The 57,671-nt window shown below is 41.2% G+C and carries 47 protein-coding genes (1 of these 47 running past the window's edge); 23 read left to right on the top strand and 24 right to left on the bottom strand.

The window, feature by feature from the left end:
• The 3 genes from H9Y05_RS12485 to rpmH form a co-directional block, all read right to left on the bottom strand.
• Nucleotides 1-953, bottom strand: the 5' portion of a protein-coding gene (locus H9Y05_RS12485) for an Mrp/NBP35 family ATP-binding protein (protein ID WP_235992199.1). Its footprint begins 136 nt before the window's first position; the window shows 953 of its 1,089 coding nt (coding positions 1-953); it begins with the start codon at nucleotides 951-953; its stop codon lies beyond the left edge, outside the window.
• A gap of 163 nt (nucleotides 954-1,116) precedes the next feature.
• The gene (locus H9Y05_RS12480) at nucleotides 1,117-1,599 is read right to left on the bottom strand and encodes a YdeI/OmpD-associated family protein (protein WP_216714480.1); all 483 of its coding nucleotides are present in this window, start codon (nucleotides 1,597-1,599) and stop codon (nucleotides 1,117-1,119) included.
• A gap of 93 nt (nucleotides 1,600-1,692) precedes the next feature.
• Nucleotides 1,693-1,851 (bottom strand): 50S ribosomal protein L34, encoded by a 159-nt coding sequence (gene rpmH / locus H9Y05_RS12475; protein WP_163492629.1) that lies wholly within the window; start codon nucleotides 1,849-1,851, stop codon nucleotides 1,693-1,695.
• A gap of 235 nt (nucleotides 1,852-2,086) precedes the next feature.
• Between rpmH and H9Y05_RS12470 the strand changes: the two genes are divergently transcribed.
• Nucleotides 2,087-3,871 carry a LamG-like jellyroll fold domain-containing protein gene (locus H9Y05_RS12470; protein ID WP_216714479.1) on the top strand — a complete coding sequence of 595 codons (1,785 nt, stop codon included), beginning with the start codon at nucleotides 2,087-2,089 and terminating at the stop codon, nucleotides 3,869-3,871.
• 54 nt (nucleotides 3,872-3,925) lie between these two features.
• Here H9Y05_RS12470 and H9Y05_RS12465 read toward each other — a convergent pair whose 3' ends face one another.
• A complete protein-coding gene (locus H9Y05_RS12465; RefSeq protein ID WP_163492691.1) occupies nucleotides 3,926-4,639 on the bottom strand; it encodes a pyridoxine 5'-phosphate synthase in 714 nt (237 codons plus the stop codon).
• A gap of 131 nt (nucleotides 4,640-4,770) precedes the next feature.
• Between H9Y05_RS12465 and tatC the strand changes: the two genes are divergently transcribed.
• From tatC to H9Y05_RS12425, 8 genes are all read left to right on the top strand, one after another.
• Complete coding sequence (gene tatC / locus H9Y05_RS12460) at nucleotides 4,771-5,547, top strand: twin-arginine translocase subunit TatC (protein WP_235992198.1); 777 nt, start codon at nucleotides 4,771-4,773, stop codon at nucleotides 5,545-5,547.
• A gap of 75 nt (nucleotides 5,548-5,622) precedes the next feature.
• The gene (locus tag H9Y05_RS12455) at nucleotides 5,623-8,082 is read left to right on the top strand and encodes a DUF5686 and carboxypeptidase-like regulatory domain-containing protein (RefSeq protein WP_163492626.1); all 2,460 of its coding nucleotides are present in this window, start codon (nucleotides 5,623-5,625) and stop codon (nucleotides 8,080-8,082) included.
• Complete coding sequence (gene lptB, locus H9Y05_RS12450; protein ID WP_163492625.1) at nucleotides 8,082-8,810, top strand: LPS export ABC transporter ATP-binding protein; 729 nt, start codon at nucleotides 8,082-8,084, stop codon at nucleotides 8,808-8,810. Before H9Y05_RS12455 ends, lptB begins: the two co-directional genes overlap by 1 nt.
• A 75-nt stretch (nucleotides 8,811-8,885) precedes the next feature.
• Nucleotides 8,886-9,371 (top strand): hypothetical protein, encoded by a 486-nt coding sequence (locus H9Y05_RS12445; protein ID WP_163492624.1) that lies wholly within the window; start codon nucleotides 8,886-8,888, stop codon nucleotides 9,369-9,371.
• A 124-nt stretch (nucleotides 9,372-9,495) separates the two neighbouring features.
• Nucleotides 9,496-11,877: a TonB-dependent receptor gene (locus H9Y05_RS12440; RefSeq protein WP_216714478.1), complete on the top strand. Its 2,382-nt coding sequence runs from the start codon at nucleotides 9,496-9,498 to the stop codon at nucleotides 11,875-11,877.
• A gap of 104 nt (nucleotides 11,878-11,981) precedes the next feature.
• Complete coding sequence (pdhA, locus tag H9Y05_RS12435) at nucleotides 11,982-13,034, top strand: pyruvate dehydrogenase (acetyl-transferring) E1 component subunit alpha (RefSeq protein WP_163492622.1); 1,053 nt, start codon at nucleotides 11,982-11,984, stop codon at nucleotides 13,032-13,034.
• 33 nt (nucleotides 13,035-13,067) lie between these two features.
• Complete coding sequence (locus H9Y05_RS12430; RefSeq protein ID WP_216714477.1) at nucleotides 13,068-14,327, top strand: pyruvate dehydrogenase complex dihydrolipoamide acetyltransferase; 1,260 nt, start codon at nucleotides 13,068-13,070, stop codon at nucleotides 14,325-14,327.
• 50 nt (nucleotides 14,328-14,377) lie between these two features.
• Entirely contained in the window at nucleotides 14,378-15,169 is a 792-nt protein-coding gene (locus H9Y05_RS12425) for a class I SAM-dependent methyltransferase (protein ID WP_163492620.1), read from the top strand.
• Nucleotides 15,170-15,302: 133 nt separating this feature from the next.
• On the opposite strand, the gene H9Y05_RS12420 is transcribed toward H9Y05_RS12425, so the two are convergent.
• The 3 genes from H9Y05_RS12420 to H9Y05_RS12410 are packed head-to-tail and all read right to left on the bottom strand — an operon-like array spanning nucleotide 15,303 to nucleotide 20,944.
• A complete protein-coding gene (locus H9Y05_RS12420) occupies nucleotides 15,303-18,461 on the bottom strand; it encodes an efflux RND transporter permease subunit (protein WP_216714476.1) in 3,159 nt (1,052 codons plus the stop codon).
• A 34-nt stretch (nucleotides 18,462-18,495) separates the two neighbouring features.
• Complete coding sequence (locus tag H9Y05_RS12415; RefSeq protein WP_163492618.1) at nucleotides 18,496-19,560, bottom strand: efflux RND transporter periplasmic adaptor subunit; 1,065 nt, start codon at nucleotides 19,558-19,560, stop codon at nucleotides 18,496-18,498.
• Between the two features lie 22 nt (nucleotides 19,561-19,582).
• Nucleotides 19,583-20,944 (bottom strand): TolC family protein, encoded by a 1,362-nt coding sequence (locus H9Y05_RS12410; protein WP_163492617.1) that lies wholly within the window; start codon nucleotides 20,942-20,944, stop codon nucleotides 19,583-19,585.
• 308 nt (nucleotides 20,945-21,252) lie between these two features.
• Here H9Y05_RS12410 and H9Y05_RS12405 point away from each other — a divergent pair, with 308 nt between their 5' ends.
• The 3 genes from H9Y05_RS12405 to H9Y05_RS12395 all read left to right on the top strand — a co-directional run bounded on the left by H9Y05_RS12405 (nucleotide 21,253) and on the right by H9Y05_RS12395 (nucleotide 25,991).
• Nucleotides 21,253-24,132, top strand: a complete 2,880-nt coding sequence (locus H9Y05_RS12405) for a T9SS type B sorting domain-containing protein (RefSeq protein ID WP_216714475.1) — start codon at nucleotides 21,253-21,255, stop codon at nucleotides 24,130-24,132.
• Nucleotides 24,133-24,231: 99 nt separating this feature from the next.
• Nucleotides 24,232-25,062: a prolipoprotein diacylglyceryl transferase gene (gene lgt, locus H9Y05_RS12400; RefSeq protein ID WP_163492615.1), complete on the top strand. Its 831-nt coding sequence runs from the start codon at nucleotides 24,232-24,234 to the stop codon at nucleotides 25,060-25,062.
• Nucleotides 25,063-25,067: 5 nt separating this feature from the next.
• Nucleotides 25,068-25,991 (top strand): DUF58 domain-containing protein, encoded by a 924-nt coding sequence (locus H9Y05_RS12395; RefSeq protein WP_216714474.1) that lies wholly within the window; start codon nucleotides 25,068-25,070, stop codon nucleotides 25,989-25,991.
• 7 nt (nucleotides 25,992-25,998) lie between these two features.
• On the opposite strand, the gene H9Y05_RS12390 is transcribed toward H9Y05_RS12395, so the two are convergent.
• From H9Y05_RS12390 to H9Y05_RS12350, 9 genes are all read right to left on the bottom strand, one after another.
• Nucleotides 25,999-26,421 carry a hypothetical protein gene (locus tag H9Y05_RS12390; protein WP_216714473.1) on the bottom strand — a complete coding sequence of 141 codons (423 nt, stop codon included), beginning with the start codon at nucleotides 26,419-26,421 and terminating at the stop codon, nucleotides 25,999-26,001.
• Entirely contained in the window at nucleotides 26,421-27,086 is a 666-nt protein-coding gene (locus H9Y05_RS12385) for a hypothetical protein (RefSeq protein WP_216714472.1), read from the bottom strand. The genes H9Y05_RS12390 and H9Y05_RS12385 overlap by 1 nt, the downstream gene beginning before the upstream one ends.
• Nucleotides 27,076-27,933 carry a hydroxymethylglutaryl-CoA lyase gene (locus H9Y05_RS12380; RefSeq protein WP_163492611.1) on the bottom strand — a complete coding sequence of 286 codons (858 nt, stop codon included), beginning with the start codon at nucleotides 27,931-27,933 and terminating at the stop codon, nucleotides 27,076-27,078. The genes H9Y05_RS12385 and H9Y05_RS12380 overlap by 11 nt, the downstream gene beginning before the upstream one ends.
• A gap of 17 nt (nucleotides 27,934-27,950) precedes the next feature.
• Entirely contained in the window at nucleotides 27,951-28,985 is a 1,035-nt protein-coding gene (locus tag H9Y05_RS12375) for a quinone-dependent dihydroorotate dehydrogenase (RefSeq protein WP_216714471.1), read from the bottom strand.
• Between the two features lie 82 nt (nucleotides 28,986-29,067).
• Nucleotides 29,068-30,024, bottom strand: a complete 957-nt coding sequence (locus H9Y05_RS12370) for a hypothetical protein (RefSeq protein WP_163492609.1) — start codon at nucleotides 30,022-30,024, stop codon at nucleotides 29,068-29,070.
• 122 nt (nucleotides 30,025-30,146) lie between these two features.
• The gene (locus H9Y05_RS12365; protein WP_216714470.1) at nucleotides 30,147-30,932 is read right to left on the bottom strand and encodes a hypothetical protein; all 786 of its coding nucleotides are present in this window, start codon (nucleotides 30,930-30,932) and stop codon (nucleotides 30,147-30,149) included.
• Nucleotides 30,932-31,507 carry an RNA polymerase sigma factor gene (locus tag H9Y05_RS12360; RefSeq protein ID WP_205729604.1) on the bottom strand — a complete coding sequence of 192 codons (576 nt, stop codon included), beginning with the start codon at nucleotides 31,505-31,507 and terminating at the stop codon, nucleotides 30,932-30,934. The genes H9Y05_RS12365 and H9Y05_RS12360 overlap by 1 nt, the downstream gene beginning before the upstream one ends.
• Before the next feature lie 462 nt (nucleotides 31,508-31,969).
• Nucleotides 31,970-32,506 (bottom strand): YceI family protein, encoded by a 537-nt coding sequence (locus H9Y05_RS12355; RefSeq protein ID WP_163492607.1) that lies wholly within the window; start codon nucleotides 32,504-32,506, stop codon nucleotides 31,970-31,972.
• A gap of 36 nt (nucleotides 32,507-32,542) precedes the next feature.
• Nucleotides 32,543-33,259 (bottom strand): pirin family protein, encoded by a 717-nt coding sequence (locus H9Y05_RS12350; protein ID WP_205729608.1) that lies wholly within the window; start codon nucleotides 33,257-33,259, stop codon nucleotides 32,543-32,545.
• A gap of 358 nt (nucleotides 33,260-33,617) precedes the next feature.
• Between H9Y05_RS12350 and recF the strand changes: the two genes are divergently transcribed.
• Together recF and H9Y05_RS12340 are read left to right on the top strand one after the other, a co-directional pair.
• Entirely contained in the window at nucleotides 33,618-34,757 is a 1,140-nt protein-coding gene (gene recF, locus H9Y05_RS12345) for a DNA replication/repair protein RecF (protein WP_163492605.1), read from the top strand.
• Complete coding sequence (locus H9Y05_RS12340; protein WP_163492604.1) at nucleotides 34,754-35,056, top strand: DUF721 domain-containing protein; 303 nt, start codon at nucleotides 34,754-34,756, stop codon at nucleotides 35,054-35,056. The genes recF and H9Y05_RS12340 overlap by 4 nt, the downstream gene beginning before the upstream one ends.
• A 390-nt stretch (nucleotides 35,057-35,446) precedes the next feature.
• On the opposite strand, the gene H9Y05_RS12335 is transcribed toward H9Y05_RS12340, so the two are convergent.
• Nucleotides 35,447-36,001, bottom strand: coding sequence for a DUF4199 domain-containing protein (locus tag H9Y05_RS12335; RefSeq protein WP_216714469.1), 555 nt, complete (start codon nucleotides 35,999-36,001; stop codon nucleotides 35,447-35,449).
• A gap of 13 nt (nucleotides 36,002-36,014) precedes the next feature.
• Complete coding sequence (gene rho / locus H9Y05_RS12330; protein ID WP_216714468.1) at nucleotides 36,015-37,754, bottom strand: transcription termination factor Rho; 1,740 nt, start codon at nucleotides 37,752-37,754, stop codon at nucleotides 36,015-36,017.
• A gap of 253 nt (nucleotides 37,755-38,007) precedes the next feature.
• Here rho and ligA point away from each other — a divergent pair, with 253 nt between their 5' ends.
• Complete coding sequence (gene ligA / locus H9Y05_RS12325) at nucleotides 38,008-40,020, top strand: NAD-dependent DNA ligase LigA (RefSeq protein ID WP_216714467.1); 2,013 nt, start codon at nucleotides 38,008-38,010, stop codon at nucleotides 40,018-40,020.
• Nucleotides 40,021-40,022: 2 nt separating this feature from the next.
• Here ligA and H9Y05_RS12320 read toward each other — a convergent pair whose 3' ends face one another.
• On the bottom strand, nucleotides 40,023-41,189 hold the full coding sequence (locus tag H9Y05_RS12320) for an AIR synthase related protein (RefSeq protein ID WP_163492600.1): 1,167 nt from the start codon (nucleotides 41,187-41,189) through the stop codon (nucleotides 40,023-40,025).
• 85 nt (nucleotides 41,190-41,274) lie between these two features.
• A complete protein-coding gene (locus tag H9Y05_RS12315; RefSeq protein WP_216714466.1) occupies nucleotides 41,275-42,456 on the bottom strand; it encodes an OmpA family protein in 1,182 nt (393 codons plus the stop codon).
• 47 nt (nucleotides 42,457-42,503) lie between these two features.
• Between H9Y05_RS12315 and H9Y05_RS12310 the strand changes: the two genes are divergently transcribed.
• Entirely contained in the window at nucleotides 42,504-42,872 is a 369-nt protein-coding gene (locus H9Y05_RS12310) for a globin domain-containing protein (protein ID WP_163492598.1), read from the top strand.
• 5 nt (nucleotides 42,873-42,877) lie between these two features.
• On the opposite strand, the gene H9Y05_RS12305 is transcribed toward H9Y05_RS12310, so the two are convergent.
• Nucleotides 42,878-47,446: a translocation/assembly module TamB domain-containing protein gene (locus tag H9Y05_RS12305; RefSeq protein WP_216714465.1), complete on the bottom strand. Its 4,569-nt coding sequence runs from the start codon at nucleotides 47,444-47,446 to the stop codon at nucleotides 42,878-42,880.
• A 23-nt stretch (nucleotides 47,447-47,469) separates the two neighbouring features.
• Here H9Y05_RS12305 and tsaD point away from each other — a divergent pair, with 23 nt between their 5' ends.
• The 5 genes from tsaD (at nucleotide 47,470) to H9Y05_RS12280 (ending at nucleotide 51,198) form a co-directional block, all read left to right on the top strand.
• Nucleotides 47,470-48,492, top strand: a complete 1,023-nt coding sequence (gene tsaD / locus H9Y05_RS12300; protein WP_216714464.1) for a tRNA (adenosine(37)-N6)-threonylcarbamoyltransferase complex transferase subunit TsaD — start codon at nucleotides 47,470-47,472, stop codon at nucleotides 48,490-48,492.
• A gap of 70 nt (nucleotides 48,493-48,562) precedes the next feature.
• A complete protein-coding gene (rsgA, locus tag H9Y05_RS12295; protein WP_163492595.1) occupies nucleotides 48,563-49,507 on the top strand; it encodes a ribosome small subunit-dependent GTPase A in 945 nt (314 codons plus the stop codon).
• Nucleotides 49,504-49,956, top strand: coding sequence for a D-aminoacyl-tRNA deacylase (gene dtd, locus H9Y05_RS12290; protein WP_216714463.1), 453 nt, complete (start codon nucleotides 49,504-49,506; stop codon nucleotides 49,954-49,956). The genes rsgA and dtd overlap by 4 nt, the downstream gene beginning before the upstream one ends.
• Before the next feature lie 150 nt (nucleotides 49,957-50,106).
• Entirely contained in the window at nucleotides 50,107-50,433 is a 327-nt protein-coding gene (locus H9Y05_RS12285; RefSeq protein ID WP_163492593.1) for a nucleotide pyrophosphohydrolase, read from the top strand.
• A gap of 162 nt (nucleotides 50,434-50,595) precedes the next feature.
• Nucleotides 50,596-51,198, top strand: coding sequence for a hypothetical protein (locus H9Y05_RS12280; protein WP_216714462.1), 603 nt, complete (start codon nucleotides 50,596-50,598; stop codon nucleotides 51,196-51,198).
• A 99-nt stretch (nucleotides 51,199-51,297) separates the two neighbouring features.
• On the opposite strand, the gene H9Y05_RS12275 is transcribed toward H9Y05_RS12280, so the two are convergent.
• Complete coding sequence (locus tag H9Y05_RS12275; RefSeq protein WP_163492591.1) at nucleotides 51,298-52,584, bottom strand: citrate synthase; 1,287 nt, start codon at nucleotides 52,582-52,584, stop codon at nucleotides 51,298-51,300.
• 276 nt (nucleotides 52,585-52,860) lie between these two features.
• A complete protein-coding gene (locus H9Y05_RS12270) occupies nucleotides 52,861-53,865 on the bottom strand; it encodes a glucosaminidase domain-containing protein (protein WP_163492590.1) in 1,005 nt (334 codons plus the stop codon).
• A 146-nt stretch (nucleotides 53,866-54,011) separates the two neighbouring features.
• Between H9Y05_RS12270 and H9Y05_RS12265 the strand changes: the two genes are divergently transcribed.
• Complete coding sequence (locus H9Y05_RS12265) at nucleotides 54,012-55,064, top strand: M42 family metallopeptidase (protein WP_235992197.1); 1,053 nt, start codon at nucleotides 54,012-54,014, stop codon at nucleotides 55,062-55,064.
• Between the two features lie 410 nt (nucleotides 55,065-55,474).
• On the opposite strand, the gene H9Y05_RS12260 is transcribed toward H9Y05_RS12265, so the two are convergent.
• Complete coding sequence (locus H9Y05_RS12260) at nucleotides 55,475-57,238, bottom strand: AMP-dependent synthetase/ligase (protein ID WP_216714461.1); 1,764 nt, start codon at nucleotides 57,236-57,238, stop codon at nucleotides 55,475-55,477.
• Between the two features lie 298 nt (nucleotides 57,239-57,536).
• On the opposite strand from H9Y05_RS12260, the gene H9Y05_RS16605 reads away from it, so the two are divergent.
• The coding region (locus tag H9Y05_RS16605) for a type IX secretion system membrane protein PorP/SprF (protein ID WP_216714534.1) at nucleotides 57,537-57,671 on the top strand (135 nt) is incomplete at its 3' end.

The raw sequence follows: 57,671 nt of genomic DNA, 5'->3' as shown, positions 1-57,671 counted from the left end.
GCTTCCCGCACACTTTGTACCAATGGAATTTGTCCCAACAACGGTACTCCCATTCCCTGTGCCAGGTTCTTTGCACCGTCGCGACCAAAGATAAAATATTTATTATCAGGCAATTCAGCAGGTGTAAACCACGCCATGTTTTCCACAACTCCGATGACCGGAACATTGATTGTATCCAGCTTAAACATATTAATTCCCTTACGCGCATCAGCTAGTGCAACTTCCTGGGGAGTGGAAACAATAACTGCTCCATCCAACGGAACCGTTTGTACAAGTGACAAGTGAATATCTCCTGTTCCCGGAGGTAAATCAATCAATAAATAATCCAGCTTTCCCCATTCAGCATCAGTAAACATTTGAGTCAATGCTTTTGCTGCCATCGGTCCTCTCCAAACAACCGCATTGTCCTGATCGGTAAAAAATCCAATGGATAAAATTTTAATTCCGTATGCCACAACGGGGCTGATTTTCGGTTTCCCTTCCACATCAATCATCGTCGGACGATCATTGACTACGTCAAACATTGTCGGCATGGACGGACCGTAAATATCTGCATCGACAATTCCTACCCTGTACCCGGCTTTTGCAAGTCCTCCTGCTAAATTGGCTGTCACTGTAGACTTTCCTACTCCACCTTTTCCAGACGCAATTGCCACGATATTTTTAACTTCCGGAAGAAATTTCCGGTGTGCTTCCTTTGCTTCTGCGGGTAATGCCTGAACAGTACAATTAATTACGATGCCTTCAAATTCTCTTTTCAGGTTAAATTCAACTGCCTCCTGTAAGCGTTTACGCGCATGTAAAGCTGGATTGGAACTGTAAACAGTTACAGTAATTGATTGTTCATCAATTTTTAACTCTTCAACAAAATTAAGTGAAACGATATCTTTTTTCAGGTCAGGGTCCATTATTTTACCCAATACCTCCAGTACATACTCTCTCGACAAATCCATAACTAAAAAAACTTGTGTAAAGTTAGTAAAAAGTAACCAGATTAAATCCGAAAAAACTCCATTTGTGTGCTTATACCAAAAAGAAGTTCCTTGTTGAATGCTGATTCTGCCATATCGCCATATCACGATATAGCGATATGGCATTTTTTAATTCGTTTTGAAATCAGACACCATCTCTTCCGGCAAACCGACCTTTCCCTTCTAAATGAAGAATTGCTTTTTGTACATTTCGGTCCACACTTCCCTCCGTTTTTAACTGCGCTATGTAACGTATTATTTCGAATCTACGGGAAGGAATTAACGCTTCAAATGCTTGTTTTGCAGCCGGATTTTCAGCCAATGCCCGTAAAAATTTCGGATGCATGTTAACTATTCGTTCTTCCAGATCAAAAGCAATCGTTAATGTTAGTTTTTCACCAATGCGCCTGGGAGAATTTGCAAGCATCTGCAGATTGATATAAAGCCGCCACTCTCCTTTGTATCTGACTAACGTTTGTCTGTATTCCTTTCCATTAACCGTTCCTTTTACACGTATTGGTCCCTTTGTTTTAGCTGATTGCTGAAAAAGTTGCAGCAAAGTTTCCTCCGGAATAAAAACAAAAGGATTGATACCGATAATCTCAAGTTGCGCTTCAAAAGAATTCATTATTGAACGGTTATTTTATTAAAAAATGATTCAAACAAAAAAGACCGACTAAAAAAGCCGGTCTTAGATATCTTAACTGATAAGAAGTTTCAATTAACGTTTGTGCATCGGTTCATCAGAAACTGTTAATTTCTTTCTTCCTTTGCGACGACGCGCAGCCAACACACGGCGACCGTTTTTAGTAGCCATGCGGCTTCTGAATCCGTGCTTATTTCTTCTTTTTCTTACTGACGGTTGAAACGTTCTTTTCATGATCTATACTCTTAATTGCGTTTTTTCTCAAAAATTCATTCCGATAAATTCGGGTTGCAAAGATATATCTTTTTTTGATTCGACAATACCTTTTACAAATAAAATTAAAAAAGTGTTTCAAATATAGCTGAATTTATCACTCAAACGCCTCATTTATCAAAAATGTTTTTTAAATAAATGTAATGCTTCGTTATAATTGTTTATTTTCAATGAAATTTATAATATAAATAACGCTATGAAAACAATTTTCTTACTACTCTGTGCAAGTATACTGCACACTTCAAATTCACATGCATCGGACAATTTTTTAAATTTTGACGGGGTGAATGACTATGTCGACATTAATTCCATCGCACCGTCAATGACGGGATTAACACGCTTTTCCGTTGAATTTTTGTTTAATGTAAAAGAACCTCAGGTCAGACAATATGGAATGTTCTTCAGCATTAATGGCGCATTGGGAAGCTCCGATGATAACAAATTATTGATCCGGCTGGCCGGACCAGGAGAAGGCACAGGGAATTCGGTTGTTGTGAATGCTCCGTTCGGAGGGTCTCTATTATTAATAGGAGGAGTGAATGTATTGGATAGCAATTGTCATCATGTAGCATACACCTATAACTCGGGGACGCATTCACTCTATATAGATGGTGCGTTACAAGGCACAATCACAAAAACACTTACACTGGTAAACACAGACCGATACAGTCTCGGTCAGGAATACGACAATAATGTTACCTCAGATTTTCTAACGGGAAGTATGGATGAAATCAGGATTTGGAACACCGTAAGAACTGCTACGGAAATCAATGATAACAGATTTAGTCAACTGGTAGGAAACGAGACAGGATTAATTAACTATTTTAACTGCAATCAGGGAATCTCGGCAGGAAATAATACACTCATTACTTCTTTGACAAATACAATCTCTCCTTCCCGAAATGGCACATTAGTCAATTTTCAACTCCTCTCGAATACTTCTAATTTCAGAAGAATAGAAGGATGCAGAAAAATAATCTCTCAATCAAACTGGTTGAATTTTGACGGAATAAACGACTATGTAAATATCAATGCGATCGCTTCTTCCATGTCAGGATTAAATCAATATTCTGTCGATTTTTTGATCGATTTAAAAAATCTTCAAAAAAGTCCGTATGGAATGTTTTTTAGTATCAACGCCGCTCCGGGAGGAACAGATATCAACAAATTATTGATCCGGCTGGCCGGAACAGGAGAAGGGGCCGGAAATTCGGTAGTTGTGAACGCTCCGTTCGGAGGATCCTTATTAATTATCGGTGGAGTAAACGTACTGGACGGCAATTGCCACCATGTTGCATACACCTATAATTCCGGGACACATTCACTTTATATAGACGGTATTCTCCAGGGTACAATGACAAAAACAGTTACACTGGTAAGCACTGACAGATACAGTCTCGGGCAAGAATATGACGACAATACTACATCTGACTTCCTAACGGGAAGCATGGATGAAATCAGGATTTGGAATACCACAAGAACCACTACAGAGATCTATAATAACATGGGAAATGAGCTGACGGGGAACGAAATCGGATTGATTAATTATTTCAATTGTAATCAGGGGATTCCGGGAGGAAATAACACCCTCATTACTTCTCTAACAAATATCATCTCTCCTTCCCGAGATGGAACGTTGGTTAATTTTCAACTCCTTTCCAACACATCGAATTTTGTAGCAGAAAATTGCAAACGACATGAAAGCATTACAACACCACTGCATAAACAGCAAACTAAAACAAATAATAATATGGCTGTTTTTCCGAATCCTGCTACTGATTTCATCTACTTTACACTCGAGAGTGGTAAGCAGTATGAGGTAATTATTTATGATTTACCGGGAAATATAATCTACAAAAATTACCACGAATCAACGGAAAACAAAATTGATACAAAGAAGTGGATAAATGGGACCTATATAATAAAGATACTATCGGGTGAAAACAATATTGACATTCGCAAAATAATTGTAGCCCACTAATATTATTCCAAGAGATTATCCATAAAAAAACAGGAGCGACTTACTCCTGTTTTTTTATTTTAATAAAAACTTATACCGTTGAATGGTATTTTCCAATCCCAGGTACAACGCATCTGAAATAAGCGCGTGCCCGATCGAAACTTCATCCATAAACGGGATTTTTGATTTCAAAAACTTCAGATTCTCCAGGCTTAAATCATGTCCTGCATTCACCCCCAATCCTACTTCTTTTGCAAATACAGCGGCTTTTACGTATAAATCGACTGCTCTGTCAGGATTTTCAGCGTACTGCTCAGCATAAGGTCCGGTATATAATTCAATGCGATCAAACCCTGCTTTTGCGGCAAATTCAATGTTTTCAAGATTTGTATCCACAAAAACGGAACTTCGAATGTTTAGTTGTTTGAGTTGTTGTGCCAGATCACTCAACAGCTCCAATTGCTTCTTTGTCTCCCATCCCGCATTGGAAGTTAACACCCCGGGAGGATCAGGCACCAGTGTCGCTTGTTCAGGCCGAACGTCTTCAATTAGCTTCATGTAACGTGTATCCGGGTATCCTTCAATATTGAATTCCGTCTGAACCACTTTCTTCAGATCATATACGTCCTGCGTTGTGATGTGACGTTCGTCAGGACGAGGATGAACAGTAATTCCCTCTGCTCCAAATCGTTCACAATCGATTGCAACCCGAACCACATTCGGCACATCTCCTCCCCTCGCGTTCCGGATCGTTGCAATCTTATTGATATTTACACTTAATTTCGTCATCGATAAAAAAGTAATCGTGTTGTTTTGATAGTGCAAAGTTAACCATTACCAATGATAAAAAAACAATCTTTCTTCTCAATATTCCATTCTCTTTCCGTACTTTTGCGACCGTCATGAGTGATGAAAAAAATATGTCCTTCCTTCAGCACCTCGAAGAATTGCGGTGGAGATTAGTAAAAAGTGCTATCGCAATTGTTACCTGTGCGATTGTTCTGTTCGTTTACCAAGAGTGGATTATGGACAATATTTTCCTGATCATGCTGGACAATAATTTTATCTCGTTCAAATTACTCTGTCATTGGTTTGATGTATGCACACCTCCGACACCGGTTGAAATGCAAAGTATGAATGTTTCCGGGCAATTTTCATACGCTTTGTGGATGAGCATACTGGGAGGAATCGTTGTCGCTTCTCCGTTTATATTTTACCAGTTATGGGCTTTTATCCGCCCTGCATTAAAAGGTACGGAACGTTCTGCAATGGGAGGTCTGGTTTTTTATGTCTCCCTGCTTTTTCTTCTCGGAATTTTATTCGGATATTTTGTTGTAACGCCAATGACAATCCAGTTTTTCGGAAATTATAAAATCAGTACCCAGATTCAAAACATTTTTACGGTTGACTCATACATGGGGATGATTTTATCAACTATTTTCTATACGGGATTGTTCTTTTTACTACCGATTGCTTCTTACCTTCTGGCAAGATTAGGAATTATTACCGCTGATTTCCTTCGAAAGTACCGCAAACACGCGCTTGTAGGTGTTTTAATCCTGGCAGCCATCATCACTCCCCCCGATCTGATCAGCCAGGTGATTGTCTCCATTCCTATTGCATTGTTGTATGAAATCGGAATTCTCACAGCCGCGAGAGTAGAGAAAAAACGCAACAAAGAAAATATCAACAATTAAGTATGAATGATTTAATCAGTGGTAACAAGTTGTTATTAACTGTATTTTTCTACTTTTACTTCTTCAAATGAGAAGATGCTGAAGATTGTACTGCTTATATTGGTCTTAACTCCTTTAACACTCCTTGCGCAACAAACCAAAGTAAGCGGTGTGGTGAAAGATGCCGTAACAGAAGAACCGCTTCCGTTTGTAAAAGTTCAGTTTAAAGATTCGAAAATAGGTGTCTTAACGGATTCTGTCGGTTTTTACAGTATTGAAACCTATTACGCCACAGACTCGCTTCGTTTCACATTAACCGGCTACATCACACAGCGTTTTTCTGTTAAGCGAGATAAAGAACAGACCATTGACGTAGAATTATCAATGACTGTTTCAGAAATAGAAGAATTGACCGTCCTGCCACCTGATGAACTACCTTCCGTTACCCTGCACAAAAAAATCATCAACAACAAACCGATCAATGACCGGGAAAAATTGTCGGCTTATGAATACGAGCTTTACAATAAAATTCAGTTTGATCTCAATAACATCGGGGACAAGTTTAAAGAAAAAGGAATTGTCAAACGGATGGACTTGATCCTGGACTACCTGGACTCTACGGAAAACGGTAAAAATTACCTGCCCGTGATTTTTACGGAAGGATTATCTGATTTCTATTACACGAACAATCCCAAACGCAAAAAAGAAGTCTTAAAAGCAACACGTGTGGTCGGGATTGATAACATTCAACTGGATCAATTCCTGGGTGAAATGTACATGGACATCAATATTTATGACAACAACATCAATATTGTCAACCGCAGCTTCATTAGCCCCATATCAAACTTTGCGCGGAATTACTACCAATTTCTGATTGTCGATTCTTCTTTCATTGACAACCTGTGGTGTTACAAGATGACCTTCAAACCTAAACGACAAGGCGATATGACTTTCGAAGGAGAAATGTGGGTCCACGATACAACGTATGCCATCAAATCGATCAAAGGAACAATTGCTCCCTGGGCAAATATCAATTACCTGCAGGACTTGTACTTTGAACAAAATTTCTCCATGGTTGAAAAAGAAGTGTGGATGATGGTCAACGAAACCATTTTGGCGGATTTTAAACTCACAAAAAAAACCAGTTTGTATGGTATTTATGCCAGAAAGTATTCATCCAGGAAAAATTTTGTGATCAATCAAGCACACCCGGATGCATTTTATAAAAGCAACAACACGGTAGAAATAGCCGACAGTGCTCATCAAAGAGATGAGACTTACTGGACAGCACACAGACACGTGCCACTTTCCTTCCAGCAAACCGGGATCGGAGAAATGATCGATTCCCTGAAAACCATTCCATTCTTCAAGCGATTACAGGGAGTTACCTACATGCTGACCACCGGGTATTATCCCTACGGTTATTTTGACTTCGGAATGATTTACAACATGTTCAGCTACAACCAGGTAGAGAAATTCCGTTTCGGAGTGGCTATAAGAACGTCCAATAAGTTCTCCCGAAGGCTTGAAATAGGTGGTAAAGTCTATTATGGATTCGGTGACGAACGCTTTAAATACGGGGGGAGTGTCCGTTATAATGTGTCTCCCCAGAAACGGGGAATGTTGAGTGCCTTTTACAATTATGATATTGAACAAATCGGGGCGTCTACCAAAGCTTCCCAAGTCGGTTCTACATTCGGAACACTTTTTCGCACCGGACCATTGGACAAACTTACATTTGTAGAAAAAGCCGGAATAAACTTTGAAAAAGACGTGCACAAAGACATTGTTTTGTTCACTGCTTTCGAGTGGAAAGAATATACCCCGCTGGGACTGGCCAATTATTTGCGGATGAATGAAAACACAGGCTTCTATGATACCATCAACAGCATTCGGACCAGTGAAGTTACTTTTCGCTTCAGATGGGCAAAAGACGAAGAATTTGTCGGTGGAGCGTTTGACCGCGTTTCCATTAAATCCAGGTTTCCGATCATTTCCTTTCAGACAATCTTAGGAATCAAAGGGGCATTGGGAAGTGATTACCAGTACCAAAAATACGAACTGGCGCTTGATCACAGGGTGACAGCCGGAGTGCTCGGGTACATCCGGTATGGTGCAAGCGTGGGATACATCAACGGTTCAGCAGCATACCCTTTTCTGAAAGTCCATGAAGGAAACCAATCTTACTTTTTGTACAAGACAACATTCAACATGCTCAATTTCTTCGAGTTTATTTCCGATAAATATGCTGATGCCTATATCGAAAATCACTGGGGAGGACTTTTCCTGGACTACATTCCCGGAATCAAAAAACTAAAATGGCGATTTGTTTCCAGCGCACGTGCAACATGGGGTATGATTGATTCGCGACATGAAAAAGAGATGATCTTACCACCATTTACCAAACAATTTGGAAATACGCCGTATATCGAAGTATCTTTGGGGTTGGAAAATATATTTAAGTTACTTCGCTTTGATGTCTTTTATCGTGTCACTCACCAAATTCCGGGAGTATCACCATTTGGATTCAGAGCACGTTGGGAAATATTCTTGTAATGAAATTACACACAAAAGAAATAAAGAAAACATACAAAGGCAGAAATGTTGTAAAAGGAGTTTCTGTTGAAGTGAATCAGGGCGAAATTGTTGGATTACTCGGACCAAACGGTGCCGGAAAAACAACATCATTTTATATGATCGTAGGATTGGTAAAACCGGATTCAGGCGAAGTCTTTCTGGATGAGATCGACATTACCAAAATGCCAATGTATAAACGCTCCCAATTAGGGATTGGCTACCTGCCCCAGGAAATTTCGGTGTTTCGGAAACTGAGTGTTGAAGACAACATTATGGCAATCCTGGAAATGACAGATCTCAATAAACAGGAACGCGAAGCCCGACTGGAGCAGCTACTCAATGAATTCAGTCTGCAACACGTGCGAAAAAACCTCGGAAACCGCCTGTCAGGAGGAGAAAAACGAAGAACGGAAATTGCGCGTGCACTTGCCACGAACCCGAAGTTTCTGTTGCTTGATGAACCATTTGCCGGAGTTGACCCGATTGCTGTGGAAGACATCCAGAGTATTGTCTCCGAGCTCCGTGAAAAAAACATCGGAATCCTGATTACGGACCACAACGTGCAGGAAACACTTTCCATCACCGACCGTGCTTACCTACTGTTTGAAGGAGCCATCTTGAAGTCAGGCACTGCAGAAGAACTGGCTGCTGATGAACAGGTTCGAAAGGTATACCTGGGTCAAAAATTTGTGCTTCGAAAGAAATAATTGAGCCATGTATCAATTAAAAAATATATATTTGACATCTATAATAAAACGAGTATCCATCAAAACCCGACGTTCATGAAAAGAGTTGTAAATCGCGTGCTTATTGTCTTCTCTGTTATTTTAGTAGCCACTTCTGTTTCCTGCAAGAAAAAATGTGATCTGGGGGAAGATGCCACTTCCGGTGAAATTAAAACCGCTGTATCCGTATTTTCTGAATCCGGCTATATAACAGCCAGCATGAGCCCGGATGAATACCTGATTAATGGGAACAGCAACTATGCAGATAATTTTAAAATCAGTAAGGATAAAGGAATTACAAAAACAGCGGTCGACTACACGGAATACAATATTTTATGTTACCCGATGACCGTCAATTGTTTCGCTCAATTTGACAGAAACGTATTGATTGATGATGAAAACGGAATTATTAAGTACACCATCAAAGTGAAAGATTGCGGTAAATGCGAAGAACAACGTTACATCGAAAATTTCGTCGCTATCCGGGCAGTTCCTGATTCTTACACGGTTACCTACGATGTGGATATTCAAACTGTCGATTAAATACGGTATAAAATCATTCAGATATAGCAAGGGTGCCCACGCACCCTTTTTTATTGCCCGATAAATTGTTAAATTCGCAGTTCATTTTCATTGCCTCTGGTTAGTGGAAGAACTTGTTATATAAATGCTGATTCGTCTTGTTATTTCCCTTGTTTTAATCTCCTGCTCGTTTTCTCTTTTTGCACAATCGGAATTATCCATCTCCGGAACCATCGTTGATTCGGAAAAACAACCACTATCCTACGTAGCGATTCAAGGATACAGCGCATCCGAAGATAAAATCGTAAAAGGAGATTTTTCAGATGAAGAAGGAAAATTCAATCTTGTGCTTCCTTCGGGGGAGTTCTATCTCGTTTTAAAATATGCCGGTCTGACCAACGATACAATTCTGCTTCATCAACAAAGCGGGGAAATAAAGCTGGGAACAATTACCATGCAGACAATCGCAGAACTGGAATCGGTGGAAATTATAGGGCAAAAAGCCGCAATGGAATACCACCTTGACAAGCGCGTCTTCAATGTCGGTTCTGATTTGAACAACCAAGGCTCCAATGCTGTTGATGTGCTGGAGAACATCCCTTCCATTACAGTCGATGCTGAAGGAAATGTCAGCCTGCGGGGAAATTCCAATGTACGCATCCTGATCGATGGAAAAATGTCCGGTTTTGCATCCAGTGCAGATGCACTGAAACAATTACAAGCTGCGAATATTGAAAAAATAGAAGTCATTACCAATGCTTCTTCCCGCTATGATGCACAGGGAGAAGGAGGGATTATCAATATTGTACTGAAAAAAAATCAAACAAAGGGGCTCAACGGCTCCGCGAGCATCCGGGGAGGATATTTTCCTGAAATAGGCGGAGATTTCCGGATCAATTACCGAAGGGATAAACTCAATGTATTTGCAACGTATTCCATTAATAAAAACAGTATTCCCGGATACAGTGAAACCTATCAGCGACTTAACAATGCAGATACCGCATTTGTGTACCGGCAACATTACGAGCACAGAAGAAGAAAATTGAGCAATCACGGTTCACTTGGACTGGATTACTATATCAATGAAAAAAATACGCTTTCCACATCCTTTACCGTTCGTTCGGGGTTGGGAAACAATTCATACGACCGTTATTATGAAAACATGGACCTGAATGATAACCTGACAGGATACAATGACCGGTTCGAAGGACAAGCGGAATTAGAAGACTTACTGGAAACGAACCTTTCCTATACAAAAAAATTCAACAATAAAGCCGAATGGTCCACTGACCTGAAGTGGTTTCGGGATCAGGACATCGAACGTTCGGATTATTCGGAAAACTCTTCTGCTTTCCAGGGAGAACGGATTGAACATTCCCAGGTGACCATGCTGGAAAATAATTTCCTCGCCCAGTCAGATTTTATCCTTCCGTTCCTGCAAGAAGGGAAATTTGAAACAGGAGTACGAATGCAAATCCGGGATATGGAAAATAATTTCCGTTTCGGGGAATTGACTGGTAACAATTGGAATTATCCCCCACTGTACAATGACCGTTACAGCTACAACGAGCGTGTATATGCAGCCTATGCGATGGCCTCCAATACCTGGAAAAAATTCTCGGTACAGGCTGGTTTACGGGCTGAATATTCCGACATCAGTACACGACAGGTTTCTACCAATAACAGCATTGATAAAAATTACTTAGACCTGTTTCCAAGCGCAGCCGTTTCATTTAAACATTCCGAACGACAAACATTTCAACTGAGTTACAGCCGGAGAATCAGCAGACCGGGACAATGGGATTTAATGCCTTACACAAAATTCGGAGACAACCGTGAGCGCAGAGTCGGGAATGCATACCTGAATCCTGAATACACCAATTCACTGGAAGCGGGTATTCTTCAAAACTGGGGTTCCGGCTCCATACTCGGATCGGTGTATTATCGCAATACGACGAATAAAATAGAACGCATTTCCTCACTTGGCGATGATGGTATTATTTATATCACACCACTCAATATTGCCTTAAAAGATGCGTATGGCGTCGAATTAAATTTCACGTACACTCCTGCCAACTGGTTCCGGTTAAATTCAGGGTTCAACTTTTACGAAGAAATTATTTCGGGCAATTTCAACGCTACCGATTTCAGAAGAAAAAACTTCACATGGACCAACCGTACCTCGATCAATTTATCGTTTCCGAAATTGTTCAAATCACAACTTGCATTCAATTATACAGCTCCCAGTGTTCGTCCGCAGGGAAAAATGCTGGCCATCTATCATTTTGACCTGGGATTTTCACGGGACCTCCTGAACGGAAAAGCGACAATCGGGTTAAATATCCGCGATTTATTCAATACACGCCGGTGGAGAATGATAACAGATACACCTGAATTGTATTCGGAAAGTAATACCCTTTGGCGACCGAGAACCATTACACTCGTTTTCACTTACCGGTTTAATCAGCAGCGAAGAGAATCCGGAAAAGCCGATTTCAATCTGCTGGACGAATGTGGCGGAGAATAATAGTGCCTGATTCCCGGGATTCCGGATTCAATCTTTACTTTTGCAAACTACGATATCTTAAATTTTTATATATATTTGCTTCTTGTATTAAAAAAGGATAATTCATGGCAGTAAAAACTTCCAAAAAACCAACAGCAGCAACAAAAAAGAGCAAGGTTGACAGCACTTCTAAATTCTCAAAAGAGACATATATCAAGTGGTGGAAAGATATGTTGTTGATTCGTAAGTTCGAAGAAAAAACAGGTCAGTTATACATTCAGCAAAAATTCGGTGGATTTTGCCATTTGTACATCGGTCAGGAAGCAATTGTCGCAGGGACGGCAAGTGCGTGTAAACCTGGAGATAAACACATGACTGCATACAGAGATCACGCACACCCGATTGCGTTGGGAACAGATCCGAGAGTATTGATGGCGGAATTGTACGGACGTACGACCGGTTGTTCAAAGGGAAAAGGTGGTTCCATGCACTTTTTTGACAAAAAGGTTAACTTCATGGGAGGACACGGAATCGTTGGCGCTCAAATTGCAATGGGTGCAGGTGTTGCTTTCGCTGAAAAATACAATGAAACAGGAAATGTTGCGTTCGTATCCATGGGAGACGGAGCCGTTCGCCAGGGAGCATTGCACGAAACATTCAACATGGCAATGATGTGGAAACTTCCGGTTGTTTTCATCATTGAAAATAACAATTATGCGATGGGAACTTCGGTAGAACGTACAACCAACGTAACGGATCTTTCCAAAATCGGTCTTTCCTACGAAATGCCTTCCCGCATTGTAAACGGAATGTCTCCTGAGGCAGTTCATGAAGCAATCGAAGAAGCTGCCGACAGAGCAAGAAGAGGTGACGGCCCTACCCTGTTGGATATCCGCACATACCGCTACAAAGGACACTCAATGTCAGATCCTCAGAAATACCGAACCAAACAAGAGGTAGAGGAATGGATGGATCAGGATCCGATTGTACACTGCCTGGAAGTCATCAAAGAAAACAAATGGATGACGGATAAAGAAATCAAGGAAGTAGAAGATTGGGTAAAGAAAGAAGTGGAAGAATCTGTTGAATTTGCAGAAAATTCTCCATATCCTGAAGGAAAAGAATTGTACGAAGACATCTACCAGGAGCCGAACTACCCGTACATCGTTGAATATTAATTAAGAATACAATACTAAAGATTTTAAGATACTATGGCTGAAGTAGTTTACATGCCGAAATTGAGCGACACCATGACGGAAGGAGTGGTCGCTGAATGGACAAAAAAAGTGGGAGACGCTGTTTCTTCCGGAGAAGTACTTGCGGAAATTGAAACAGATAAAGCAACGATGGAGTTTGAATCATTCTACGACGGTGTATTGTTACACATTGGTGTTGAGAAAGGTCAAGCTGCTCCTGTAAATGCAATTCTTGCCATCATTGGTGAGAAAGATGAAGATATTTCAGGAATTCTTGCAGGAGGTGCTGCTGCTCCGGCTGCTGCCAAAGAAGAGAAAGCTGTTACTGCACCTTCACCGGAACCGGTAAAAGAAACTGCTCCGGCTGCAAAAACACAACCGGTAAGTACTCCGGCTGTTGCACAAACGACTTCTACAGATGGAAGAGTTGTGGCTTCTCCACTGGCAAAAAAATTAGCTTCTGAGAAAGGAATTGATATCAATACCGTACAGGGAACAGGAGAAGGTGGCCGCATTGTAAAACGCGATGTGGATCATTATGTTCCTTACGACGCTCCTGCACGCGCTTCATTTACGGCAGCTCCTGCCGGAGTTGAGTCGTATACGGATGAACCGGTATCACAAATGCGTAAGACGATTGCACGCCGATTGGCTGAAAGTAAATTTACGGCTCCGCATTTTTACCTGACACTGGATATTGATATGGACAATGCGATTGCCGCTCGCAAAGCATTGAACGCGACAGAAGGTGTAAAAGTATCCTTCAATGACATGGTGATCAAAGCTGTTGCCATCTCCCTGCGTCAGCACCCTGCTGTGAATTCGGCATGGATGGGTGACACGATCCGACGCAATCAGCACGTGCATATCGGAGTTGCTGTTGCCGTGGATGAAGGATTATTGGTCCCGGTTGTTCGTTTTGCAGATACAAAAGGATTTGCACAAATCGGTGAAGAGGTAAGAACGTACGCGAAAAAAGCAAAAGATAAAAAATTACAACCTTCCGACTGGGAAGGAAATACATTTACTATTTCCAACCTGGGAATGTTCGGTATTGAAGAATTTACAGCCATCATTAACCCACCGGACAGCTGCATCATGGCAGTGGGAGGAATCAAAGAAGTTCCTGTTGTCAAAAACGGACAGGTTGTTCCGGGGAATGTAATGAAAGTAACGCTCTCCTGCGACCACCGGGTAGTAGACGGAGCATCCGGAGCAGCATTCCTGCAAACATTTAAAGGATACCTGGAAAATCCGGTGACGATGTTACTGTAAAACAAATTGTGAAAGGAGCTGTAAGGCTCCTTTTTTTATATACATCGCCTATGAAAAGAGTACACATGCTGGAATGGGAAGACCTGGAGTGGTTTCCCAAAAGTTGGAGGGATTACGGAACGGATTACCTGCGTTTTGTAGCTACGAAATTTGACATCTACAAACCAATTCTTCCGATCATCAAAAAAGGACTGAATGCGAGCAGTAAAAATGCCTGGGTCGATTGTGCATCCGGAGGAGGAAGTAGTCTCGTGCCGCTTGCAAAAGCCATTCATCAGGAACTACCGGAGGTGAAAATTACACTGACAGATTACTACCCCAACATTGAAGCATTTAAACGTACCCAAAAAGAGTTACCGTCCGTTTTCAACTACGAAACAGAATCCGTAAATGCGATGGAACTTCCCTCCCACTTACAAGGTCAGTTTATTACGCTATTTGGTGCTTTTCATCACTTCAGACCTGTGCAGGCAAAGAACATTCTTCAACAGGCAGTAGATACCAACTCTCCGATTGCTGTTTTTGAACCTGTAGCCCGGAATTTCGGAAGTTTTTTCTCAATGCTATTTGTGATTTTGAATGTATTGATCTTTACTCCGTTCATTCGTCCCGTTCGCTGGCAGGTACTACCATTCATATACCTGATTCCCGTTATTCCGCTTTACATTCTCTGGGATGGAATCGCATCTATTTTCAGAACCTATTCGGAAAAAGAACGCCGGGAACTGATTCAATCACTAACCAATTCAGATCAATTTGAATGGGAAGTCGGTAAAACCAAAGGCCCCATGCCTATTAATTACTTGTACGGAATTCCGAAATCAACCGAATTGTTCCGGTAAAAGTTACAACGTGAAAGTAATGCATCAATTGATCTTGTTGTCGTTTCTATGTGGTAAAGGAGAACTTATATAAAAGTAAAAAATCCGGCAGATGACTCCGCCGGATTTTTTATAAACTCAAAACTACTACTTATTAATATTCCTTCACTTCTTTGTGATCATATGGTTCTGTAACCAATTCATCAAACGGAAGAGGAGGTTTATTCCAACCAAATTTATTCAGGATGTTATCAAACAGCTGATAAACAACCGGAACAACGACCAATGTCAGAAACAACGAAGAAATCAACCCTCCGATAATTACCCACGCCAATCCGTTTTTCCATTCAGATCCCGAGCCGGAAGCCATCGCAATCGGCATCATACCAATCACCATTGCAATCGTTGTCATCAGGATCGGACGAAGACGTGCATGGTTTGCTAACATCAATGCGTCGTGTGTGGAGTGTCCTTGTGCCTTCAGGTGATTTGTAAAGTCGACAAGGATAATCGCATTTTTGGCAACCAGACCGATCAACATAATTAATCCCAAAATGGTAAATATACTCAACAGGTTATTGGTCAACGCCAGGGCAAGGAACGCTCCGATGATTGCCAACGGGATAGAGAACATGACCACCAACGGGTGTACAAAGCTGTCGTACAGCATCACCATAATAAAGTACACCAACAATACAGATACCAACAAGGCTATTCCCAATGAACCGAATCCGTCCTGTTGGTTTTCCATATCACCACCCCAGATATAATCAACTCCCAATGGTTTTTCTACCGTCTTCAATTTTTCTTCCAATTCCGTTGCGACTGTACTTACAGAACGACCAACTGTTTGCGCCTGGATTTTCACAGAAGCGGTTTTATCGCGACGCTCCAATCGGCTTGGTCCTGACTTAATCTGGATATCGGCAAATTGCGATAAGCGGATCAATTGTCCCATGTTATTAATGAAGGTAACATTGGCAACATCATTCACACTTTCACGGTTGAAAGCATCCAGTCGGATATTGATATCGTATTCGTATTCTCCTCTTCGGAATTTACCATCGATGTTCCCGTTGAAAGCCGTTTGCAAGGTCCCTCCGACAATCTGCATACTCAACCCTAAAGCAGCCATCTTATCACGATCTACTTTTACGGTTACTTCCGGAGACCCGTCTTCTGCGGACAACTGAACTTCTGATGATCCCGGAATTTCTTTCAATACATCCATTACTTTATGCGCGTAGGCATATACTTCATCAATGTCAGATCCGAGTACGGTCATATCCAACGGTGCCTGATCGGCCATCCCCAGGATACTGATCGGAGCTGTTTTCACTTTCGCACCAACCAATTCTCTGGACAACTCTTTTTTCAACTTCGCTGCATAAATGTTCGTCGGATCTTCCCGTTGTGATTTATGCACCAGTTTTACGGTGATTTCTCCTTTGTACATGGTTTTAGTTACACCCGCCATACCATCAGAGGCCTGACCTACAGTCGTAATCTGCGTAACAACTTCCGGTTTTTTCGCAAGGTAATTCTCCGCTTTCATGATCATCTGGTTGGTTTGCTCCAGCGATGCATCTTTCGGCAATTCGATTTGTACAAGGAATTCACCTCTGTCGCCTTGAGCAAAGAACTCTGCTCCGATAAATCCTCCGATTACCAATCCGAATGAAGAGAACAACAATACAGTTACAATTCCCAGTGTAATGAATTTATGACGCAAAGACCATCCAAGAATTCCACTCACCCATTTCGTAAAATTCGCCAATCCTCGCTCAAAGCTCAAAATGATTTTCCCACCGATGTTTTTCCCTGTGATGTGTTCCAATCTTCCGTAACGGGAAGTCAACCATGGAACGATCGTAAATGAGGTAAACAAACTGAGCAATACCGCGATAACAACCGTCAAACAGAACTCACGCAAGATGTTTGCAACCATCCCCGTACTCAAACCGATCGGTAAGAATACAACCACAATTACTAACGTGATCGAGATAACCGTAAATCCGATTTCCTTTGTTCCGTCAACCGAAGCCCGCACCCTGTTTTTCCCCATCTCCATGTGGCGGTAAATGTTCTCAATGACAACAATGGCGTCATCGACGAGAATCCCGACTACCAGGGAAAGTGCCAGCAAGGACATCAGGTTGAGGGAGAACCCCAGGAAGAACATCCCGATGAATGTCGCGATCAGGGAAGCCGGAATGGCTACCATTACGATCAACGCATTCCTCAAACTGTGGAGGAATAACAACATGATCGCCGCTACCAGGATGATCGCCAGAATCAAATCGTGTACAACCGCATCCGCTGATTCCAATGTATACACGGAGCTATCATTTGCAATCTGTAATTTCAACCCGTACTGCTCATACTCTTTTTCAACCTGTCCGATAATGGCCTGTGTATTTCTACTCACTTTCACCGCATTGGCATCCGATTGTTTCAAAACCTGTAACGCAATCGCACCCTTGCGATCCAGACGTGCAATTTTCTCTGCATCTTTTTGTGCATCCTGAACATCTGCGATATCTTTCAAACGCACCTGCCCATTATCTTGTGTCTGGATGATTACCAGGTTTCTCAGCTCATCAATTGTTTCGTATTTACCCGCCAAACGGATCAGGACACTCTGATCCTGGGATTTGATGCTCCCTGTCGGGAAGTCCATATTGGCAGATAACACGGCTTGTTGTACCTGTAACAATGAAATATTATAGGCCTCCAGTTTCTGTGCATCAATGTTAACCTGGAATTCACGCTGACGCCCACCGATGATATTTACTTTCGCCACACCGTCCACACGTGACAACAGTGGCTGAATACGTTTATCGATCAAGTCGAAGAATTCTACATCTGATAATTTATCTGCTGTTGCAGCGATGGTTACAATCGGCAAGTCGTCAAATGAGAATTTGTTCAATGACGGGGTTTTGATTGTTTCCGGCAAATCGGCCATGATGGAATTGATTTTCCGCTGGGCGTCCGTCATGGCATAGTCGACATCGGCATTGTCCTGCAATGTAATGACTATCAATGACAAACTTTCAAAAGAGGTGGACTCAATTTTCTTGACCTTTTCCATTGAGGCGACCGCTTCTTCTATCTTTTTGGTAACGGTGTTCTCGACTTCGGAAGGAGATGCTCCGGGATAGACCGTCGCAACAGAGATAACACTAGGAGTAAACTTCGGAAGTAACTCATAGTTTAATAACGAATAGGAAATCAATCCGAAGACAGTCAATGCCGTAAAGATTACGATCACCAACGATGGTCTTTTGATTGAAATATCTGCGATTTTCATACTATATCTTTTTGAAATTACTTGTGAACAACTTTTATTTCAACACTTCAATCGGCGTACCGTTAATCAAGTTAATTTGCCCGGTAGTAATAACCGTTTCGCCTTCTTTTAACCCTCCTAAAATTTCAACCGATTCTCCGAAAATTGCTCCCGGAGATACTTTTCTCAATGTTGCAACACCTTCTTTTTCAATAACAAAAACTTCACCACTGTTCACACTTCCTACGAATGCTGTTCTCGGAATCGCAATAATAGGTGTCTGATCACCAAATTTAAATTCGGCAGAAGCATACATTCCTGCTTTTAGTTTATTTTTTGTTTTTGTATTATCCAATTTGATTTCAATCGGGTAGTTCAGGCTGTTATCAGCTTTTGGTGCAATAAACGAAATTGCTCCGGTGAATGTCTCATCCTGGAAAACAGGAACTGTGATATCTACCTTGTATCCTACTCCCAATTGTACAACCTGACGCTCGTTGGCTGTTACGTTCAGCTTCAAACTTGAAACATCCACAATATTGAACAACTGTGTTCCTGCTGCTGCAAATGAACCGACCTCAATGTATTTTTTGTTGATGATCCCGGAGATAGGCGCTTTGATGGAAGCATCCGACAATCTCTTTTTTGCTTGTGCCAGCTGGCTTTCAGCATTTTTCACTGCCAGGTTGATCTCGTCTACCTGTGATTGTGTAACGCCACCTGTTTTCAAAGCACTTGTCAATCGTTGCTGATCAACTTTCAGTTTTTGCAACGCGTCGTTTGCTGCCTGATAATCAAGGCTACTGTATGTACTTTCCACTGTTGCCAATACCTGTCCCTGCGTTACGCGGTCTCCTTCTTTCACACGAATGGACAAAACGCGCCCGTTTACTTCGGAGATCAACATCAAATCCTGGTTTGCCGCAAGTTTACCATTCACTGCAAAGTCAACATTAATCGCTTCTCTTTTAACGGTCATTACCTTTACCGGTACTGCTCCCGTTCCTTTACTAACGATATCAATTTTTGACTGGTTTTCTTTTTTATTGTTCTGAAGCGTCCATACAATTCCTCCAATTGCTGCAGCTACGACAAGAACGGTAATAATTATCTTTTTCATATACTTTTTAACTTAAGGTCTATTATTTATTTAACAAAGTTCCTATTTCTCCTTTTGCTTTAATCATTTCAATTTCTGCTACTTTGTATTGCAGCAAGGCTTCATTATAGCTGTTTTCAGCAGTTCTCAATTCTGTTTCAGCATTGATTAAATCAGTCAGACTGGACAATCCAAGTTGGTAATTACTGTTTGTAATATCATATACTTCTTTTGCCAACTCTTTATTTGCTTCCTGTACCTGAATCGTTTTCAAGCTATTGGAAATCTGCAATTTTGCATTTTGAAACGACATGGTCAGAGCATTGGATGTTTTGGTCATTTCCTGGCGCAACTGTTCCAATTGAATTTCAGAAGATTTTACTCTTGCCCGCTTTGCCAAACCATCGAAGATCGGAATGGAAAGGTTCAAAGAAACCGCTGCCATGTCATAGCTTAGCGCTTTTTTGGAATACAGGTTAAAGTCATTGCTTTGTGTGTTATAGGAATAATGTCCGGACAATGACAAAGTAGGATAATAATTTGCCTTAAATACTTTTGTTTGCAAAGTCAGTAGTTCAGCCTGCTTGTTGAGCATGCGGAATGAAGTCAGGTTCTCTACATTAAACTGATCTGTTGAAATAATTCCTTTCGCATAGCTTTCCAAGTCAGCATGCGCTGTTTCCGGAACTGAAATCCGTTCTTCAATCGGCATTCCCATATAATATTTCAGCAGGTTTTCCATTTGAATGACAGCATTCTCCAACTCCAGTTTCTGTGCTTCCAGGTTTGTTTTATTCACCCGTACACGATCCAGATCGATTTTCTTTGCCAACCCGTTTTCTACCTGTGAGATCAAAATTTTCTCCAGCTCTTCCACCCGGGTAATATTCGCATCCAGCGTCCCCATTTTTTCACGGGTAACAACGAGTTGGTAGTAATTTGTCGCAACTTGCTGCAACACATTTTCTTCACTCAGCTGCGCTGCGATTTCATAATACTGTGCACTTCCTCTCGCTGCTTTCAGTCCTGAAAACACTTGTTGGTTGTACAATTGCTGGCTCAGGGTCACCTGCGTCATCGCAGACCATGTTTGTCCTGCACGAATTGCCATGAATTCTCCCGGAGCTCCCCCCATGAATTCTGCCGGTAAGACAAATGATTGCACGATCGGGTTTCCTGTTACTGAACTTGCGGCATTGATCTGAGGCAGAGCAGATGACAGTGACTCTGCTACTTTTTGATTTCCGTTTTCAACATCCAACTTTGCCTGTTTCATCACTTCACTATTTTCCAATGCATAATTAAGCGCATCCTGAAGTGTAATGACTTGTTGGGAAAAACCGGAATCGACTGATAAAGCCAAAACGAATAATACTACTGCGGATTGTTTAAGTTGTTGTACCATTTTTCTCTTTAAAAAACGATGCAAAATTGGTGTATAAAAAAGGTTATTCAAAGTTAAAAAAGGTGAAACGGACAAATTATACGATTAAAATCAATTCTCCGACAGAACAACTGATCTCTGTCTTCTTTTCAGATGATCAGATGATTAATTCATAATTATCAATGCTTTACCTGCAGCCTTACACTCACTCTTTTACTCACCCGATTAACAAACCCGTTAAATATCCAACAAACAACTCTTAATTAGCAATAAATGGTTTATTTTAGCCCGGCATTTATTTTTTATAAACAATGATGCTACTAATGATTATGAAAATAAACTCACTACTCTCAAATTCGGCTGTTGTTATTATTTCTTTTTTATTCCTGTCTGATTATTCTCATTCTCAGGAAAATTACTCGTTTTGGACACAGGAGTCATTTGGCAAATATGATTCCGCAACAGAATTGGTTGATCGACGAACTGAATTTTCTAAACATTTCTACAACAAGGATGGAAAAATTTCTGCTGTTATTGGTGCAGGTCCGCTCAATTACCATGAGAATGGTTCATGGAAAACCATCTATCATGCATTGGAAAAAACAAACAACGGGTTTGAAAATACCACCAACAGCCATAAAACGTACTACCCCAAGCAGTCTGCAGGAGCCATAAAGACGGTCATGAAAGATGGTTCTGTGCTTACAGACATGTTGAATATGCGCATGTATTACCTTGGTAAAAACGGGGAAAGCCAGGCACATACAATTACAACCCGCACCGGAACTGCCGACTACAATGTATTGACGTTCCCGGGAGTTTACGGCCCCCATATTGATCTGAAACTGACACACAATACGACTTTCAGAAAAATGGATTATATTCTCCGGAACGCATCTGCTTTGAGCACGATGCCCACTGATGCGGAATACCTTGTTTTTGAAGAGAAAGTATTATTGCCTGTTGGATGGAAGGCTGTTATGAAAGATAAACGCATCGAATTGACCAATCAAAGCGGGGTGCTGACAGCTTATTTTGATCAACCGCTTTTTTATGATACACCTGTTCATTCTCATGGTCAAGGAGATCATAGTGAGTCAGCACATGAATTGATTGGTGATTACCGTATTTCTCAACAAAACAATCTATTAACCATCCAGACACTGGTTCCGGCAAACTGGCTGAAACAGGATTTAAATTTCCCGGTTTACATTGATCCCACAATCAACTTATATCCCAACAATACGACGCGCTGGACAGGACATCATTCAACAACGAGCGGTACCAACTGCTACACTCCTGGTTGTGCTAATTACACCTCCTCCAACATTACGGAAAGTTCAGAAGGTGATTTCTGGATCGGCAGGAACAATACATATTCTGTCCAAAGCGGCTGGACAAAGTTTAATATCACAGATATTCCGGATGATGCCTGTATCAATACGGCAGAATTCAGGTATTATGTCGCGGATAACAGTTCTGCAAGTAGCGGTTGTGTGGTCAGCACCTATTTCAGGCACATGGCCGCAGATCCTTCAACAAATGATTTTACTGTTGCTGCAAACAACCTGGCACGATTAGACGACATCAGAGACGGTAATATTTTCGGTGATTACAATACTGCTGTCCTGGTATCTGGAACGGGATGGAGAACAGTAAACCTGACTGCTAACATGGCGGATTTGCAATCGCAATTGATTCCCAACTGGTTTGCTGTCGGAATGCATACATATGGCGGAGCAAACAATCACTTGACCTGTAGAAACAGAATCCGTGGATATGCGGATGCGAACAAACCGATTTTAATTGTGACTTACGATCCACCGTACGAAACGGAAAACCTTACTATTTGTCCGGAAGATTTACCGTACACCTGGAATGGTCAAGTGATTACTTCTCCGGGAAACAACGCAGCCACGGCAGTTGTTCAGAATTCCAACGGATGTAATGTAACTATCACCCTGAACCTGTCTACACATCCGGGTACTCAGCCGCTTACAGACGATATTACCATTTGTGATTCTGATCTTCCCTATTCCTGGAACGGACAAACAATCACTGCGGGAGGAACTGCTGTCGCCACACATACAACGCAAAATGCAAACGGATGTGATATCGTAACAATATTGAATTTAACGGTCAACCCGACAACCACACTGACAGATGATATTATCATTTGTGACACCGATTTACCATATAGCTGGAACGGACAAACAATTACCGCAGGAGGAATCGCTGTCGCCACACATACTGCACCTAATTCCAACGGGTGCGATATTATTACTTCTCTGAATTTAACCGTCAATCCGACCTCCCATTTAACCGACAATCAAACCATCTGTCAGGCAGCACTTCCCTATTCCTGGAACGGGCAAACAATCACTGCGGGAGGAACCGCTGTAGCAACACACACGACGCAAAATGCAAACGGATGTGATGTTATTACGACATTGAATCTGACAGTCAACGTTCCCGATCCTGTACATTTCACAACAACGGCGGAAGTTTGTTTACCTGCTGCTGTGGAGCTGATCCCTACAAATAACCATAGCGGAACGTGTGTCTGGACCATTGACGGAATACCCGTTAACGGAGATTGCGCAGGCGCATCGACGGTGATCAGTCAAGCAGGATGCTATGACGCTGATCTGACGGTTACGGATTTAAACGGATGCGTGGCATCTCATACGGTCAATGACGTTTTTTGCCTGGATGATTTACCGGTAGCAAGTTTTGATTTGACCAATCAATCCAATGAAAGTGCTGCTACCAATAACACCAGTTCACATGCAGATTCGTATAGCTGGACACTTCCAAATGGTAGTACAAGCACTGAGTTTGAACCAACTGTTTTGTTTGGTAATGTTTCGGGAATTTATAGTGTAACCCTTCATGCCTATACCGCGAACGGGTGTTCTGATTCAACAACAGTCACTGTTGAAATTATATATGAAATTAAGATCCCGAATGTCATTACCGTCAACGGAGATGGTGTCAACGACTTTTTCCTGTTACATGAAATGCAGCCCAACACACAACTGTTGATTCTCAACCGGTGGGGGAACCTGGTTTATTCATCTGACAATTATGACAATTCATGGAATGGCAGAGATCTGAGCGGAAATTATGTGTCGGAAGGAGTCTATTCGTACCTCGTTACCATTCCTGACGGAACAAAATACCACGGCTTTGTCCATGTAGTACATTAAGTACGTCCTGATGATATTGAGTGGCCGGGACGAAGATTCTTCCCGGCTTTTTCGTTTAGATTTATTCCTTTTATTAACTTTAACCCTAAATTGAATAGTATGCTTGCAATACGCTGGGATGTAACTCCTGAAATCATCGACGGTTGGAATACACCGAATTATTATGGGTTACTTTTTGTAACAGGATTAATTTTAGGCTATTACACGATCCGGAAAATGTTCCGCAAAGAAGGAATTCCCGATGAAAAACTGGATCGATTGGTACTGTACGTGGTGATTGCAACAATTGTTGGTGCGCGTTTAGGGCATGTGTTCTTTTATGACTGGAGCAGTTATAAACAAAATCCGATTGACATTCTCAAAGTATGGGAAGGTGGTTTAGCCAGTCACGGAGGTGCTATTGCGCTGGTCATTGCATTGATTTTATACAATCAGCGAGTTTTGAAAAAGCCGTATATCTGGATTTTTGACCGGATTGCCGCACCTATCGCGATAGCAGGAACGTTCATTCGCCTGGGAAACCTGATGAACAGTGAGATTGTAGGAAGTCCTACCGATTTGCCATGGGCGTTTGAATTTGTTCATTACATCAATGAGACAACCAAACAATACGATCCGACACCGCGCCATCCTGCTCAATTATACGAAGCAATTATGTACCTGATTATTTTCGGTATCCTGATGTACATGTTCTGGAAAAAAAGCGCATGGAAACAACCGGGACTTATTTTCGGGACCTTCCTGATTCTTCTATTCGGCGGACGTTTCCTTGTTGAATTTGTAAAAATGGGGCAAACAGCTTACGATGAAACATTAACCATCAATACCGGTCAGTGGCTTTCCGTACCATTTGTTCTGGCGGGAATAGGAATTCTGATCTGGTCGTATAAAAACAAAAATAAGACATTGACAGAACCTGAAGTGAAGTAATTTTTATGGCAACTAAAACAATCGACCGGTTAAGGCTTGCTCAATTCGGCAATCTGGAATTACTTGCAAAGCAGGTGGTTGAAGGTTTTATTACGGGGATGCACAAAAGCCCTTTCCATGGTTTTTCTGTTGAATTTGCAGAACATCGTTTATACAACAAAGGAGAATCCACCCGTCACATTGACTGGAAACTGTACGGAAAAACGGAAAAGTTATTTACAAAAAAATACGAGGAAGAAACGAATTTACGCTGTCAGATTGTGATTGACTGTTCCGGGTCTATGTTTTTCCCAAAAGACGGAACGATCAACAAATATGAATATTCCACGTACGCTGCTGCTTCGTTGATTGAATTACTAAAGCGACAACGGGATGCAGTCGGTTTGAGTTTGTTTTCCGATCATCTGGAATTGCATACACAGTCAAAATCAAGCCCGGCTCACCATCGTTTTTTATACAGTGAACTGGAAAAACACCTGACGGAATATACAGAACAACAGCAGAAAACAAGCGATACAATTACGGCTCTTCATTCTGTTGCTGAATTGTGTCACAGAAGAAGCCTGATCATTATTTTTACGGACTTTATCGATAATCCTTCAAAAATTGAAGAGTTATTCCACGCCTTACAACATTTGAAGCACAATAAACATGAAGTCATTGTTTTTCATGTAGTGCAAAAGAAAACAGAAATTGATTTCGAACTGGAAAATCGACCTTATTACCTGGTTGACATGGAAACCGGGGAAAAGATGAAAGTACAGCCTGCTGAATTAAAGGCCAATTACAGTCAGCGAGTGGCGGCTTATTTTGAAGACCTGAAAATGCGAATGATCAACAATAAAATTGATTTTGTGCAGGTCGATATCGACCAGGGATACGACCAAGTACTGCTAAGCTATCTGCTTAAGCGTCAAAACCTGTATTAACTACTTGTTATAACTTCGGGAGCGGGATCAATATTAATTCCGTCCGGTATTTTCCTTTATCGGCAGACATGAGAACAATTCGTTCCTTTGAATAGGAGTCAACCAAATACGTATTTTGTTTATTGTCTACTCTGAAATCCATTGTTATATTCTGGTCCGCAATCTCAAAAGAACCATATTTCGGAGGACGGTTCCCAATCGTGTTCAGCGGTTGCTCGGAAAACTTTGAATCGGCATAAAATGTAATGACCGTACGGAAATTGATGTTCTCAGGAGCATGTTCTACACCATCGATCCGTTCACTTTCCACCATCCATACCTTACTGGAATCGTCGTGGAGTAAACTGTTAATCCGGATTTCCACAATCGATGTTTCATTACCACATCCGGCAGTTATCAGCAACAAACCAAACACCAGTATCCGAATCATCAGAATAGCATTTGGTTATCCGTAATGATTTTATAAATTTCCTGAGAAACAGAATCTTTGACATTTTCCTTGACGATTCCAGAGAAATTCCCTGCAGGCTCCTGGATTACTTCCACTGTTTTAAAGACGTACTTTCCATTTTCCCAACTAAAGATGCAATGATAATACACATCTGACCCTTCAATTTTATCAATAAACCGCAGCAGTAAATCATCGTTGGAACCTTGTTTTTTCTTTTTCCCGATCAGGTTCGCAATAAAACCATTTACTTTTACCAAAGCTCCTCCCTCCCGTTCAAACACCAGGATACGGCGAAGCGCAAAACCTCCGGTGTTCGCTTTCACCAATAATATAAATCCATCTTCCAACGGTGTTCCTTCTTTCAGAGGAAACAATTTGAAATTATCCGGAGTACAGGGTGTCATGAGGTTTCCTTTGTCATCCGTTTGTACATCACTGCAAATATTGATCTCTTTTAACAAGTCGGCAGCACGGGGATCACTGAACTGGTCTTCATTAAATAGTACTTCAATGCCTTCAAATTCGTCTTTTGCTGCTACAGTCCCTGTTTTTTCTGTTGTCGCTTCCTCTTCTGCATCAGTACAGGCAGACAGTGCAATCATTGCGGGAATAAAAAAGAATAAGGTCCGTTTATTAATGCGCATAAAATACATTGTTAGATTCGTTCATTGCATTCATAAACGCATTTTTATCAATTGGTAACACAATTCCCTGTTTTTCGAACCAATGCAACATGATTTCAGTCGGCATATTACCCGTCAGGTCATCTTTTGCCATCGGACATCCTCCATATCCTTTTATCGCACCGTCAAACCTCCTGCACCCGGCATTATAAGCTGCCTGGATCATGCTTTCCGCATTTTCGCGCAACGTATGCATATGCGCTCCGAATTCAACCCGGGGAAAGGCAGGAATCAATTCCTTAAAAAGATAATCAACGGAATCTGTTGTGGCACAGCCAATGGTATCACTCAATGCCTGGATCGTAATTCCCAAATCCTTGTACAAGCGTTCACACCATTTGATTACTAATTCGGCATCCCAATGTTCTCCATAGGGGTTTCCAAAGCCCATTGAAAGGTACACAACAAGTTGTTTTTTGTGCTTCAACGCCAGGTTCTGAATTGCTTCTACCCGGTGCAATGATTCCTCAATGCTGCTGTTGGTATTGCGTTGTTGAAATTTTTCAGAGATAGAAAACGGAAATCCCAGGTAGGTGATTTCGTCAAACTGAACAGCATCTTCGGCACCACGTTCATTGGCTACGATGGCCAGTAGTTTTGAAGAGGAGTTCAAGTCTAATTGCTTCAACAGATCGGCTGTATCTCTCATTTGAGGGGTAACTTTAGGAGATACAAAACTGCCAAAATCTACTGTGTCAAAATTACATTTCAGAATCGCATTTATGTATGCGGCTTTTACTTCTGTCGGAATAAATTCTTTTATTCCTTGCATTGCATCGCGGGGGCATTCGATTAATTTAACTTCCATATTTTCAAAAATACAATTTAATTCATTTCTTTCAAAATAGCTTTATTTATTCGTTTTACTAATCCGGGACCTTCATAAATAAACCCTGTATAAATCTGGATTAATGCAGCTCCGGCATTTAATTTTTCACGTGCATCTTCCGGTGTATGAATCCCTCCTACTCCGATGATCGGGAATGATTTCCCTGATTTCTCAGACAGGTATCGGATCACTTCTGTAGAACGGTTGGTCAATGGCTTACCGGACACTCCTCCCGCACCGATTTTTTCAACCAATTCTTTTGGTGATTTCAGATTTCCTCTTTCAATCGTTGTATTTGTTGCAATCACACCGTCAATTTTTGTTGTCTGAACAATTTCGATGATATCATCCAGTTGTTCATTCGTTAAATCCGGTGCTATTTTCAACAGAATCGGCTTTTGGACGGATTTGGTTGTATTTTCATCTTTTAGGGATTGCAGCAGCTTCATCAATGGTTCTTTTTCCTGCAAAGCACGCAAATTAGGGGTATTGGGAGACGAAACGTTGACAACAAAATAATCGACGTACGGATGAAGCACATGAAATGCTGTGAGGTAATCGGAATCGGCTTCTTCATTGGGGGTTATTTTATTCTTCCCGATATTTCCCCCGATAATTAATTTTGTTTTTCGTTTCTTCAACGCTTCAACAGCGATCTCAACTCCGTCGTTGTTGAAGCCCATTCTATTTACAATGGCTTCATCTTGTTTCAGGCGAAATAAGCGTGGTTTTTCATTTCCAGGCTGCCCTTTCGGTGTAAGTGTCCCTATTTCAATAAAACCGAATCCACAATATGCCAGATCATTGTACATCTTCGCATTTTTATCAAATCCCGCAGCTAATCCAACCGGGTTATTAAACGTGAGTCCGAACACTTCTCTTTTCAGCCGGGGATCTTCAACGCAATAGAGTTGTTTAAATAAGAGTTTCCCTCCCGGAACGGACAAAACAAATCTCAACATTCCGGTAGTAAAGTAGTGTACTTTTTCTGCGTCGAAAAAGAACAAAACAGATCGCAATAATTTATACATGGTTTATCAAATGGTTCACAAATGTATAAAAGCAAAATGAGGCAACAAACGCTGCCTCATTATTTTTTTATCCGGATGTGAATCAGAACTTATATCGTCCTCCTCTCCACGCGTTTTTATTTCTGCTGGATGCGTAATCTTTATAAGTAATGTTTCGGTAGACAACAATATTCACATAGAAATAGGCATCTTTCTGTTTATCTCCGCGCTGCTGTCCTGGTGTAAACCACGTTGAGTTCTCGTGACTCGGGTTGGACAGGTAAGCAGATTCAGGACCTACCTGAGCTGCTAAGACAGCAGGATCGTAGTAAACACTTCCGACGTCATCAATATAATCAGAGAATGTTTTTACATAACTTGCTTCCAGACCGATCCGCCACATTCTGTTGATCCCCATACGCATACCGATTCCCATTGGGATAGCCAGGGTTACAGGTCCATACGGTTTTGCACCGCCATCCATTCCCTGACCTTCTGTTTTCAACGGTCGTAGTGCTATCCAACTTCCCTGGAAATTTGCTTTCGGGTTGTAATAAGTCGCTCCGACACCTCCAAAGATATAAATTTGTTCGTTTCGGTCTTTTGCACTTTTTAATCCCTTGATCTTATAACGTGCTCCGAATTTTTCATTCGCCAGGATGATGAATTCTAATCGTTGTGACAATTCAAAGAAAATGGATCGGAAGTGCAGGTTTCTGGAATGACGTATAATTTCATTTGTCTGGGCATCGTTTCCTCTCAGCATTCCTCCGGTCAACGTTGTAGATGTAGCGAAGTAAGGGTGAAAACGGTAACGGAATCCAATCATTCCTCCAATGTTTGTCGATCTCCAGTCAAGATCTCTCAGTGAGTAGTCCGTTCCAATGCGGTCACGTCCACCCAAATCACCTAAAAACTGGGTTGCCCCAACACCAAACATAATCTCCTTCTTATTCAGCGACCAGTTTCTTTGAGTGTTGAAATTTGTATGCTGAGCAGATACAGAAGTCAGTAATGCAAGTACAATCAGCGTAAGTGGGTAATTTAAATTCAATTTCATCAACGATAGTTTACAGCAATAATTCTATTCACTTAGTGCAAATTTATTATTATTATTCCTAATGTACTACAAAAAAATGAAAAAAAACACTTCATTAATGTTAACAACCAACTTGTTAATATTTATTTAAATTTCAGATTTAAGTCCATTGAGTAACAGCGCATCAGGTCTCCATTGTCATTTTTCGCAATTACATTGGTGATAAATACCGTTTGGTTTAATCCCAATTTTTCCAGATCAGATACAACGTCCTGTGGAATTTTAGAACCTTCAACGGAAATCGTCCTGTCTCCCAATCTGGAAGTATATTGAATGCTGAATTGCTTTACGGAAAGATCTTCCGCAACAAAAATTTCTCCCTGTTTAAAGTTTTCCCATTGAATATCCCCGCTATAGACTCCTGAAATAGAGGGCATTGAACTTCTACTCACCACCTTCGGTGCATCCATTTTTTCAACAACCTTTTCTTTCAAAACGACACGTTCGCTTGCATTATTCCGGACATCTGAAGGTGTATCAGCGGCAACAGTTTTTACCGGAGATCCCGTTTTCTTGTCAGTGGTTTGTTTGTCTTTTTTCTCTACAGGTGGTACAACATACACCTCCTCTGTTTTCACATGTTGAGCGATCAGCACTTCATTCCCTGTTTCCGTGGAAGTTACCGCGTGTTGAATACTATTTTTTTGAGTAATTATTGCTTCATTCAGATTGTTTTCGGATTGTGAAAAATTATAACCAATTATTGCTGCGACACCGGAAAGACCTATTGTTCCGTAGAACCAGGCTGATTTCCAGAATCCGGGTTTTGACATGTTAACTTTTGTCAGTACCGAATCGAAGTTTTGCTTGGATTCAATGTATTCCGATGTCAGTTTTTTGCGGTCCAGATTAACTTTAAAATGCTTCATTATTCATTTTTATTAATAAACAACTTCTTTAACTTCTCCAACGCCCGGAAAGACTTTACTTTCGCATTGTTTTCCGTAATTTCAAGTATCTCTCCAATTTCTTTGAATGAACGTTTTTCGAAGAAGCGAAGTTCAAGCAACTGCATGTCTTCCTCTTTCATTTTTGAAAGGCACAGCAGTAAGCGCTCTCTGTTTTCTTCATTCTCATCGTGTTCAAACTCTTCAATAAAACCAGTTACCTGAACAGTATCAATATTCACCATTCGGTCAGCTTTGTTATCCCTGAACGCCTGGTACAATTCGCTTTTAGCAATTCTGTACAACCACGAGACAAACGGTACTCCACGAAACTCATATTTATGCAGGTTTTTAATCGCCTTCATAAACACCTGAGAGGTAACGTCAAATGCCATCTCCTCGTCATCCATTCGCTGATACACATACCTGAATATCTGCTCATGGTACTTTTTATACAACGGTGCAAAATGAGCCGGATCAGCCTTTGCTCGTTGTATCCAATCCAACTCCTCCATCATGCGGGAATTGGTTTGGTGATACAATGGGTTCACACTCATAGTTCTTGGTTTTATTTCTAGTTTGGCAGAGAAATTGGCTTGCAGACCAACTACTCTTATAAGAAGATAATTTTATTCTGGTTACACTTATTAGAACGTAAAATTATCATTTTAGTATATTCGTTTGGATATTTTTGGGTTCTGAATGAACATTTCAAAAAAATAAAAAACCCATACGTTCTGTTTTCTGAAGCTCCAGAAAACACGATTAGGATCGTCTGGCCTGTTCTGTAATCCGCCGTTGAATGAATCAAAACCCGAAGGTTGCGGCCCGCCATAGTCTGCACAAGACTTTTCCACAAGGTAAAATTTTAAGCTTCAAGATATCAACGTATGGGTTCTCCCAAAAGGGATTCAGTCGCTGCTCTAACTCTTTAGATGTACTGATAGTGCTAAGGTAAATAAAAAAAGGTCATCTACAAAATTGTAAACGACCTTTTTATACTATGAAAAAGAAAAAAGTTATGCTTCCTGCTTCACCAACTGGATTTCAGCGTTTAAACGAACGTCTTCAGAAACCATTACACCACCTGTTTCCAGTGCTGCGTTCCATGTCAACCCATAGTCGTTTCTATTGATTTTTCCACTGATTGTCAAACCTGCTTTTGTGTTTCCGTAAGGATCTTTTGTAATTCCACCCAGTTCCACGTTCAATTTTGCTTCTTTTGTAATTCCTTTGATTGTAAAATCTCCGTATACATTAAACGTTTCATCATCTACTTTCTCCACTTTCGTGCTTTTGAACGTCAATTCAGGGTGTGCAGCAGCATCAAAGAAGTCTCCGCTTTTCAAATGTCCGTCACGTTGTGCATTGTTTGTTGAGATGCTTTCAATCGGTGCAGAAAACTGCAATTGCGCTGTAGCGAAATCATCACCTTCAGTTGTTGCAGTTGCATTGAACTCGTTGAAGTTACCTGTTACATTTGTAATCATTAAGTGCTTCACTTTGAATTGCACTTCGCTGTGTGTCGGGTCTACTGACCATGTACTTGTTGCCATTTTGTCTTCTGTTTTTAAGTTAATTATTTATTGTATTTAAACTGCCATTGGAACTTCCATCAGCAAAAATTCACTATCTGTTGCCGCTTCCAGCTTCACCTCTGAGACATCCCAGATTCCGAAACCATCCCGCGTATTCAGCTCTTCTCCATTCACCTTCATATCTCCTTTCAACACAAAGACATATAATCCGTTTCCTGCTTTCTTGAAGGTGTAATCAACTACTGTCCCTTTGTCAAAATCTGCCAGGTGAAACCAGGCATCCTGGTGAATCCATACTCCCGCATCTTCTTTATCCGGTGACAGAATCTGCTGAAGTTTGTTCTTGCGATCTTCTTTACGCAGTGTAATCTGGTCATAGCGTGGTGCGACATCCCGCTTGTTCGGAAAGACCCAAATCTGGAGAAATTTCACCGGAACCTCTTTGTTTTTATTGTACTCACTGTGGCGAACTCCGGTTCCGGCGCTCATGACTTGTATATCTCCGTTTTTTATGACTGTTGTATTCCCCATCGAATCTTTGTGCTCCAAATCTCCTTCGAGCGGAATACTAATGATCTCCATATTATCGTGCGGATGGGTTCCAAATCCCATTCCTCCTGCCACAACATCATCGTTCAGTACTCTTAACACGCCGAAATGCATGCGTTCAGGATTGTAATAGTTTGCAAAGCTGAACGTATGCCGGCTGTGTAGCCAACCGTGATTAGCATCACCTCTTGTTGCTGCCTTATGTAAAACTGTATTTTCCATTATTTTTGAGTTTGTATTCGGTATGTGATTAAATCCTACATCAGCCGGGTTTGTCATTGGTTCCAACTTTTCCAATTCATCAATTTCATTTGCCAAAGCTGAAACACCGGATGCTCCCAGTGCAAAAATCCCTGTTCCCAACAATCCTTTTCTGATAAAATCTTTACGTCTCATACCCCAAATGATTTATTTACGATACAAAGGTCTGAAGATGGTATGAATTATCAATTGACCTATGTTAAGAAATGGATGGAAGATGAAAAATGAGAAAAATACCACCACGTTATTCACATACGAATGCTGAATATTTATTCCGGTGCCGGAATCAACTTGCTGATTCTTTTCTTACTTTTGCTCTATGCACCTCAAATCACTCCAATTAATTAATTTCAAGAACTATGAAGAAGCCGAAATCCTTTTAAATGAAGGAATCAACTGCTTCATTGGAGTCAACGGGTCCGGGAAAACAAACATTCTGGATGCCGTGCATTACCTGAGCATGTGCAAATCATACCTGAACACGGTTGACCGTCAGAACATTCGTTTTGATCAACAGTTTTTTTCCATTATCGGCGTCTTTGATAAAGCAGAAAAGGAATATGCCATTCACTGTGCGTTGAAAACAGGAACAAAAAAAGTGTTCAAGCAAAATAAAAAAGAATACGAAAAACTCTCGGAGCACATCGGGCTGTTTCCTACGGTTATTATCTCTCCCTATGATAAGGATTTGATTTCCGAAGGGAGCGAGCTCAGAAGAAAATGGATGGATGGGATTATTTCTCAATCCGACAGAGAATATCTGGCAGACATTCAGCGTTACAATAAAATTCTGATGCAGCGGAATGCCTTATTGAAACACATGTATGAAAACGGCTTTTTCGAGCGGGAATCCATTGATGTATGGAATGAACAGTTGATTTCAACCGGCAACCGGATCCATCAGAAACGCATGGCGTTTTTACATGATTTCATCCCGGTTTTTCAGCAACAATACAATCACATCGGAGTGGATACTGATGAAGTGACACTGGAATACCGTTCACAACTGAATGATGCATCCTTTGAAGATGTGTTGAAACAGCATGAACGAAAAGATGCCGTTACACAATATACGAACGCGGGAATTCACAAAGATGATTTATTGTTTCTCATCAAAGGACACCCGGTGAAAAAGTTCGGATCACAGGGGCAACAAAAATCATTTATCATTGCCCTTCGACTGGCGCAATATGACTGGTTGAAACACAACCTGGAATTGAAACCGATTCTGTTACTGGACGATATTTTTGACAAGCTGGACAGAAATCGTGTACAGCGTTTAATGGACCTGGTTTCTTCCGATTTTTTCGGGCAGGTACTTGTCACCGATACAGATGAAGAGCGCATCCGGCAAACATTTTCCGAAAATAACCTGAAGGGAAAAATGTACCGCATCGATCAGGGAACGGTGGAGTTATTGCCCGAACTGGCACCCAAACTTGTAAGTATCGGCGTATGAATGAGTTTAAACGAAATGCGACTGAAACACCGCTCAAGGACTTAATTGATAAGTTCCTCAAGGCCTATCGGCTGGATGGGAAAATGAAGGAAATGGATGTTCTCAACGGTTGGAAAGACATGATGGGAATAGCTGTCGCCAATCGAACAGAAAAACTGTACATCCGCAACCGGATTCTGCATATCAAAATGAGTTCTTCGGTCATGCGGGATGAATTGGCACACGGGAAGCAAATTATTTTATTACGCGTCAATGAATATGCAGGTTCTAAGATTATTGACGATGTGTGGTTTGAATAAAGGAATGAGATTAAACAGATGGTTAACATGAGTCCATCTATAAATTGTAAAATGGCGCCCGCTTAACCATAATTTTATAAGCATCTTTACAAGAAAAATAAAATCTTTGAAAAAAGACCTTCAAAATGAAAGATCAACTATTCGATTTTTTCTCGTTCTTTAAAGTACTTATTACAGTTTAATTTTAGTGTTCCTTTTATCATGAATACATTGAGTCAATTCTCTATCATTTTTTCTCCAAAGAAGATACACCTTGGATTTATTTTCCTGTTTATAGCCATTCCGAGGATGTGTTTGACTCAGGTCGTTGCTGAACCAGCTCCAAGAGAATACTTCTGAGAGCCCCCATAGCTTTAAGGTTTTACTAAAATTTAAATAAGCTATTGAGATTTACCGAAACAATACTTTCCGATAAATAATAGAGACAAGAATACTGTACAGTGTTGACAACACCAGCATGGAAAGCATTCCGAAGGTCATCATAAACGTTCCGGAGAACAGCATTTGCGGTGTTTTACGAAATTCTTCGATGATCTCTTCTTTGGTCATGACTTCCAATTCTTTATTAGAAGCCTTCAATTCTTTCAGCTTTGCAGGATCGTCAACAACCGTTTTGAAATACATCTCCCGCTCGGCAATCATTTTTTGATTGTATTCGGGATCAATTTTTTCGTAATAAAAATACAGGAAACCGCACACAACCAATGCGTAGATAACACCGGAAGTCATTCCGTTTTTGATGTCTGTCAGCATGCTATCGTCCTCGACTCCCTTGCGTTTCTGAAGGTATAATCCAACTGAAACAGCGACCAAAAGCCCCAGGATATTGGTCAGTACGAACAAAGAGGTATAGTCGGGAATATTCCATCCCAACTGATACCCCAGTAATTTAAAACCAATCCATACTGCGGCACAAATCAATGCTGTCTTGATGGTTACTTTCATGTTATTTCTTGAATTAGCTGTTCATTGATACCAGGAACTCTTCATTGGAAAGTGTTCCCTCCATTCGTTCTTTCATGAATTCCATTGCTTCAACAGGATTCATGTCAGCGATGAACTTACGCATTAACCACACGCGTTGTAATACATCTTTGGAAACCAACAGGTCTTCACGGCGTGTTCCGGAAGCGGTGATATCAATTGCCGGGTAAATTCTTCTGTTCGCAATTTTGCGATCCAGCTGTAATTCCATGTTACCCGTTCCTTTAAATTCTTCAAAGATCACTTCGTCCATTTTCGATCCGGTATCCGTCAACGCAGTTGCCAGGATGGAAAGAGAACCTCCGTTTTCTATTTTTCGTGCCGATCCGAAGAAACGCTTCGGCTTATGCAGTGCATTTGCATCTACCCCACCCGACAATACTTTTCCGGATGCCGGAGAAACGGTGTTGTATGCACGTGCCAAACGCGTAATTGAATCCAGCAAAATGCACACATCGTGTCCGCATTCCACCATTCGTTTCGCTTTTTCCAGCACCATATTTGCTACCTTTACGTGACGCTCTGCCGGCTCATCAAATGTAGAAGCAATTACCTCTGCTTTCACACTACGCGCCATGTCTGTCACCTCTTCCGGACGCTCGTCGATCAACAATACAATCAGGTATGTTTCCGGGTGATTGGCTGCAATGGCATTGGCCACGTCTTTCAGCAACATGGTTTTACCTGTCTTCGGCTGTGCTACAATCATTCCACGTTGTCCTTTCCCGATCGGTGCGAATAAATCCATCACACGTGTGGATAACGTTTCCTGCGGATGTCCTGTCAATTTGAATTTCTCATCCGGGAATAATGGTGTTAAATATTGGAACGGTACACGATCACGGATGTATGACGGATCACGGCCATTGATGGATTCCACTTTTACAAGCGGGAAATATTTTTCTCCTTCTTTCGGAGGGCGGATTGTTCCTTTTACGGTATCTCCTGTTTTCAATCCAAACAACTTGATCTGGCTCTGGCTCACATAGATATCATCCGGAGACGGCAGGTAATTGTAATCAGAAGAACGCAGGAATCCATACCCGTCCTGAATGACTTCCAACACCCCTTCCGCAGAGACAATTCCTACTAAATCATAGGCATCGTCTTTAATTTCCGGCTCTTGTTGCTGGTGTTGATGACGATTTCTGTTGTTTTGCTGATGCTGGTGTTGCTGATTTTGTTTTGGCCGGTTGTCCCGTTCTTGCCGCTCCTGGTTTCTTTGCTGTGGTTGTTGCACTGCCGGCTCTGCTTTTTGTTCCGGCTCAGGTGTTTCAGTCTGTGGAGTTGCAACTTCAGCTTTTTCTTCCGGTCTCACTGTTTTCTGTGACGAGGCAAGTGCTAATAGGTTACGACCTTTCGGTTTATTCTCTTCTGTCGGTTCAGTAGCCGTTTCCGCTTGCGGTACAGGTTCTTTCTTCAGGTTCTTTTGCTTTACAGGAGCCTGTTCGGCAACTGTTTCAGCAAATAATTCTACCTGTGCGGCTTCTTCTTTCTTTTGCGGAATTTGCTGTTGTGTTTTTTTTCTTGGTCTTTTTTCTTTTTCAGTCGTTGCTTTCACTTCTGCTTCCACGACAGGTGAACCGGCTGTGTCGCCTTCGATAATCGCCTGAATCATATCGGCCTTCTTCATTCCGTCAACTTTGATTCCAAGGGTTGCAGCGATTTCTTTTAAGTCTGAAAGCTTTTTACTTTCCAACGTTTTTTTATCCATAAATATTGATAAAGTGGGTATTAATTTTTTATATCTTAATAAAATATAAGGAAATGATTTTTGTAAAAAGTGAATGCAGGTTGTTCTTTTAGGTGGTGCAATAATACATATATTTTTTTAAACACGTCTAAAAATCAAAAAATATTCTACCCATTCACCTGTTGAAAAATAGTTGTCGAATCATCCTGCTGATGTTGTATTCAATTTTTCAACATCCTATTGCTACACTCCGAAATCATTGTATTTTTACTCCATGGAATTAAATCAGGCAAAAGAACGCATTGAACAGTTAATTGAAGAAATCAATGTGCACAACTATAAATACTACGTGGAAAGCAATCCTTCTATTTCAGACTATGATTTTGATATGCTGCTGAAAGAACTGGAAACGCTGGAGACGCAATTTCCCGAATTTGCATTTGATTACTCCCCTTCAAAGCGGGTCGGCGGAGACATTACTAAAAAATTTGAAACCGTAAAGCACGTTTACCCGATGCTTTCACTTTCCAATACATATTCAGAAGACGAAATCATCGATTGGGAAAACCGGATCAAAAAAATTGCAGACGGCGATCTTGAATATGTCTGTGAGCTCAAATACGACGGAGTTGCAATCGGAATTCGGTATGACAACGGCGTTTTGTCACAAGCGGTCACACGGGGAGACGGAACCCAGGGAGAGAACATTACATCCAATGTACGAACGATTAAATCTGTTCCCTTGAAATTAAAGGGAAATTACCCGGATACATTTGAAATTCGCGGAGAAATTTTTTTCCCGCTGGAAAAATTTGCAGCACTGAACCGGGAGCGGGAAGATTTAGGCGAATCCGTTTTTGCAAATCCACGCAATTCCGCTTCAGGAACACTGAAATTACAGGACTCTAAAATTGTAGCTTCGCGCGGACTGGATTCCTATTTATATGGCGTATACGGGGCAACTCAATTCGCCGAAGGTCATTACGAAATGGTTCAACTTGCCGGAGCATGGGGATTTAAAATTCCACCCGCCGAAAAACGCTTTATTGCAAAAGTTAATTCCATTGAGGGAATCATGGCGTTTATTCATTACTGGGATGAACACCGAAAACAATTGCCGTTTGAAATTGACGGGGTTGTGATTAAGGTCAATAACTACCGGCAACAGGAAGAGTTGGGATTTACTGCAAAGTCTCCACGATGGGCAATCGCCTATAAATTTAAAACAGAACGTGCAGAAACAACATTACTGTCAATTAATTACCAGGTAGGGAGAACAGGGGCAATTACACCGGTTGCCAATTTAACACCCGTGCATTTGGGAGGAACAACAGTTAAACGGGCTTCACTCCATAACTCCGACCAGATGGAGAAATTCGATTTGCATGTGAATGATGCTGTTTTCGTTGAAAAAGGCGGGGAGATTATTCCTAAAATTGTAGGTGTCAATATTGAAAAACGTGACCCGAATGCATTGAAGTTTGAATTCATTCACCAGTGTCCCGAATGCGGAAGTGAACTGGTGCGTACAGAAGGTGAAGCACAACATTTTTGCCCGAATGATGTTGCCTGTCCCCCGCAGATGAAAGGGAAAATTGAACATTTTATCGGGCGAAAAGCAATGGATGTAGACGGTTTGGGGGCTGAAACGGTGCAATTATTATTTGATAAAGGTCTGATCAAGAACAGTGCGGATTTGTACGACCTGACCTTTGATCAGTTGATTGACCTGGATCGGATGGCGGAAAAAAGTGCGAACAATCTCTTGCTGGGATTGAAAGCTTCCCGGGAAGTACCGTTCGAGCGCGTTTTGTTTGCATTGGGAATTCGATACGTCGGTGAAACCGTTGCGAAAAAACTAGCTAAACATTTTAAATCGTTGGAAAATATCCGGACAGCGACCGAACTGGAATTAATCCTTGTAGATGAAATCGGGGAACGCATTGCGCAATCGGTGCGGAGTTATTTTGACAAGCCGGAACACCTTGAATTAATCAACCGGCTAAAAATGGCAGGATTGCAATTTGAAACAGCAGCAAAAGAAGCAACTTCGGATAAACTGGAAGGAAAATCATTTGTTGTATCAGGTGTATTTACATCATTCTCAAGAGATGAATTAAAAGTGTTGATTGAAGATAACGGGGGTAAAAATGTCTCTTCCATCTCGAAAAAGACAGATTTCGTAATTGCCGGGGAGAATATGGGGCCCTCTAAACTTCAGAAAGCAACAGAATTAAACATCACGATTCTTTCAGAAGACGATTTCATCAAATTGCTCAACAGCTGATGTTAATAATAAAACGTTCCGTAAGGTGACTCGATGGTCAGTTTTTTACTGTCGGATGCCTCTACTCTACCCACAATCTGTGCTTCCACACCAAATGCAGTGGAGCAATCAATGATGTGTTGTGCAATTTCCTGCGGACAATAAATTTCCATGCGGTGTCCCATATTGAACACTTTGTACATTTCCTGCCAATCGGTTTCTGATTCTTCCTGAATCAATTTAAACAGTGGTGGAATCGGAAATAAATTGTCTTTGATGACATGTACATTTTCAACAAAATGCAGCACTTTTGTTTGCGCTCCCCCCGAACAATGTACCATTCCGTGAATGTGCGGGCGGTATTTTTCTAAAATTTGCTTGATGATCGGTGCGTACGTTCGTGTAGGTGAAAGTACCAGCTTCCCTGCGTCAATCGGTGCATTTTCAATGCGGTCTGTCAATTGTTTTGTTCCGGCATACACCAATTCGGCCGGAACTTCCGGATCAAAACTTTCAGGATAACGTTCTGCCAGGTATTTTCCAAACACATCGTGGCGTGCAGATGTCAAGCCGTTACTTCCCATTCCTCCGTTGTACTCCGTTTCATAGGCTGCTTTTCCATAGGATGCCAATCCTACGATCACATCTCCCGGCTGAATGGTATGATTGGAAATAACATCCGTGCGCTTCATTCTGCAGACAACCGTAGAGTCTACAATGATGGTGCGCACAAGATCCCCTACGTCTGCCGTCTCTCCACCTGTCGAATGGATGCCGATCCCCTGTTCTCTCAACTGCTCCAGTAATTCTTCCGTTCCGTTGATAATAGCAGAAATCACTTCTCCGGGGATTACATTTTTATTGCGTCCGATTGTAGAAGAAAGCAAGATATTATCTGTTGCTCCGACACAGAGTAAATCATCAATATTCATGATCAATGCGTCCTGGGCAATGCCTTTCCACACAGATAAATCTCCGGTTTCTTTCCAGTACATATAAGCCAGAGAAGATTTGGTACCCGCTCCGTCGGCATGCATGACGATACAGTATTCTTCATCACCCGATAAGTAATCCGGAACGATTTTACAGAATGCACGGGGAAACAATCCTTTATCAACATTCTTAATCGCATTGTGCACATCTTCTTTTCCTGCGGAAACTCCTCTGAGATTATAGCGCTTGTCAGACATAAACTAAATTTTAAGCGCAAAAGTAACCTAAAAAACAGAAGAATCAAATCCGTAGCGGATATCTGTGAAAAAAGAATGAAAATAATTATTTGATCAGAATTTCCACTCTTCTGTTGGCCTGTTCCTCGCTATACGTCTTCGGATTTTTATAGATTGGTTTTGTATTTCCATATCCTACGGCCGACAACCGTTCTTTATTGATTCCATGATCTGTCAGGTATTTCATAATCCTTCTCGCCCTTGCTTCCGACATTTTTTGCCCTGAAAACGAATTGTCCTCTCCCGGTTCATAAACGTGTCCCTGGATCTCGATGTTGAGCATTGCATTGATGATCAAAAAATCCTTTAAACGATTGAGTTTAGGGATTGAATTTTCGGTAATCTGGCTTGTTCCCGGAATGAATTCGATTCCCCCGATCTGAACCGATTTTCCTGAACGGACCGGTTCCAGTTCAATCAGGAGCAGGTTGTCTTTTTCCGCGGAAATGGCAATATTAGACGAATCCTTAAAAAAGTACCCTTCGTGATCACAATAAAACTCAATTTTTGATTTCCGGTTGATGTCAAATACCAAATCACTGACGTTATACATTCCGTCGTATTTGCGAACACCTTTCAAAATCAAATCAGCAACCAGCGGCTTCCCTGTTTCTTTATCCCTCACCTGAACAATTAAAGAAGGTGTTTCCCGGTCTTTTTTCAGATTGACTTCTTTGGATTTGTATTCAGAAAAGCCCGGATCGTCTGAATGAAACCGAAAATCCATCTGGATGTATTCCGGGTGATCGTGATCAGCGATAACAACAAAATGAAGTGTTTTCCCTTTTTCAATTTGCAACGGGTATTGAAACGCTTCTGTTACATGTTCGCTCAAACCGATTACAGAAACATCTGCAGGTTCCAGCAAGCGTTTAATTTCCGCATTGCCGGAAGAAATATCTGTACATACGTTGTTCTCCGCCGCATCAAATACAATCAGCCTCAACCCTGTTCGTTTAGAAGAAATCTCCAATGATACGGAACCGTTTGTGGGGGCCACAAATGAAAACCAGATCTGGTTACCAGATGTGATGTGCTTCAATGCCGGGTACTGTGAAAAGCGGTTACTGTTACCTTTCTGCCCCAGGAACTGCAATGTAAATGAATTTGACCTGAAAATATTTATTGTACCTTCGCAAGCGGAATACGTATCCTTCACTTTCTGGGTATACCCGAAACTGCAGAAAGACAGGAAAAAAAATAGCAGGATATTCAACGTTTTGCACATAATGGTTGATACTAAGTTACTAATTTTCTAAAACTTATCAGACGTCTATGAAAAATTTCTACGAAAGAATCGGTGAGAGACGTCTTGAATTGGTTGTACGGGAATTTTATAAAAAGGTTTTCATTTCTCCCGTTATTGGTCATTTATTTGCCAATGACCATCAATTGATTCAGGAAAAACAAATTAAGTTTCTCACACAGTTTTTGGGCGGTCCGGATCTCTATTCACGGGAATATGGCCATCCGAAGATGCGGATGCGCCACCTGCCACACCGCATTGATGATCAGGCAAAAGAAGAATGGCTGCGGTGTATGCGTGCCGCCATTGATACTGTTTTTGCAGACGATCTTGAATTGGGGAATTCTTTTTATTCCATTTTCCCTCCGATTGCAAACCACATGGTCAACACGCACTAACAAACTTATTTTTCTTCCTTTGGCAGCACTCCATCCTTCGGAATCGGAGTTTGCTGTTTTTTTCTGCGAATCGGATAGCGCTTGTTTTTCTTTGACCGGAAGATGTCAAAGAATTGCTGCAGTAATTTAAAGTCTTTGAACGTATTGAAACTTTCTTTGTAGTAAATCCCGACACCTTGCTTGAATTGCCCCCGGTTATTTGATTGCAACGCCCTGTTGTCGTTCGATTCATTGAATACATTGATACGGAATGTACCGTCTTTGTTCAATTTATATTCAATTTCAATATCTCCGATCAGTGAGGACTGTGTCTGCTCGCCTGACGCGGAATTACGTGTACCAAATGAACCGGAGATTACCAACTGATCATCCAGGAATCCTTTTTCAACTCCAAATGCGTATTCACTCCCCCCATTCGCATCCGAATTCATGTCTACGTTGAGTTTATAATCTTGGGAAACCTGCGACAGAAGGGAGTTGATCTGGTTGCTTGCCAAATCCAACGCCGCTCCCCCGCTGGCTCTTGAGCTTCCTTTCATCGGCTGGAACTTCTTCCACAAAAGCAACGAAAAGAACTGACGGTTCAATTCGTCCTTGTCGGATGTTAATTGGGCCAATAACGCTTTATCTGTTTCCGGTGCTTTCGGTGCCTTGATATCAAAATCAATGGTCGGACGCATTAAGGATTCGGATAATTTCAGGTAACAATTAACTTCCTGATTTCCGCTTGTGAGGAGTTCCGGAGATAAATCACCTAAATTGGCCCGCACTTTATAGTAGGCCTGTAAATTCAGGTTCGCTTCGTATGGGTTTCCCGTCCAGGTGATACTTCCCCCGTCGGAAATAAAGAAGGTTTCTTTGATCGGTCCCAGCACGAAATTGTATTTACTTCCTTCCCGTACGGTATAAGTTCCTTCCAGTGCCATTTGCCCCAGGTTATCCAGGCGCAATCCTATTTTACCATCCCCGACGGCGGTTATCTCATCTCCTGTTTGTTCATTGAAAATCAATTTTAACTGCGCATCTTGCGTGACGTCAAAATTCAGGTTAAGGGATACTCCCGAAAAGTCGATTTTAGGTGCGGTTTCTACCTCAATTGTATCGGAAGATTTGAATTCAATAAAATTATCTTCGCTCAATTCGCTTTGTCCGAACAGGGAAAGATTCACCCAGGTGCCTTTTTGTGTTTTTATGTTCACATTAATATCCAGATTGTTCAGGTATCCGAAAATCCCTACTGTCCCTGTCGCATAGGCTTTTCCGTAGTACATGTTCCCGCTTCTGGCATCGGTATTCATTACCAGGAATCTGTCGAGCGGCAACTTTACCCATCGTTGATTGGCATCTCTTCTGTAATAGTCTTCCTCAATGTTTATCGCCACATCAAAGTTCCAGTTTTTATAATCGGTGTGGTAAATGGATCCTGTCAGCGCGCCGGTATTTCCTTCCGCATCGGAGATCGGCATATAGTCAATATAGAAACCGTCTTTATCCGCGTACATCGGGCCTGTAAAACTGAAGCTGGTTCCGAGCATTACAATCTTCGCAGACGCATTGTCCAGGTTAACTGTTCCTTCAATAACAGGTCTTGAAATCGATCCTTTCACATCCAGCTGCCCGTTGACAAATCCTTTAATGTTATCCACAACCAACGGATCCATGAAGGCGTTGACAAATGAAATATTGGTCTGATCAAACACCAGGTCAAAATCGAGGTTATCTTTTTCCTTGCTGACGTCATAGTTTCCTTTGAACTGGAAAGTCGGTACTCCCCTGTAAATCAAATCCCCTGAAAGATCAATCACATTTTTACTATCATCCCATTGAGACAATAAATACACGTCTCCTACCTCTTCGGCGTCAATCACCAACCCTTTGACATTTAAATCTCCCATGTAGGTCAGATTTTTATACGGGTTGGTAATGAATCCCCAGCCATTCAACTTTCCTGCAAGTGTCATATCCAACCCAAGCATCTGGGCGAGCTTATTTAAATCGATTTCGTTGACTTCGAAATTGAGTTTATCGCGGTCGTCCGTTGATACTTTTCCAAAGACGGAAATAAACTGTTCTTCACTGGATAAGCGCAGTCCTGCGACATCAATGGTCGTAGAATCGATGAGTACAATTGCCTCTTTATCGATGTTCCAGTTTTGTTTGTTGATCCCGAAAAAGGATGGATCAAGGGTAAATTTATACCTGGTTTCCGATTCTATTTGTGTTCTCCATTCAATTTTTGATGCGTTTTCCGTTCCCGGGTTCCAGGTAAGTTTCGATGCCAGATTGTCTCCGTTTCCAATTCCTGTGAATCGCAAACTGTCCAATGTGATGGAATCGTTCAAACTCAGGGAAGAGAAGTTGTAGTCCGCATTAATAGACGTACTGTCAGCCAGCTGTTTTAAGTGAATTCCCCGTGCGATTTTTCCATCGTATTCAATTCTATCGGACGTAAAATCCAGTTCAAAAAAACGTTTTGAAGCATCATACCCCCCTTTCGCAATAGTACCGGAGGAAACGCTTAGCTTTGGTTGAAAAATATTAAAAAAGTCGCGTAAATCAATTACTTCTACCTGAAAGTCTACATGATCCGATGAGTTCAGTTCCTGGTGTTTTGTATGTTTCTGAGGTTTAAAGGAAGCTAACCCGGGGAACAGGTGATTCAACTGGTCCTGGATGATTGTCCCGATTTTATTGAAATCGACTTTACCTGTCGCTGTTGCATTTACCAGTGAACTTCTCAATTCAAACAGGTCGTTTCCGGGATCTCTGTTAACGGTTAATGTCAGATTGGGGATTTCAATCGTATTCTCTCCTTCTACATATTTAATGCTTTCCATTACAGCCGTCCCGTCCATTGTATTCGGATTCACGCCTACTGTATTCAAACGAATCTGTGCTGTCAGGTTTGTACTGTCATTTTCCGTAATATTTAATTTCCCCAACAACGCTTTTTGAAGCCCGATAGTCATATCCATCTTAGGAGCGCCGTTCAAATCAATCGTACCGCTATAGTCCAGCAACAGGTTTCTGTCTTCTACATCAACTTCCGCATAGAGGATTTTCTTCGCAAACGTCGTATTTTTTACCGAAATACCGGAATACGAATAATCGGCCAGATCAAATCGGTTCACATCCCCTTCAATTTTATTGAACTCAATATCTGAGAGGGAAAATGCTTCACCCCCCAGAAAAAAGGTACCGTCAACGACCCCGACAATCGAATTATCCAGAAATTTCCCCAGGTTGAACTGGTTAATTTTTACATCATAGGCACTGGCCTGAGAATGTGAAAATAAGAAGGAGTTATTTGCAGGGTTATGAGTAAACAAGATTCCATTATCCATGTTCACAGAACCAATCGCGGTTTTAATTTCATCCGAGGAAAGAACGAACTGGGAATAAATCCCATCCAGGCGAATGTCCTGCGCTTCAAAAAATCCCAGGCGGTTCAGGGTCGCATCAAGATTGATCTTTCGCGTGGAACTGGATTTGGGAAGCTTGATCTGTTGGATATCTTTCAAATCAACGTATGCGTAATTGATTCGTTCCTGGTAAAAAGCATTTGTCAGTTCTCTGAAATCTGGTAAATTAATTGTTCCTCTCAATTCGGTTTTATTCCCTGTTTTGAGGACAAAATCTTCAACTTTCAGATTTTTTACAAATTTGGAAAACTTCCCTTCGATTTCAACCTGCTGATCCATTCCTGCCAATTGCGGAGCAAAAACAGCGATATCGGAAAATGAAACACTGCTTTTTTTCAAATCAGCATCAAAAGCAACGCTATCCACAAAGGATTTGAATTGGGTATAACTGGTATACTTCAGCTGAAACCGGTTGCTCTGAATGTCTGACAGCGGTGTTTTGATGGACACGTTTTTCAGGTCAACCCCTTTGTTAGAAACGTTCAGTTCCGACTGAAACGCATCCAGTTGAAAACCGCATTGTTCAAATGCCGATAACTTATCCACTGAAGCCGTGATGACACCATTGTCCATGCGAATGTCTTCCGCATCCAGGTAGATATTTTTGAGCAACAAATGCTGGTAATCCATTCCCTCTTCTTTCCGAGGACTCAGATAATTGTCATAATGGAACCGTACATCACTCAGGTAGATGTTATCAACCTGGAACAGCATGGATTTCTTTTTCTTCGGTTTGTCCGATTTAAAATAATCAATGATAAACTTCAGGTTCATCTCCCCCTTCTCTGCATCTTTACTAATTTTCACAACACCTCCCTCAAGAGCGATGGTATGCAGGTGGATTTTATTCTGAAGATTCGTGATTCCGTCTATGTTAACCAGCAGGCTTTTTACACTGGCAATCGTATCGCTTTGGTTTTGGTTGAGCAATAATACTCCTTTCAAATCTACCCGGTCAACAAACACAATATCGAGTTTGTCAATAGACACGGTTGTTCCCAACTCTTTGGAAAGGAAGTCGGTAGCGTAACGGGCAAGAAAAGTTTGGACCGGACTTGTACGAATAGCAAAGGCGGCAACAATCAATAAAAACATGATCCACTCAATGATTTCATAGAGCGAGCGTGCTATTATTTTCAGTATTTTTGCCATATTTCTGTACAAAATTACGTAACTTGAATAAAAAAGATACAATAATATTGGGAATTGAATCATCTTGTGATGACACTTCCGCTGCGGTGCTCAAAAATACTGCCATTTTATCGAATATCATAGCAGGCCAGAAAATTCATGAAGAATATGGTGGAGTTGTGCCCGAACTCGCGAGCAGAGCGCACCAGCAAAACATCATTCCTGTTGTGGAAAGTGCCATCAAAAAAGCGGGAATCCGGAAAGAAGATATTGATGCGATTGCATTTACCAAAGGCCCGGGATTATTGGGATCACTGGTTGTCGGCACCTCATTTTCGAAAGCCTTTTCCCTGGCGATGAATATTCCCATGATGGACGTCAACCATATGCACGGACACGTACTTGCTCATTTCATTGACGACGGAGACAAAAACAAACCTTCCTTTCCGTTTTTATGCCTCACTGTTTCCGGTGGACATACGCAAATTGTTTTGGTAAAAGATTACCTGGGAATGCAGGTGATCGGCTCCACAATTGATGATGCCGCAGGTGAAGCCTTTGATAAATCTGCCAAGTTACTCGGTTTTCCTTATCCGGGAGGACCTTTAATTGATCGACACGCGCGGAACGGGAATCCGAAACGGTTTGAGTTCAGTAAACCACAAATCAAGGAATACGATTACAGTTTCAGTGGTCTGAAGACATCCATCCTCTATTTTCTACAAAAGCAGGAAAAAGAAAACCCTGATTTTATACGGGAAAATCTGGATGATTTGTGTGCCTCCATTCAGCATACGATTATTGAAATTTTATTGAAAAAACTAAAAAAAGCAGCAAAGGAACTCAATATAAAAGAAATTGCGATCGCAGGTGGAGTCAGTGCCAACAGCGGGCTGAGGAAAGCAATTGAAGCAACAGCAAACGAATTGAAATGGAACACATATATTCCAAAATTTGAATACTGTACTGACAATGCGGCGATGATTGCCATTACCGGAAAGTACATGTATGAAAAGGGATTATTTGCCGATCAAAGTATTGCGGCGAAAGCACGCGTAGAAATGTAAGTCGTCGTTTTAAAACGCGTGCTTGCGGGTATTCTGATTATCTTTACATTCAAAACAAAAACATTCGGACTTGAAGGGAAAAGTTTTAAAATCGACAGGAAAATGGTACATCGTAGAACTGGAAGATGGTTCTGTTGTCAACTGCAGGATTCGCGGTAAAATCCGCCTGGAAGGATTGAGTACAACCAATCCTGTTGCGGCCGGAGACGGTGTTATTGTGACAGATGAAATCGACGGAGAGGGAAACAGAACGATTTCATCGATCGAGAAACGCACCAATTACATTGTACGAAAGTCAACCAACCTGAGTAAGCAAATGCAGATTCTGGCTGCAAATGTTGACCGGGCTTACCTGGTTGTTACCATAAAAAATCCGGTCACGCACCTGGCGTTCATTGATCGTTTTCTTGTTTCGGCAGAATCCTTTCGAATTCCGACAACCATTCTTTTCAATAAAATTGATCTCTACGATGAGGAGGAGTTGGAATACGCGAAGGCACTGGCGTTTATGTACAAAGAAATCGGTTATGAAACTTATCTCATCCATGCGGAAAAACCAGCATCCATTCAATTTCTGAAAGAAGAAATCAACGGAAAGCAAGTGATGATTTCCGGTCACTCCGGGGTTGGTAAAAGTACGTTGGTAAATGGATTGGATCCTTCACTGCAACTAAGAACAGGTGAGATTTCCGATGTTCACTTACAAGGAAAGCACACCACAACATTTGCAGAAATGCATCAGCTTTCTTCGGGAGGATATATCATCGACACTCCGGGGATTCGTGCTTTTGGAATCATCGAAATTGAAAAGGAGCATATTTCGCATTATTTCCCGGAAATGCGCGAGCGATTGAATCAGTGTAAATTTCACAATTGCAAACATTTAAACGAGCCGAAATGTGCCGTTAAAGCAGCTGTTGAAGCGGGAGAGATCTACGAATCCCGTTACCAGACGTATTATCAGTTGATGACGGAAGACAGCTCGGAAGTATACCGCAAAAATGAGTTCGCATGAGGGTTGTGATTCAACGTTCTAAAAATGCTTCTGTTACAATTGAAGGAGTAATTCACGGGAAGATCAGTTATGGACTGGTCGTTCTGATCGGGATCGAACACGAAGACACTCAACAGGATGCCGATTGGCTGATCGGAAAAATCATTGGCCTTCGGATTTTCTCCGATGAAGCAGGAAAGATGAATCTTAGTATCCAGGAAATCAACGGGCAGTTTTTGATCATCAGTCAGTTTACTTTACACGCCTCAACAAAAAAAGGAAATCGTCCGAGCTATATTCAGGCAGCGCGACCGGAGACAGCTATTCCTTTGTATGATTATTTTATCCGGGAACTGAGCTACAGAAGCAGTTTGTCAGTAGAAACCGGAAAGTTTGGCGCGGATATGCAGGTTCAACTGATCAATGATGGTCCGGTAACGATCTGGATGGATTCGAAGAACAGGGAGTAGTGGAAAGTTAAAAGTGGAGAGTTGGTTTAATTATGAGTTATCAATTATCAAATGATGCGTATAAAATTTCTTGGTGCGCGGCTTTGATAATTAATAATTGAACCATTGAACATTCATTGATAATTGATAATTCAAAAAAACAAATAAAAAATGACGATTCAGCAAGCACAAGAAATAATTGATCAATGGATCAAAGAATATGGGGTTCGGTACTTCAATGAATTGACAAATACTGCTATTTTGATGGAGGAAGTTGGCGAAGTTGCGCGAATCATGGCACGTCGCTACGGTGAGCAAAGCGAAAAAGAATCCGATAAGAACAAAGATCTGGGAGATGAACTGGCAGATGTACTGTTTGTTGTAATGTGCATTGCAAATCAGACAGGAATTGACCTGGAAGACGCTATAAAAAAGAACCTGGAAAAGAAAACGAACAGAGATTTTGACCGGCACAAAAAGAATGAAAAATTATCCTAAACGCCAGTCGATCAATAAAATACTGAAGTAGAGAAGATTAGGGGGATATCGGGAAATATTCACTGGAGAATCAATTCTATTCATATTGTTTTAATGTTGAATATTTTTTTGCATATTATTACTAAACTATTACCCAGTTGTTTAATTTTTAAACCTCTTTTTATGAAAACAAATTTCTTATCCCCTTTCGCCATTGTGAGTCTTTTTTTAATGGCCTTTGTATTTAATTCTTGTAAAAAAGAAATCGAAGCTTCTTCCCTCAATTCGGAGAGAAAAGAAAGTAAAAAACCAAGTGATGAAAACGCAAAAACCTGTCTGTACCCTACCATCGAATCTCCCAATGTGGGATTGCATTGTTCCGATGGTAACGGTTGTGGAATAGGTATGCTTACATCAACTACACGGCATCGAGTAACCTGGACGGTCGGTAGTGATTGCAGTCCATCTACTCCATATCCAAACATCGCCCACTATGCAGTCTATAAACAGACCAGTATAGCTGCCTATTCTCAAATAGCAAGTTTTAGTTGTTCCAGCACTGCTCAATGGTACGCTTCTACGTTATTAACCAATGGTTCTACCTTTATTATTGTTGTAAAAGATTCCGATTCACCTGCTTCCATCCCTTCTTTTCCCACGACGATTACAGAAGATAGTTTTGGGTATTTATACAATGTTGGAGGTGCTTCTTTTTACTATACAGATTCATGGAAGTTCACGAAAGGTACAGGAGCGGGCGCTTCATGCGGTGGTATCAAATCATAAATACTCGCTTCCTCTAAGGTCGAAATTGTGACTTTTTAGTCAAAAAAAGAGACTGTTTATTAATAAACAGTCTCTTTTATATTTTAATGAGCTTATTAATTATCGTTTGTCGATTGCAACGTAATCTCTTGTTGTATACCCCGTATAAATCTGACGTGGTCGACCGATCGGCTCTCCGTTTTCCGTCATTTCTTTCCATTGTGCAATCCATCCCGGAAGACGTCCTAATGCAAACATCACTGTAAACATATCTGTCGGAATCCCGATCGCTTTGTAGATAATTCCGGAATAGAAGTCTACATTCGGATACAGGTTACGCGCTTTGAAATATTCATCTTCCAATGCATATTTCTCCAATTTCTTAGCAATATCCAATAGCGGATCGTGAATGTTCATTGCCTGTAATACGTCATCACATGCTTTTTTGATGATCGTTGCACGCGGGTCAAAGTTTTTATATACACGGTGTCCGAATCCCATCAAACGGAACGGATCGTCTTTATCTTTTGCTTTTGCCACCCATTTATCAACATCTCCGCCATCGTTGTGGATTTTTTCCAGCATTTCAATGACCGCCTGGTTCGCTCCACCGTGAAGTGGCCCCCACAATGCCGCAATTCCTGAAGAAATCGTTGCGTATAAATTCGCTTGGGAAGATCCAACGATTCTTACTGTTGAAGTAGAACAGTTTTGTTCGTGATCTGCATGAAGAATCAACAATTTATTCAACGCGGATACGACTACCGGATTTACCTCATATTTTTCAGAAGGTAATGAGAACATCATGTGCATGAAATTCTTCACATAATCGTATTCATTGTTCGGGTAGTTGAATGGATGACGCATTGAATTTTTATAAGACCACGCTGCCAGTGTCGGCAATTTTGCCAACAAACGGTGAATCGTCAGGTTTTTCGCGTCGTTGCTTCTGTTCGGATCCAATGATTCAGGATAGAAAGAAGACAACGAACAAATCATTGAAGCAAGAACTCCCATCGGGTGTGCTTTCGCAGGATATGCTTCAAAGAATTGTTTCATATCTTCATGAACCAATGTATGTTTTGTAATACTGTTTTCAAACTGCTCCAATTCTGACTGCGTCGGCAACTCTCCATAAATCAGCAAATATGCTACCTCCAAAAACGAAGCTTGTTCAGCCAGCTGTTCAATCGGGTAACCTCTGTATCGGAGAATCCCTTCTTCACCGTCCAAAAATGTAATCGCACTTGTTGTGCTTCCGGTATTTTTATAACCGGAGTCAATTGTTATGTATCCTGTAAGACTTCTTAGTTTAGTAATGTCAATGGCTTTCTCGTTTTCCGTTCCTTCCACCACCGGAAACTCATATACCTTTCCTTCTAGTTCTACTTTGGCAATTTCACTCATTGTATATGTTGTAAATTGTTGATAAATATTTTGCGACGTCTAAAATAGCTAGAATATTTTATTCGACAATAGGGTTTGAAAAATATTTTTACAGAATTTAATATTCTAACATTTTTGCAGAAAAGGTGTATTTCAACACTAAAAACAACCGCCTAAATTGCAGAAAGTTAATTGCATTTTTAACAAAAAAAGGAAAGTCTGAATTTCTACAAACTTTCCTTTTTACAAACAACAACAAACTAAAAAAACTCACAATAATCCAGAATATCCTGATGATTATCTGAGAGCGACTTTCTGTCCTTTTTTCACCGTTTCCTGTGAAGAGGACAAATGATTTAATTTCATAAGACTTTCCACCTTGATTCCTTCCAATTGAGAGATTTCAAGTATCGTCATTTCCTTTGAATACGTTTTTGTATCTTCTTTCCCTTTCGATCGTTTCGGATGGATGTTGACAATATCACCTGCTTTCAGGCTGGTATTTCCGTTTTTCACATCATTGTATTTGTGAATCTGGTTCAATGTCATACCGAATTCTTCTGCTATTTTATAATAGGTATCGCCTTTTTTAGCGATGACAAATTTCACTTTATTGTCGTGCAGAGCTGTTTCCCGTGTTTTGCCCAATGTGACCTCTATCTCTTGCTTCTTTTGCGGTTGTTTTGACGTTGTTTTTTTAGCTGAAACCGTCGTTACTTTTTTATCGGCCCCGTATTCCGGCTGACTTTTTTCCTTTTTTGCAAGGACATTCGTTGCTTTCCCCGGACTGTTTAAAACCAATTCGTCAAATTTGTACAACTCCATGGATTCAATCAGATCAATCAGCAAATCCGGGTATTTCGGGTTGGTTGCGTATCCTGCCGCCTTCAGCCCTTTCGCCCATGCTTTATAATCATCTGCTTTTAGCGTAAATAACTCCGCATAACGCTGCCGGCCTGTTAGAAACTCACTGTGATCTACAAACGATAATTCGGCATTGGAATACTTCCTGAAACATTCATTTTTTGCATCGTCATCTCTATATACCTTCTCTCCTGTCCAGTTATGGCATTTGATTCCAAAATGGTTATTCGCTTCGCGAGCCAGTTCTGAATTACCACTCCCCGACTCCAAAATTCCCTGTGCAAGTGTAATACTCGCAGGAATTTTATGAGACAGCATGTTTTCCATTGCAACAGGTGACCATGTATTGATGTACTCCTGTTTTGTAATTTTGTTCTGATTGGATGCCTGTGCATGAAAAGCCAGTAACACACCCGTTAAAAGAATTACTTTTTTCATGTTTTTTTGTTGTTGTTAACACCTATTACGAAGGTTTTCAACAATTGTTTCATAAAATGTTTAAAAGTTTCATTTTTTTTTGATCTTCCTCCGAAAATGATACCAATTCCGGCAAATAAATACCTTTGTACATAAAACAAAGTAATATGATCGACATTGAGTTATTAAACGATATCTGCACCATTCCGGGAGCACCGGGTTTTGAACAACGCATCAGGGAACGTATCATTCGTGAGGTAACGCCTTATGCAGATGAGCTGACTATTGACAACATGGGAAATGTCTATGCCATCCGAAAAGGAACGAAAAACAAACGGGTAATGATCGGTGCGCACATGGATGAAATCGGTTTTATTGTTACCCATATTGATGACAAGGGTTTTATCCGTTTTCACACCCTGGGAGGATTTGATCCGAAGACATTAACGGCTCAACGGGTGATTATTCACGGAAAAAAAGACATCATTGGAGTAATGGCTTCCAAACCGATTCACGTCATGACGCAGGATGAACGCAACAAAACGGCGAAATTGAGTGATTACTTCATCGACACCGGACTTTCAGCCGAAGAAGTAAAGGAATTGATCCAGATTGGTGACAGCGTAACACGTGAGCGGGAATTCATTGAAATGGGAAACTGTGTAAACGGAAAATCATTGGACAACAGGCTGGCCGTCTACATTTCAATTGAATTATTAAAAGAATTGAAAGGAAAAGAACTGCCATACGATGTATATGTTGTTTTCACCGTGCAGGAAGAGGTAGGAATAAGAGGGGCAAATGTCGCTGCCCTGAAAATCAATCCCGATTTTGGTTTTGGATTGGATACAACCATTGCATTCGACCTTCCCGGAGCGGCAGCACATGAAATGATCACGCGATTGGGAGAAGGAACAGCTATTAAGCTAATGGATGCTTCTACCATTTGCGACTATCGAATGGTTGATTTCATGAAAAAAACAGCCGGTAGACATGCAATCAAATGGCAACCGGAAATCCTGACCGCTGGAGGTACCGATACAGCCGGAATTCAACGCATGACAGAAGGTGGATCCATCGCCGGAGCGGTATCCATTCCTACACGTCATTTGCACCAGGTAATAGAAATGGCGCACAAAGATGACATTCGTGCGAGCATCGACCTCTTAAAGGCCTGTGTGATGGAAATTGACCAGTACGATTGGGAAATCAGCCGATAAATTTCAGAAAAATAAAAAAGACCGGGGAATTTGTTTCTCCGGTCTTTTTCACCATTTTAACCTCTTGATTTAAGCAATCAGACGGTATTCTGACTGATTATTTTAAATAACAAGATTTATAATATCCGTCTCCTAAAGCACTACACTCAGCAGCAGCCTTCAGCGTTGTAAACCCTTTTACCTTTTGAGTTGATGTTTGGGTAGACACATAGTATCCGTTTGAATCATACGTATCCGTTGCACATACGCAATCGTGTTTTCTGCATGATGAAAATGCTATTGTAGCACAAATAGCAGCGAAAAGTAATTTAATTTTCATATTCTATTCTGTTTCAATTTATCAGAGCAAATATAGGATAATATTATTAAACTCCTAACCGGGAACTACCTTTGCATGCAACAACATGGAATCAGTTCGAATAAATTTTGTCTACAAGTGCTTTGTATTTCTCCAATATAATTTTTCGTTTCAGCTTCAATGTCGGGGTCAACTCTCCTCCTTCAACACTTAATTCAGTTGGCAATAACTCAAACTTCTTGATTTGCTCCCAGTGCCCGAATTTTTTATTGAATTCCGTAACTTCTTTACCAATTCGTTCTACAACAGTCGTGTTTTCAATGATTTCCTGGTTACTTTTCGACCGCAGGTCAAATCCTTTGCGTTCCGCCCAGTCTTTTACGAAACTAAAGTTGGGTACAATGAGTGCAGACGGGAATTTTTGCCCTTCTCCGAGCACCATAATTTGCTCAATAAAACGGGATTCTTTGAATGTATTTTCCATGATTTGGGGAACCACGAATTTACCTCCGGACGTTTTAAACATTTCCTTTTTACGATCTGTAATCCGTAAAAATTTACCCTCCACGAAATCACCGATATCCCCTGTATGGAACCACCCTTGCGCATCAATGGCCTCAGCAGTCGCTTCCGGATTGTTATAATATCCCATCATCACGTTCGGTCCTTTCACAAGTATTTCTCCGTCTTCCGCAATCTTTACTTCCACCCCGTCGATCAATGGTCCGACTGTTCCGATTCTGATGCCGTTTTTCAGGCAGTTTACCGACACAACCGGCGATGTTTCCGTCAATCCGTAACCTTCCAGCACATTGACTCCTGCCGCAAGAAAGATTCGCGCCAGTCTTGGTTGCAATGCCGCACTTCCGGAAGCAATAGCACGTACTTCGCCCCCGAGTGCTTCCTGCCATTTTGAAAAGATGAGTTTTCGGGCAATATTCAAACGGAAATGGTACCAACCGGATTTTCCTTTTACATCGTATTCTTCTGCCAGTTCAACCGCCCAGAAAAACAACTTTCGTTTAATTCCGGTCAGCTCATCTCCTTTGGCCATGATCTTATCAAATACTTTTTCCAGCAAACGCGGAACTGCTGTAAACACATGTGGTTTCACTTCCCGGATGTTGTCTCCGATCGTATCCAGTGATTCAGCAAAATAAATTGATGCTCCCAGGTGAATGTATAAATAGTGAAGCATCCGCTCATAAATATGACACACGGGAAGGAAAGTAAGCACACGGGAATATTGGTCTGCAGGGATGCGCGGCTGACATGCCAGCACATTCGAGAGGATATTATTGTGGGACAGCATCACTCCTTTTGGATTTCCGGTGGTCCCGGAAGTATAAATGATGGTTACCATATCCGTATTTTTGATCTCCTCGCTTCGTTTTTTTACCTCGTCTTCAGACACACCTCCCGCTAATGCTGCAATTTCAAGCCAGTGATGCGCGTTGTTGACAAGATCAAATGTGTATGTTTTTTGCAATGTAGTAATACTATCTTTGATATTCGAAATTTTTTGGAAAAGCTCTTCATTTCCGACCACACAGAATCTCACTCCTGCATTGTTGAATATATATTTATAATCGGCTTCCGATATATTGGGATAAATCGGCACCATAATCGCTCCGATCTGCTGGATAGCAATATCCATTGTATTCCACTCCACTCTGTTGGAAGAAACAACGGCAATGCGATCACCGGGATTGACACCAAGAGCAATAAGTCCCCGGGACGTTTCCATCGCCAGTTTCAAAAAATCGGATGTTGAAACACCTTCCCATTTGCCATTCGCTTTTGTAACAAACATGTTCGGATTTGGAAATTTGTTCAATTGATTGTATGCTAAATCAAATAACCTTAATGTATTCATATATTCTTTTGTTTACAGGGTTTCCCTACGAATATACATTATTTTTTTAATATTCAATACTCTGCCGGAAATTCGCCCGCGGGAACCCTTCTGAATAAAAAACGAAACCACATGAATATTCAAGCAGACCCCTGTTTTGATCATTCAAAACTGTGTTTTAATTATTTAACGGAAAAAGTGATCTGCCAACAGTAACCAGATCGTACGGAAAAACGTAACTTTACGAAAAACATCCCTGTTCTCTCTATTCTCTGCTACTTAAGTAGAATGGAACGGGCTGTTATAACAAATCGAAAGTATGAGATATATTATCCCGTTTTTCTGTGTACTGTTTTTTGCTGTGAATAAGGCTTATTCTCAGGATCCGTCGTTTACGCAATTTTATTCAAACCCGATCTATCTGAATCCTGCTTTTGCAGGTTCTAACGGTTGT

The organism is Taishania pollutisoli, from assembly GCF_014518315.1.
Taxonomy (GTDB): domain Bacteria; phylum Bacteroidota; class Bacteroidia; order Flavobacteriales_D; family Crocinitomicaceae; genus Taishania; species Taishania pollutisoli.
This window is presented reverse-complemented; position numbering and strand designations above follow the sequence as displayed.

What these genes read in the sequence shown, in the direction of transcription:
- recF (WP_163492605.1), top strand. Translation starts at nt 33,618, where the DNA reads ATGCACCTCAAATCACTCCAATTAATTAATTTCAAGAACTATGAAGAA.
- H9Y05_RS12390 (WP_216714473.1), bottom strand. Translation starts at nt 26,421, where the DNA reads ATGATTCGGATACTGGTGTTTGGTTTGTTGCTGATAACTGCCGGATGT.
- H9Y05_RS12465 (WP_163492691.1), bottom strand. Translation starts at nt 4,639, where the DNA reads ATGACGAAATTAAGTGTAAATATCAATAAGATTGCAACGATCCGGAAC.
- H9Y05_RS12405 (WP_216714475.1), top strand. Translation starts at nt 21,253, where the DNA reads ATGAAAATAAACTCACTACTCTCAAATTCGGCTGTTGTTATTATTTCT.
- H9Y05_RS12430 (WP_216714477.1), top strand. Translation starts at nt 13,068, where the DNA reads ATGGCTGAAGTAGTTTACATGCCGAAATTGAGCGACACCATGACGGAA.
- H9Y05_RS12440 (WP_216714478.1), top strand. Translation starts at nt 9,496, where the DNA reads ATGCTGATTCGTCTTGTTATTTCCCTTGTTTTAATCTCCTGCTCGTTT.
- H9Y05_RS12280 (WP_216714462.1), top strand. Translation starts at nt 50,596, where the DNA reads ATGAAAACAAATTTCTTATCCCCTTTCGCCATTGTGAGTCTTTTTTTA.
- H9Y05_RS12455 (WP_163492626.1), top strand. Translation starts at nt 5,623, where the DNA reads ATGCTGAAGATTGTACTGCTTATATTGGTCTTAACTCCTTTAACACTC.
- H9Y05_RS12480 (WP_216714480.1), bottom strand. Translation starts at nt 1,599, where the DNA reads ATGAATTCTTTTGAAGCGCAACTTGAGATTATCGGTATCAATCCTTTT.
- H9Y05_RS12445 (WP_163492624.1), top strand. Translation starts at nt 8,886, where the DNA reads ATGAAAAGAGTTGTAAATCGCGTGCTTATTGTCTTCTCTGTTATTTTA.
- H9Y05_RS12365 (WP_216714470.1), bottom strand. Translation starts at nt 30,932, where the DNA reads ATGAAGCATTTTAAAGTTAATCTGGACCGCAAAAAACTGACATCGGAA.
- H9Y05_RS12310 (WP_163492598.1), top strand. Translation starts at nt 42,504, where the DNA reads ATGAAAAATTTCTACGAAAGAATCGGTGAGAGACGTCTTGAATTGGTT.
- H9Y05_RS12320 (WP_163492600.1), bottom strand. Translation starts at nt 41,189, where the DNA reads ATGTCTGACAAGCGCTATAATCTCAGAGGAGTTTCCGCAGGAAAAGAA.
- H9Y05_RS12355 (WP_163492607.1), bottom strand. Translation starts at nt 32,506, where the DNA reads ATGGCAACAAGTACATGGTCAGTAGACCCGACACACAGCGAAGTGCAA.
- H9Y05_RS12265 (WP_235992197.1), top strand. Translation starts at nt 54,012, where the DNA reads ATGATCGACATTGAGTTATTAAACGATATCTGCACCATTCCGGGAGCA.
- H9Y05_RS12375 (WP_216714471.1), bottom strand. Translation starts at nt 28,985, where the DNA reads ATGTATAAATTATTGCGATCTGTTTTGTTCTTTTTCGACGCAGAAAAA.
- lgt (WP_163492615.1), top strand. Translation starts at nt 24,232, where the DNA reads ATGCTTGCAATACGCTGGGATGTAACTCCTGAAATCATCGACGGTTGG.
- H9Y05_RS12315 (WP_216714466.1), bottom strand. Translation starts at nt 42,456, where the DNA reads ATGTGCAAAACGTTGAATATCCTGCTATTTTTTTTCCTGTCTTTCTGC.
- tatC (WP_235992198.1), top strand. Translation starts at nt 4,771, where the DNA reads ATGTCCTTCCTTCAGCACCTCGAAGAATTGCGGTGGAGATTAGTAAAA.
- H9Y05_RS12415 (WP_163492618.1), bottom strand. Translation starts at nt 19,560, where the DNA reads ATGAAAAAGATAATTATTACCGTTCTTGTCGTAGCTGCAGCAATTGGA.
- H9Y05_RS12335 (WP_216714469.1), bottom strand. Translation starts at nt 36,001, where the DNA reads ATGAAAGTAACCATCAAGACAGCATTGATTTGTGCCGCAGTATGGATT.
- H9Y05_RS12410 (WP_163492617.1), bottom strand. Translation starts at nt 20,944, where the DNA reads ATGGTACAACAACTTAAACAATCCGCAGTAGTATTATTCGTTTTGGCT.
- dtd (WP_216714463.1), top strand. Translation starts at nt 49,504, where the DNA reads ATGAGGGTTGTGATTCAACGTTCTAAAAATGCTTCTGTTACAATTGAA.
- ligA (WP_216714467.1), top strand. Translation starts at nt 38,008, where the DNA reads ATGGAATTAAATCAGGCAAAAGAACGCATTGAACAGTTAATTGAAGAA.
- H9Y05_RS12305 (WP_216714465.1), bottom strand. Translation starts at nt 47,446, where the DNA reads ATGGCAAAAATACTGAAAATAATAGCACGCTCGCTCTATGAAATCATT.
- H9Y05_RS12420 (WP_216714476.1), bottom strand. Translation starts at nt 18,461, where the DNA reads ATGAAAATCGCAGATATTTCAATCAAAAGACCATCGTTGGTGATCGTA.
- lptB (WP_163492625.1), top strand. Translation starts at nt 8,082, where the DNA reads ATGAAATTACACACAAAAGAAATAAAGAAAACATACAAAGGCAGAAAT.
- H9Y05_RS12380 (WP_163492611.1), bottom strand. Translation starts at nt 27,933, where the DNA reads ATGGAAGTTAAATTAATCGAATGCCCCCGCGATGCAATGCAAGGAATA.
- H9Y05_RS12275 (WP_163492591.1), bottom strand. Translation starts at nt 52,584, where the DNA reads ATGAGTGAAATTGCCAAAGTAGAACTAGAAGGAAAGGTATATGAGTTT.
- H9Y05_RS12395 (WP_216714474.1), top strand. Translation starts at nt 25,068, where the DNA reads ATGGCAACTAAAACAATCGACCGGTTAAGGCTTGCTCAATTCGGCAAT.
- H9Y05_RS12260 (WP_216714461.1), bottom strand. Translation starts at nt 57,238, where the DNA reads ATGAATACATTAAGGTTATTTGATTTAGCATACAATCAATTGAACAAA.
- H9Y05_RS12360 (WP_205729604.1), bottom strand. Translation starts at nt 31,507, where the DNA reads ATGAGTGTGAACCCATTGTATCACCAAACCAATTCCCGCATGATGGAG.
- H9Y05_RS12470 (WP_216714479.1), top strand. Translation starts at nt 2,087, where the DNA reads ATGAAAACAATTTTCTTACTACTCTGTGCAAGTATACTGCACACTTCA.
- pdhA (WP_163492622.1), top strand. Translation starts at nt 11,982, where the DNA reads ATGGCAGTAAAAACTTCCAAAAAACCAACAGCAGCAACAAAAAAGAGC.
- H9Y05_RS12425 (WP_163492620.1), top strand. Translation starts at nt 14,378, where the DNA reads ATGAAAAGAGTACACATGCTGGAATGGGAAGACCTGGAGTGGTTTCCC.
- rho (WP_216714468.1), bottom strand. Translation starts at nt 37,754, where the DNA reads ATGGATAAAAAAACGTTGGAAAGTAAAAAGCTTTCAGACTTAAAAGAA.
- H9Y05_RS12285 (WP_163492593.1), top strand. Translation starts at nt 50,107, where the DNA reads ATGACGATTCAGCAAGCACAAGAAATAATTGATCAATGGATCAAAGAA.
- H9Y05_RS12270 (WP_163492590.1), bottom strand. Translation starts at nt 53,865, where the DNA reads ATGAAAAAAGTAATTCTTTTAACGGGTGTGTTACTGGCTTTTCATGCA.
- H9Y05_RS12370 (WP_163492609.1), bottom strand. Translation starts at nt 30,024, where the DNA reads ATGAAATTGAATTTAAATTACCCACTTACGCTGATTGTACTTGCATTA.
- rpmH (WP_163492629.1), bottom strand. Translation starts at nt 1,851, where the DNA reads ATGAAAAGAACGTTTCAACCGTCAGTAAGAAAAAGAAGAAATAAGCAC.
- H9Y05_RS12340 (WP_163492604.1), top strand. Translation starts at nt 34,754, where the DNA reads ATGAATGAGTTTAAACGAAATGCGACTGAAACACCGCTCAAGGACTTA.
- H9Y05_RS12385 (WP_216714472.1), bottom strand. Translation starts at nt 27,086, where the DNA reads ATGCGCATTAATAAACGGACCTTATTCTTTTTTATTCCCGCAATGATT.
- H9Y05_RS12350 (WP_205729608.1), bottom strand. Translation starts at nt 33,259, where the DNA reads ATGGAAAATACAGTTTTACATAAGGCAGCAACAAGAGGTGATGCTAAT.